Below are 57671 nucleotides of genomic sequence, written 5' to 3'. Positions count from 1 at the left end.
GGCGGCATTTTCAGGAACCTTATGAAAATTACCACTTGGAATGTCAATTCGCTCAATGTACGTTTGCCGCAGGTTCAGAACCTGCTTGCTGATAATCCGCCGGATGTCCTTGTTTTACAGGAACTCAAACTCGATCAGGACAAGTTCCCCGCCGCCGCCTTGCAGATGATGGGCTGGCACTGTGTTTGGAGCGGGCAGAAAACCTACAACGGCGTGGCGATAATCAGCCGCAGCGTGCCGCAGGACGTACATCTCGGTTTGCCTTCCCTGCCGGATGACCCGCAACGCCGCGTGATTGCGGCGACTGTCGGCGGCGTGCGCGTCATCAATGTCTATTGCGTCAACGGCGAGGCTTTGGACAGCCCCAAATTCAAATATAAGGAACAGTGGTTTGCCGCACTGACGGAGTTTGTCCGCGACGAAATGACCCGTCACGGCAAACTGGTGCTGCTGGGCGATTTCAATATCGCGCCTGCCGATGCGGACTGTTACGACCCTGAAAAATGGTATGAAAAAATCCACTGTTCGTCCGTCGAACGGCAGTGGTTTCAAAACCTGCTGGATTTGGGATTGACAGACAGTTTGCGCCATATCCATCCCGAAGGTGCGTTTTACACATGGTTTGACTATCGCGGCGCGATGTTCCAGCGCAAACTGGGCCTGCGTATCGACCATATATTGGTTACATCCGAAATGGCGGCTGTTTTGAAGGATGTCCGTGTCGATTTGGATACGCGCGCTTTAGAGCGTCCGAGCGACCACGCGCCCGTGGCGGCGGAATTCGATTTGTAATTCGGGAAAGACAAATGCCGTCTGAAACTTCGCAGGGTTTCAGACGGCATTTTGATTGAATATCCGTTTAAACGATGAGGTTGCAGTGGGTATCGCGGTATGGCGGTAACGCCTGTAAACTTACCCGCCATCGGCTGCAATCCGCGGTTTTCCCCGGTAAACGGCGAGACGTTATCCATAGGATTACAGTCGTGGTGCGGCTGCGGTTACGGATATGGAAATGCCGTCTGAAGGTTGTTCAGACGGCATTCCTTTTGCGCGGGGCTTACATTTGCTGTGCCGCATTGACGGCGCGTTGGTCGGGGTTGATTAGGATTTCCACCCGTCGGTTTTGCGCGCGGCCTTCAGCCGTAGCGTTGGAAGCGGCAGGCATATGCGAACCGTAGCCGTAAACCGCCAGTCGCGAAGCCGCCACGCCGCGGGACTGCAGATAGTAGGCAACCGTTTGGGCGCGGTGTTGGGAAAGCGGGTTGTTGACGGCATCCGAACCCGTGTTGTCGGTGTGGCCGTTGATGGTCAGCGTGGTATCTGGATATTGCACCAGCGTTTGTGCGGCAGTATTCAGCGCAAATTGCGCATTGTCGCTTAAAACCGCGCTGCCTGTGGCAAAGGTAACATTTTCGGGCATTACCAGCTTAATCTGGTTGCCTTGGCGTTGAACCTGGACTTGTGTGCCGGCAAGGCTTTGGCGGAGCCGCTGCTCTTGATAGTCCATATAACCGCCGATGCCGGCACCGAGTGCGCCGCAGACGAGTGCAGAGTTGCGCGCGCCTTTGCCGCCGTGTGTCAGCGCGCCCATGATGCCGCATACTGCCGCCCCGCCCAAACCGTATAGGGCGGTTTTGTCTGCGGATTGACGTACGGTGGAAGGATCGGTAACACAGCCTGAAAGCGCAAGTGCGGAGGCAGTCAGTACGACGGTAAAAGGTTTGAAGAAAGTCATAATGTGTCCTTTTTCGGGTATAAAGGCCGATGATAAACAATTATGCCGTCCAAATAAGCGGCGTTAACCTGAAATTACCCGATTTTTCCTGAAACAACACCGGTTTGTCGGTATTTGCGCCGAAACTTCCGCCATATCCACAAAAAACGGACTTTGACGTCGTAACCGACCGAGCCGGCACCCAGTATCAGCAATACCGCCGAAACGGGCAGGGCGAAGTGGTGTCCGATTTTATGGTAGCCCCACGCACCGATGATGCCGCCGAGCAGAAAGGCCTGCATCATGCCGCTGAGCAGCCACATTTTGGGTTTATTGACGCGGACGTGCGGCAGGCGGGGATGGTGGGTTTTGGAGTAATACAGGGCGCGTGAGATTTCGATGCCCAAGTCGGTCGCCGTACCCGTCATGTGGGTCGAGCGGATGGCGCCACCCGATAAAAGCGTCATGACTGTGTTGTGCATACCCATGATGAAGCAGAGCAAGAACAACGCGAGGGAAGGGAAGACCAAACCTCCGTCCGTATCCCATTGCAGCGCGGTAATGCCGAACAGGCCGAAAATCAGCAGGTAAAGCGCCTCCAGCCACATCGACAACCCGTAGCTGCCCCGAAAGCGCATTTGCTGCGTCCATAAAATCACCCAGCCCGAATGCGCCGCACCCGCGATGAAACACAACACGCTGACCATCGCCACCGCTGCCGCCGTCCATTGCTTCAGATATACCATGTCCGCCAGCAGCGACATCGAGCCGGTAACGTGCGACGTGTAGCGGGCAAATGCAAAAAAACCGCCGGCATTGATTGCGCCTGCCAGCAGCGACATGATGTAGCCCAATCGGCGGAAACGCGCATCCGAAATGTGGTGTTCGTGCAGGTAGGGGCGGTCGGCCTGCCAAAACGGCGGGATGTGGTGGCGGCTGCGGCGGGCGTGTTTGGCGTGGCGGTCGGATTCGTTCATAATGGGCGGACGGTTCGGAAAGCATGTTCAAGAACCGCATTTTATAGCGAAAACAATCTAGGGGCGAACTTCACAAGTTTTTGAAAAGAGCGTACATTGAATCTGTTTCCGAGGAGGGTAGAACACCATGCGCCGATACATCGCGGCCATCGCCGCAATACTCATACTGACTGCCTGCGCCACACCCGAACAGCAGGTGGCATACCGTCAGGCACAGCAACGCTACGAACAGGACCTGCAAGTCGCCCTTGCAGCGCAATGCGACCGCGAGGCCGCACAGCTTATCCGCCGTCAGTTCGATTCAGGATATGCGCCCATGCCCGATGCCGAAAGACAGATATTTAAAACACGCTATACCGAAAAGCTTTCCGATCCCATGTTCCAAGCCTGTTACAAAATGGCGTGGCAGAACTACATCTCGCAACAGCAGCTGAAAGAAGTACGCCTGTCGCGCTATTACGACGATTGGGGTTATCCGTTTTACCGTCCCTGGTGGTGGTAGTCAGAAGCGGCGGCATATGCCGTCTGAACGCGCCTACTGTCTATAAACCGCAATACCGTTTACAATGACCGCCTGTTTCATCACATACCCGAACGCAACAATGAGAATCAGGCTTGGGCGGCATGATGCGCCCGACTTTCCACAGGGTGCCGCCGTAACCATAGGTAACTTCGACGGCGTACACCTCGGACACAAACACATCCTCCAAAAACTCCGCCTCGAAGCCGACACGCGCGGATTACCCGTCGTGGCCGTCGTTTTCGAACCCCAACCCAAAGAATTTTTCGCACTCCGCACCGGCAGGATGCCGCCGTGCCGCATCAGTTCCCTGCGTACCAAACTGGAATTGCTGGAAGGGACGGGCTGCGTCGATGCCGTCTGGGTTTTGCGTTTCGATCAAAATTTTTCCGAAATATCCGCGCAAGGGTTTATCGACCGCCTGCTGCGTCAAACCTTGAATACGCGTTATTTGCTCGTCGGCGACGATTTCCGTTTCGGTGCGGGGCGGGAAGGCTGTTTTGAACTTTTGGCACAACAGCCCGATATGCAAACCGAGCGCACGCCTTCCGTCATCGTCGAAGACATCCGCACCAGCAGTACCGCCGTGCGACAAGCCCTTTCAGACGGCAACCTTGCCTATGCGAAAAAACTTTTGGGACACGACTACGTTTTGGGGGGCAGGGTGGTACACGGCAGAAAACTCGGACGCACCCTAAACGCCCCGACTGCCAATATCCGCCTGCCCGGTCACCGTTATGCTCTCGGCGGCGTGTTTGTCGTCGAAGCAGACGGCGCATTCGGCACGCGGCGCGGCGTAGCGAGCTTCGGCTTCAATCCCACCGTTGATAGCGGCTGTTCTCAAAAGCTTGAAGTCCACCTGTTCGACTTTCAAGGCGACCTGTACGGACAACGGTTGAACGTCCGCTTCCTGCACAAACTGCGCGATGAGGAAAAGTTTGACGGTATGGAAGAACTGAAAAGGCAGATTGAAGCCGATATGGAAGCCGCAAAGTGTTGGTAGAAAAACCTTATACAAACCATCCGATTGGGCTACAATCAATCTTTTAACTTTTCAGACGGCATAGGGGTTTCCCGTTGTGAAATACTGTTTGAGGCGCAATGCCGTCTGAAACCGAAATATTGTAACAATAGAGATTAAAAAATGACCGATTACAGTAAAACCGTAAACCTGCTCGAGAGCCCGTTTCCAATGCGCGGCAATCTTGCCAAGCGCGAGCCTGCATGGCTGAAAAGCTGGTACGAGCAAAAACGCTACCAAAAACTGCGCGAAATCGCCAAAGGCCGTCCGAAATTCATCCTGCACGACGGCCCTCCGTATGCCAACGGCGACATCCACATCGGTCATGCCGTCAACAAAATCCTCAAAGACATCATTATCCGCAGCAAAACCCAAGCCGGTTTTGACGCGCCTTATGTACCGGGTTGGGACTGCCACGGTTTGCCTATCGAAGTAATGGTAGAAAAACTGCACGGCAAAGACATGCCTAAAGCCCGTTTCCGTGAATTGTGCCGCGAATATGCCGCTGAACAGATTGCCCGCCAGAAAAAAGACTTTATCCGCTTGGGCGTGTTGGGCGACTGGGACAATCCTTACCTGACCATGGATTTCAAAACCGAGGCCGATACCGTGCGTATGCTCGGCGAAATCTACAAATCCGGCTATCTTTACCGCGGTGCGAAACCGGTTCAATTCTGCTTGGATTGCGGCTCTTCGCTGGCTGAAGCGGAAGTGGAATATAAAGACAAAGTATCGCCTGCGATTGACGTTGCCTATCCGTTTAAAGATACTGCCGCGCTTGCCGCCGCATTTGGTTTGGCAAGTATCGAAGGCAAAGCGTTTGCCGTTATCTGGACAACCACGCCTTGGACTTTGCCTGCGAGCCAAGCTGTTTCAGCTGGTGCAGACGTGGTGTATCAACTGATTGATACGCCTAAAGGCAAATTGGTATTGGCCAAAGATTTGGCAGAAGATGCACTCAAACGTTACGGTTTTTCAGACGGCATTACTATTCTTGCCGAAACCACCGGCGACAAGCTGGAAAACCTGCACATGAATCATCCGTTCCTCGAGCGTGATATTCCCATGCTCAACGGCGACCATGTGACTACCGATGCCGGTACGGGTTTGGTACATACCGCCCCTGCGCATGGTTTGGAAGACTATGCTGTCTGCAATAAATACGGCATCGAGCTTTACAACCCTGTAAATGCCGAAGGCAAATACATCAGCGAAACGCCACGCGTTGCCGGTATGCGCGTTTGGGAAGCCAATCCCGTTATCCTGCAATGGCTGGAAGAAACCGGCAACCTCTTGGCAAGCAGCAAAATCGAACACAGCTACGCACACTGCTGGCGTCACAAAACGCCGCTGATTTACCGCGCGACAGGTCAATGGTTTGTCGGTATGGACAAAGCCGGTGCCGACGGTAAAACCTTGCGCGATAAAGCCATCAAGGCCGTTGATGACACCGAATTCTTCCCATCATGGGGTCGTGCGCGTTTGGAAGCCATGATTGAAGGCCGTCCTGATTGGGTGGTTTCACGCCAACGCTATTGGGGCACGCCGATGACTTTCTTTGTTCACAAAGAAACCGGCGAGCTGCATCCGAACTCTGCCGAGCTTTTGGAAAAAGTTGCCCTGAAAATCGAAGAAAAAGGCATCGAAGCGTGGTTCTCCCTCGATAAGAGCGAACTCTTGAGCGCGGAAGATTGCGAAAATTACGATAAACTTTCCGACACAATGGACGTATGGTTCGACTCAGGCTCGACCCATTACTCCGTCTTGAAACAGCGCGAAGAATTGGACTGGCCTGCCGACCTCTACCTCGAAGGCAGCGACCAACACCGCGGCTGGTTCCAATCTTCTATGCTGACCGGTTGCGCCTCATCCATGGGACGCGCACCGTATAAACAGCTGCTAACCCACGGTTTCGTTGTAGACGGCGAAGGTAAAAAAATGTCGAAATCCATCGGCAACGTCGTCGCACCGCAGGAAATCTATAACGAATTCGGCGCGGACATCCTGCGCCTGTGGGCGGCATCCACCGATTACAGCGGCGAATTGGCGATTTCCAAAGAAATCCTCAAACGTGTAACCGAAAGCTACCGCCGTATCCGCAATACCTTGAGCTTCCTGTTTGCCAATCTCAGCGACTTCAATCCGATTGAAGATGCCGTGCAACAGGCGGATATGGTGGAAATCGACCGCTACGCCTTAGTATTGGCACGTCAGCTGCAAGAGCGTCTGGCAGGCGATTACTATCCGCGCTACGCCTTCCACTTCGCCGTAAAAGACATTGTTTCTTTCTGCTCGGAAGACTTGGGCGCGTTCTACCTCGATATCCTGAAAGACCGCCTCTATACCACCAAAGCAGATAGCCATGCACGCCGCAGCGCACAAACTGCCCTGTATCACATCACACGCAGTTTGGTTCTCTTGATTGCACCGATTTTGTGCTTCACCGGCGAGGAAGCGTGGGACATCATCGGCGGCGGCGAAGAAGACAGCGTCCTCTTCCATACTTGGCACGAGTTCCCAACCATCAACGAAAAAGCCGAAGCCGAACTGGTGAAAAAATGGACGGCAATCCGCGAAGCCCGCGAAGCGGTAACCGCCGCCATTGAGCCTTTGCGCGCCGACAAAACCGTCGGTTCGTCCTTGCAAGCCGAAGCCGAAATTACGGCTCCGGAAGAAATTGCCGACTATCTGAATGCTTTGGGCGAAGAATTGCGCTTTGCTTTGCTGGTGTCTAAAGCAGAAGTGAAAGTAGGTGATGAGCTTGCCGTTGCCGCCAAAGCCAGCGACGGCGAAAAATGCGAACGCTGCTGGCACTACACCCACGATGTGGGCGCAGTTGCAGGTCATGAAACTGTCTGCAAACGCTGCGCCGGGAATGTCGGCGGGGAAGGCGAAACGCGTCATTACGCCTGACGCGGTTTGAGCAAATGCCGTCTGAAAGAAGTTTCAGACGGCATTTTTGTGTGCGTCAAATAAAGAGGCTGCCTGTTTTTTCTTTTTTTGCACGAAGTCAAAACGCGGGGTTGCGGCAGTGCCTGCAGACTGGGGAGGGACGGAAATACAGAGTGTTACCTCGGTCGGAATACCCGCTTTCGGGTTTCAGACGGCATTTGCCGTTTCGGGTACAGGAAAGGGGGTTTTCGGGTAAAATGGCATTCTTTTATCCGGTTGTTGAAAAATATGTCTTCATCTGTTTCAAGTAAAACGCGCTATTGGGTATTGGCACTTGCCGCCATCGTGCTGGACCAGTGGTCGAAGTGGGCGGTACTGTCGTCGTTTCAGTATCAGGAACGCGTCAATGTCATTCCTTCCTTTTTCGATTTGACCTTGGTTTACAATCCAGGCGCGGCTTTCAGCTTCCTTGCCGATCAGGGCGGCTGGCAGAAATATTTCTTTTTATTGTTGGCTGTGGCGGTTAGTATTTATCTGGTACGCGCCATTTTGCGCGACGAGTTTGCTGCCCTCGGAAAAACGGGTGCGGCGATGATTATCGGCGGTGCGTTGGGCAATGTCATCGATCGCCTGATTCACGGCCATGTGGTCGATTTCCTGCTGTTTTACTGGCAGGATTGGTTTTATCCGGCCTTTAATATTGCAGACAGCTTTATTTGCGTCGGTGCGGTATTGGCGGTTCTCGACAATATCGTCAACCGCAAAGACAGGGAAAAAAACGTCGGAGCCTCCTGAAAACGGGATACGGGAATTATGAACGGAAAAACCATCATCCTTGCCAATCCGCGCGGCTTCTGCGCCGGTGTGGATCGGGCAATCAGTATTGTCGAACGTGCTTTGGAAGAGTTCGGCGCACCGATTTATGTGCGTCATGAAGTCGTCCATAACAAGTTCGTCGTCGATAACCTGCGCGAAAAAGGTGCGGTGTTTGTCGACGATTTGGCGGAAGTGCCTCAGGGCGCGACGCTGATTTATTCGGCACACGGCGTATCGAAGGCAGTGCAGCAGGAAGCGGCGGAACGTGGTTTCCGGGTATTTGATGCGACTTGCCCGCTGGTTACGAAAGTGCATAAGGAAGTTGCCCGCCTCGATGCCCTGGATTGCGAAATCATCATGATCGGGCATAAAGGTCATGTCGAGGTCGAAGGAACGATGGGGCAGCTCGAACCCGGGAAAATGCTTCTGGTGGAAACGGTCGGAGATGTTGCCAAACTCGAAGTCAAAAACCCCGACAAGCTTGCCTATGTCAGCCAGACCACGCTCTCGGTCGATGAAACCAAAGACATCATTGCCGCACTGAACGCGCGTTTCCCCAATATCCGCAATCCGCGTAAAGAAGATATCTGCTATGCGACAACCAACCGGCAAACCGCCGTCAAAGAGTTGGCGGAACAGTGCGACATCGTCATTGTGGTCGGTTCCCCCAATTCGTCCAACAGCAACCGTCTGCGCGAAGTGGCGGCATTGCGCGGAATCGATGCGTATATGGTGGATAATGCGGGCTACCTGCAACGCGCATGGTTTGAGGGAAAACACAAAGTCGGCGTAACGGCAGGCGCGTCCGCGCCCGAAGTGTTGGTGCAGGAAGTACTGGCAACCATACGCGGGTGGGGGCATGAAACCGTACGCGAAGGGGAGGGCGCGGAAGAAAGCATCGTGTTCGTCCTACCCAAAGAGCTGCGCCGCGAGGGCGAAACCAAACCCGATTTGTGCAAGCGTTGAATGTTTGGGCAAAACAAATGCCGTCTGAACAGGCTTCAGACGGCATTTTTGCCGTGTGTCTGATGCGGAAACCAATCAGGCGTAATGTTGTGCAAGAAAACCGGGTAGTTCGGACAAGTCGTTCAATACGGCGAGATGCGGTGCGTTAAGGAGCTGTTCACGAGAATGTGCGCCGGTGGTAACGCCGACTGCCGCCGCACCCGCGTTTGCCGCCATATGCAGGTCGTGCGCCGTATCGCCGACGACCAATGCTTCTTTCGGGTCGAGTCCCAGTTCGCCGCAGAGTCCGAATACCATTTCGGGCGAGGGTTTGGAGGGATATTCCCCCGCGCAGGCGGTGGCGAGCCAATAGCTGCCGGTGGCGGTTTGGCTGATGGCACCGTCCAAGCCAGCCCGCCCTTTGCCTGTGGCGACGGCAAGCCAGTATCCTTGCGCTTTGAGCTTGTCCAGACAGGGCAGGGCATCGGGAAAGAGCGTCATATTGCGGTTGTTGGGATTGAGGTAATGTGCGGAATAGGTGCGTGCGATGTCGGCAACTGCGGTTTCAGACGGCATTTCGAGCAGGTCGCGGATGATTTCGGGCAGGCTGTATCCGATCAGACTGCGGACACGGTCTGTTTCCGGCATGGGGAATCCGCATTCGGCGAAGCTTCGGCGCATGGTGTCAATGATGGGTTGGGTCGTATCGGCAAGCGTGCCGTCCCAGTCGAAAATGATGAGTTTGGGCGGGGTCATGGCAGGTTGTTTGCGGTGAAAAGGCAGATTTTATGCGGAAAACGCAGACGTGTCGCATTTTCAACAAAATTTGTCGGGCGGGCGATATATTTTCCCGAACAAGCCGCGTTGCATTTTATTAGAATATAACAATTATCATTTATATGAATTGGACAGTTTATGTCAGTTTTCCGCATCAATATGACGGCAGCCGCTGTTTTGACCGTACTTTCTTCTTCTGCGTTTGCCGCCCAAACGGAAGGTTTGGAAACCGTCCATATTAAGGGTCAGCGTTCTTACAACGCGATTGCCACCGAGAAAAACGGCGATTACAGCTCGTTTGCCGCCACCGTCGGTACAAAAATCCCCGCTTCTTTGCGCGAAATTCCGCAATCCGTCAGTATCATCACCAACCAGCAGGTCAAAGACCGCAATGTTGACACCTTCGACCAACTGGCGCGCAAAACGCCCGGTTTGCGCGTGTTGAGCAACGACGACGGACGCTCTTCGGTTTACGCGCGCGGTTACGAATACAGCGAATACAACATCGACGGCCTGCCTGCGCAGATGCAAAGTATCAACGGCACGTTGCCCAACCTGTTTGCCTTCGATCGCGTGGAAGTGATGCGCGGGCCGAGCGGACTGTTCGACAGCAGCGGCGAGATGGGCGGCATCGTAAATCTGGTGCGCAAACGCCCGACCAAAGCGTTCCAAGGTCATGCTGCAGCGGGATTCGGTACGCACAAACAATATAAAGCCGAAGCCGACGTTTCAGGCAGTCTGAATGCCGACGGCAGCGTGCGCGGCCGCGTGATGGCGCAGACCGTCGGCGCGTCTCCCCGTCCCTCCGAGAAAAACAACCACCACGAAACCTTCTACGCGGCGGCGGATTGGGACATCAACCCCGATACGGTTTTGGGCGCGGGCTATCTTTACCAGCAACGCCACCTCGCGCCGTACAACGGCTTGCCTGCTGATGCAGACGGCAAATTACCGTCCCTGCCGCAACACGCATTTGTCGGCGCGGATTGGAACCGATTCAAAATGAACAGCCACGACGTGTTCGCCGATTTGAAACATTACTTCGGCAACGGCGGCTACGGCAAAGTCGGTATGCGCTATTCCGACCGGAAAGCCGATTCCAATTACACGTTTGCGGGCAGCAGTCTTGATAAAGTCGGAAAAGCCGCGGCTGCAGGTTTGGGTACGGATATCAAACAAAAGGCGTTTGCCTTCGATGCCAGTTACAGTCAGGCGTTTTCTTTGGGGGAGACGGCAAACGAATTCGTGGTCGGTGCCGACCGCAACCGTTTCCGCAGTACTAATGAACAAGGACGTTCGACTTTGTCAAAAAGCGTCGCTTTAGATGATTTCCGCGCTTTGCCTTATAACGGCATACTTCAGAACGCCCGCGCTGGAAACAAAGGTTTCAATCACTCCGTTACCGAAGAAAACCTCGACGAAACCGGTTTGTATGCCAAGACAGTATTCCGTCCTCTGGAAGGTTTGTCGTTGATTGCAGGCGGACGTGTAGGACATCACAAAATCGAGTCGGGCGACGGCAAAACCCTGCACAAAGCTTCAAAAACCAAATTCACAAGTTACGCCGGCGCGGTTTACGATATAGATGGCAGCAACAGCCTGTACGCTTCCGCCTCCCAGCTCTATACGCCGCAAACCAACCTTGATGCCGACGGTAAGCTGCTCAAACCGCGCCAAGGCAACCAGTTTGAAGTCGGCTACAAAGGCAGCCATATGGACGACCGCCTCAATACCCGGGTTTCGTTCTACCGCATGAAGGATAAAAACGCCGCCGCACCGTTGAACCCGAAAGACCGCAACACCCGTTACGCCGCATTGGGCGAGCGCGTGATGGAAGGCGTTGAGACCGAAATCAGCGGTGCGATTACACCGAAATGGCAAATCCATGCAGGTTACAGCTATCTGCACAGCCAAATCAAAACCGCCTCCAATTCGCGCGACGACGGCATCTTCCTGCTGATGCCCAAACACAGCGCAAACCTGTGGACGACTTACCAAGTTACGCCCGAGCTGACCATCGGCGGCGGCGTGAACGCGATGAGCGGCATTACTTCATCTGCAGGGATGCATGCAGGCGGTTATGCCACGTTCGATGCGATGGCGGCTTACCGCTTCACGCCCAAGCTGAAGCTGCAAATCAACGCCGACAACATCTTCAACCGCCATTACTACGCCCGCGTCGGTAGCGCGAGCACCTTTAACATTCCCGGTTCGGAGCGCAGCCTGACGGCAAACCTGCGTTACAGTTTTTAAAGACCAATATGCCGTCTGAAACGGCAGCCGTAGCATAATCAAACCACAACAAGCTGCGCGGCATACCCTATGCTCTCACAACTGGAGTATGGCATTGCGAAGGAAAACAGACCGAACCGGCAGGCAGACCGCTTTGCCGGTTCGGTTTTACCGTTTTACCGCCCATATGACCGAAGAACGGAACATCATGAAAACCACATACACCACACAAGCCGCCCGCCTTCCCCAAGCCTTTGAAACCGAAATTTCATCCGCCTGGACAGGACGCACCTACCGCATTCAGACTGCGGCAATCGGAGAAATGCCGCCCGAAGGTTATCCCGTCCTCTTCGTTTTGGACGGCGAAGCCTTTTTTCCCGCACTTTTCAACATCATGCAGTCGCTGATGAACAACCTCGTTACCCGAAGCTGCGCACCCTGCCTTATCGTCGGTATCGGTTATGCCGGAGGAGGAGTGCGCGATTTGGCACAACGTGCCGCCGACTATACACCACCGCTGCGCAGCAACGCTTCAGAAGACGAACAGCGGCAGTTCGGACAGGCAGACCGTTTTGCCGAGTTTATCGACAGCGAACTGACCGCCTTTTTAGAAAGCAAATACCGGCTGGACAAAAATGAAACCGCCGTATTCGGGCATTCGTTCGGCGCACTGTTCGGACTGTATTCCCTGCTTTCCCACCGCCGTTTCAGACGGCATTGGCTCGTATCCCCCTCGATTTGGTGGCACAACAGGCGGATACTCGACTTTATGCCGTCTGAAAACCGGTTAAACGGCATCGATGTCTGCCTCAACATCGGCGCGCTAGAACGGCGCAGCGATTGCAAACGCAGGGAAGAACGCGACATGGCAGGACTGTCCGAACGCATGGCGGCAGAGTTAGCTAGGCACGGGGCCGCCGTATTTTTCCGGGAATATCCGAATGCCAACCACGGCAATGTCCCGTTTCACTCGCTGACCGACTGCGTCGAATATTTGAGGAAGGCTTGGCAGAGGTAGGGAATCAGGGGTGGGCATAAAAGGCTTATCGCAAGATTGGAAGCCAAGAAGACCAAAAAAGCCGTCATCGCCGCATTGATGCGTAGGCTTGCCGGTACGTACCACATAGACAAGAAAATCGAAGATGACGGCTCATCGCGTTATAAACCAGCGTAAATCCCGATAAGAAAAAAGGCATTTCTTTTGAAACGCCCGCCTTGCCGCGTGTAAAATCCTTTCAATTGTAAGGATTATGTTATCGATCAAAGGAGTATCTTTCTCATTTCGCAGTGCTACAATCTCCTGACAGGCTAGGATTGTCGGGAAATAGTTGTAGCTCCCTTATATATTGCGTCCCTAAGAAGGGACGATTAACAAAAATTAACGCCCTTTACTTTCTACAAGTAACAGGGCTTTTTTTTTGCCCGTTTTTGAGGATTCGCACCATGGAAGATAAGAAAGGGATGACAAAGGCGGTTGCCGGCGTGATGACGGACGCTTTAGCGGACGGCAGGAAGCCGGCAACCGCTTCAAACCTTCCCCCCTTATCTAACAGGGGGGGTACAGAAACCGAAACGGCGGGCAGGGTTCAGGAAGTCTTCGAATGTTACGAAACGTACATAACGGACGGCAAAGGAAACCTTATATATTGCACCCCAGTTAAGGGAGTGTAAAAACTGATTGAAACCCCTTGACAAATTCGATTAACCGATATTTGAGAGGGGTCTAAAATGTCAATTTGTTTCTACACTATCACACCACAACCGGAACAAAATCCAGTTGCCTACATCTTCCGTCTTTTTTACGATAAAGACGGTTATTCAAAGCTCATTAATACAAGAGCTTTCCCCGTAACCAATCCCCAAAATCCAAAAGCAACAGAAAAAACCGCTTCTTTATATGGCGATTTATGCGTAGCTGATTTCATGAATCAGGAGGAAAACGCATGAACCGTTCAGCTTCAGCAAGCGCGGAACGCGCTCTTCCTTGTCTAAATAGTAACAACTGCATTGACACAGAAAACCCTAATCAAAACAACACCAAACAAACCCCCGCTTTTTACGAAAGATTCACCAAATCAGAACAAAACCTGAACGAGTTTTCTACCTCTTACAAAAAATCTTCACACGCACTTGAACTGAACGTGAAACAGTTCATTGAAACATTCGGAATCGAAAAGTGCGGATTCCTTACACTCACTTTCGCCGACGACGTGCAAGACGTTAAAGAGGCGAGCCGCCGTTTTCACAGCCTCCGTACAAACTTCCTTAAAAAACATTTTGAAAATTACATTTGCGTATACGAACGCATGAAAAGCGGTCGTATACATTTCCATCTAATAGTAAACACACGCCAAGACATCCGCCGCGGTCTGAATTTCAGACAAATCCAAGCCCGTAATTACACAAGTGCTAACAAAAACCTGCGCCAACTATGGCAAGTACTCCGTGAAAACATGGAAAAGTACGGTTTCGGGCGTTCCGAACTGCTGCCCGTCAAAACCAACAGCAAAGGACTTGCCCGGTATGTCGGAAAGTACATTGCAAAACACATTGACAGCCGTCTGCCTGAAGACAAAGGCTACCGCCTTATCCGTACCACAATCGGCAAAAAACAATTATGGAAGATTGCGACAAGCAATTTTTCGTTTGTATCGGAGGGTTCGCGCAAATGGCGCGAAAACCTCAAAAAATGGGTTTTATGCATCGAACCGCTGATTAAAGCGCATGTAGAACTTTTTTACGGAATCGCACTGAAACCCATGAATGAAGAGAATTACAACCGTATCCTGACCGATTTTGTCAGCCCAAAATGGGCGTATTACAACCGCGAAACCATTATCAATATGGCGTGAAACAGGAAACCGTTGAATGAAAGAAGCCTGAACAGGAAGACAGGCGAAGCAGATTTTTAAACCGAAGTGAAAGGAAAAACATTATGTCTCAAGAAACTGAACGTAAACAAGGTATTTTCGTCATTGCCGAATTTGACCGGATGTTTATGCGTGAACGCAAAAATCAAGACGGTACATTTACCAAGAAGCATTATGTCGGATTGATTATACGTACCGAAAATGGAACGAGCCTTTGTGAAGTTCGTACAAAACACCCTGAAAAATATGAAGGCTATAGAAGTCAGCAAATCGTCTCTATGCAGGTTTTCCTACGTGCATTCAACAACGGACTCTATTATTCAGACGAAGCATAAACCAGTTAAAGCGGTTCGGCGGCTGCCGCTGTACAGACCCCAACCAAGCCGCCTTTTATTAACCTATCCGAAAGGAAAACATCATGAACATCATGAAAAAACTGAAGAATGCCGCAGTAGCGGGAACACTCGCCTTAGCGTCAGCATCTGCAATGGCGGCTGACAACGAACTGGTCAACACAATCACAACCGAATTGGGTGGATTGAAGGCGGGTGTCGTAGCGATTGGCGTAATTGCAATCGGTATTTCCATTGCATTCGCAACTATTCGGGTCGGCAAACGCGGCTCCTCTACTGTGGGCTAAGAAGCAAAGGGGCGCAAGCCCCTTTTTTTAAGGTGGAAAAATGGGCTATCAGGTCGGAAGAATCTGTTATAGAACAGAGCAGGAGGCAACAGACGTTGCCATGAGTCAGGTTGTGCCGTCTTTCGACAAAGACGGAAACCTCAACCTGCCGCAGTATAACGGGCGTGATTGGGTGTACAGGCAGCAGACGGTAAAGATGAGTTTCCCATATTGCAAATACGGCGAATACGCAGAATTTGGCGCATATGCGGGCAAGACGATTGTAGGAGCAGCGGAAATAATCTTTGTAATTATCGTCCTTTTAAAGGCAATTAAAACAATCTAGGTGTGTGATGAATGAACCCCGAAACCGAATTTTTAACAGCAGCAATTCCAGGAATGTTTGTAGCGTTGTCGTTGCTGCTTTTGGCATACAAACAGTAACCGTTCCATTTGCATTTGCAGACGTGGCGATGCCGCCCCCTGCGCAACATCACAATGCCTCGTTTCCAAGTGAGCAGGCATTGCGGAACATGGGTTATAACCCTGATACGGGAGTTTGGCGCGTTAATGCGCAGAATACAGGTAGAGCCGAAGTCAAGAGTGACGGTGCCACGATTACAGGCAGTCAGCCGAAGACCGTAACAGCAACGGGCGTTCACGGGGAAAAAGCGCAGATTGCTACGGTTCAGCGGCAGAATGTGAGCATCAGTAAACTTCAAACTGCATCTAACGCCGTGGCCGTGGGTGTAGGTTTTTCTAATGCGGCAAATTCCGCAGCGCCTTTTACTAGGCAAATGGGGGAAAGTATTGCAAAAGGGAATTATGGTAATGCAGCTTGGAACGCTGTTCAAGCTTTGGCAAATGCCGCGGATGGTTTTTTTTCAAGCCCTGTCAAGTCTGTAACAAATCTTTTTGAAAGCACAGCAAATGGTTATCTTGACGGAAAGGATGAGATTAATTTAGAAAATCAAGATAGAAAAATTAATGCTGCTGCGGCTAAAGTAGCCGCATCTAGGGCTAAAGCCGCTCAAGCACAAGCCGAACGCGCAGGCGATTTCCGCGCAGCCGTAGCCAACGCAGCGGCAGCAAAGGCGGCAACAGCCGCAGCATCAGCGGAGCAGCAACAATTAAAAAATAATCAGGAACAGAGGAAGAATGAAGAAGAAGCTAAAAAGCGGGGCATGAAAAAATATCAGCTGATTGTTGAAATTGATGGGCAATATCAAAACTATGTTTTTTATTCTCAATATGATTTAAATATTGACGGCTCTCAAAATACATATACGGCTAATTGGGGGGAGTTCAAATCAACCATTGAGATTGATTTAGCTGGTTCGAAACCATCAAAAATATTAGTTAAAACACCTTCGAATAGACCTGTACATGTTCGTTATAAATCTTATAAATCTGAAGAATTGCCGGCTGATTTAAATGGAAAAATCTCACAAAACAACGTTAACGTAAAACCCGAAGACTTCATGCTGAACCAGCAGGAAGTATCAGGCATTTTGAACAAAATGCTCAAAGACCAAAACACCAACCATGCAGAGCTGATGAAACAGCTTGCCAAACTGGGCGGCGTGATAGACAAAGCCACAACCGCAAATAGCTTTGCCCCTGCAACCGCCCTTTCAGCACCGTTCACGCCCGAAGGCTCGAACGTACCGCAACAGACCCTGTTCAAGATCGACGACAAAGGCAACGTAACCGCAACCGCCATACCCCGCCCCGATTTGAAACCCAATAGCAGCCAAGCTCCCGCGCGGCAGTCCGTCGCACCTGCCCCAACTGTTGGGCATAACAACGTAACACCTGCACCAAGCGGACAGACAGGGGAGCAGACTGCGCCAAGCGGACAGCAGAACCGTCCAGAAACGGAAGCAGGCGGCAATCCCCCTGAAAACTACGATTATGAAGATTTCGTTGTCCCCGAAAGAACCGTTGACCTCGGCACACTCCGCCCCGTGAACGTCTTTGCAACAGACGGCGTTTGTCCGTCTGGCGTAAGTGTTCAAATGGGCGTGCTCGGAACGATTGACTTCAACTATGACGAAGCATGCCGCATTTTGCGGCTGCTCCGTCCGATTATCATCCTCGCCACGATAATAACTTGTTCGATGATGGCATATGCCGCCGTGAAGGAGCTTTGACATGTGGGGAAAACTCTTAACCGCCGTTTTAACGACATTCGCTGGTAAAGTCGTCGCCGCCCTCGGCGTGTCGTTTGTGTCCTATATCGGACTGAACGAAATGCAAAATTACCTGCTGTCTACCGTACAGCAGCAAATCGGGGGTATCCCCGAAGTTGCATTGCAACTCGCCTATATCGCAGGTATCGGCGTATCCCTTAACTGGCTGTTCGGCACGTTTGCGTTTATCGCTTCACTTAAAGCAGTTTCAAAACTGTCGGCATCAATGACGAAAGGATAATAATGCTGTACCTCATCACAGGAGTACCAGGTTCGGGCAAGACCCTGAAAATGATTTCAGACCTTATGACGCGCGAAGACCTCAAGAACCGCCCCTTATACATTGAAGGCATACCCGAAGTTAAAGAAGATGTAATACCGCATTTACCGATACCCGAAGGGGAGAGCATGCAGACGTGGCACAAATGGGCGCCGACAGGCGCAATCCTTGTCATTGACGAATGCCAGCGTGTATTCCGCCCACGTCCCAGCGGTTCAAAAGTACCCGATTATGTTGCAGAGCTTGAAACCCATAGGCATAAGGGCATAGACATCTTCCTGCTGACACAGCATCCGCGCCTGATAGACATAAACGTAAGAACTTTGATTGAGCATCATTACCATATTAGTAAAACTAATCTGGGCGTTCGACGAATGGTTGAATGGGAAGGATGCGGAGACCCTCAAAACCGTAAGAGCATCGCCGATGGCGTGAAGAGCGTGTACACCTTGGACAAACGAGCGTTCGGCGTGTACAAATCTGCTGAAGAACACACAAAAATCAAAACGCGGCTTTCACGAGTTGTCTACATCTTCCCAGTCGTCCTCGCCGTCATAATCGGCGCAGGCTACTACCTGTACAGCAGTTGGCAGACACCGGCAATAAAAGCAGCGCCAGTGGCGCAGACTGCCGAAACGCTGCCGCCGCCCTATGGCGGAGGAAGCGGGGCGGCAGTCCAAGAGCCGCAAAGCAGCGCAGAGCCGCAGGGGGTCAAGACACAGGCGGAGCAGGAGGCAGAACGCAAAGCCGCGTATCTCACAGAGGACGACTACCGTCCCCGTGTCGAAGGCAGACCCGAAACCGCTCCCATTTATGACGGCATGAACAAAGCCGTGAAAACCATGCCGTATCCCGTTGCCTGTGTCAAATCAGAAAACCGCTGCACCTGCTACACGGAGCAGGCAACGCCCTTAAAAGACATACCCAAATCCCAATGTCTTGATTACGTTGAGAACGGAATATACAATCCTTACAAAGAGAGTAATCGATTAACAACAGAAACCACGACACCGAAGGCAGAAGCACCCCAGGGCGGCAAAGTTGCCGTAATGGGCGGCAAGCCGCAGCAAAATCTCATGTACGACAACTGGGAGGAACGCGGTAAGGCTTTTGAAGGAATTGCCGGCGGCGTGGTAGGAGGCACATAATGGGCGCAGGCTTTTTACTAGGAATTTGGGCAACGCGTTGCTACTACAAAAAGGGCGGATGGGCAGGCGTGAAAAAGTATTTTATTCTGCCCGTTGTCTTGATTGAGCTTATAGCCGCCGTTGTGATGTATCTCGGAGACAAATTTCCGACTTAACCGTAAAAAAACCGTTCCAACCCTGCAACCTGACCCAAGTCAGGGGGAGGACGTCCGTAAAGAATCGTAAAGGTGGCTTTATCGCCTTTATGATTCTTTACGGATACCCCTTGACGCTAGCCCACCCAAAAACGCTTTAAAGAAGGGTTGGTGCGGTTTTTTGCGCCAACCCCTGCCACATGGCGAATGTCGCCGAAGGCAAGCACACGATAAGCTTCAAGCCCTGAATGAGTAAATCAGCCCATTGAGGGCTTGGCGTTTGACGAAACCCCAAGCAAAACCCCCGAACCCGAATAAGCCTTATAACATGAGTATGAGAGAAAGAAAGGGACGGGGGTTTTACCGCATTAGAAGTTTGAACACTATTCAGGGACAAAGAACCCGTATTCATAAGGCAAAACGCAATGCATCTAGGTATAGACGTATCAAAGCAAACATTAGACTGCTGTCTGATTTCAGACGGCATTTTTTATGAACGCAAGTTTACGAACGACAGTTCAGGCATAGACAAGCTGCAAACATGGCTGCAAGAACATGGAGCAGACAGTAATCTGCACTGCTGTTGCGAAGCAACAGGCACATATTACGAAGAATCGGCAAAAGCCCTTGCCCGTCGTTACAAAATGAGCGTAGTCAACCCACGAACCATTAAAGGATTCGGAACGGCGGTAATGAACCGCAGCAAGACCGATAGGCAGGACGCAAGGCTGATTGCACGTTATTGCCAAACCATGAACCCCGAAGAATGGAAACTGCCGGAATCATCACACAGACAGTTGCAAGAGCTTGTAAGGTATATCGCCCGAACCAAACATCAAAGGGCTTCCGAACAAACTAAGTACAAAACAGCACCTGACTTCATCAAACCCCATATCAAAGAAACAATAAACCATTTCACAAAACTGATAGCAAGCCTTGAAAAGGAATTGCAAGAATATTACCGAGACAATCCCGAACAGGACAAACGCAGAAAGACACTGAAAAGCATAGACGGAATCGGCGAGAATTCTGCTGCCGTCCTCTGTTCCATCATCACAGAACAATTCAAACATGCAAAGCAGCTTGTAGCTTATCTAGGACTTGACCCAAAAGAACACCAATCAGGGAAAAGCGTCAAAGGCAGGACGCGCATCTCAAAAATTGGAAAATCTGAAACAAGAGCGGCGTTATATATGCCTGCTCTTGTAGCCTATCGTATGGGTGCATTTCCCAACTTTACCGCAAGGCTTGAAGCAAAGGGCAAGCCGCCAAAACTCATTATCGTAGCCATCATGCGTAAACTTGTCGTCATCGCTTTTCATCTTCTGAAAAACGGGGAGAATTTCGACAGAAGACGTTACCGCTGAAAGGCGGCGAGATGAAGCAAACGATAAAGCGCACTGCACCGCAGGGCGGGACTTCTTGCACCTTTAAAAAATGTAAAGTTTATTGACGGGGCAATACACTATCTTTCTCATTTCGCAGTGCTACAATTGACCGTAATATAAAACGCGCGTTATATATGTTGTAGCTCCCTTATATTTAGCTGCAGCTTGAGGATTTTAAGTTGGCGGTGATATTGGGCATAAGGCAGCCATTGTCCGCAGGGCAGGAACTGCTCGTCGCAGGTCAGCAGGGTTGAGCCATGCTCGGCTAAGGCTGATAGGAGCGGGGCGGTAATCAGGGTTTCGCGGTTTTCGATGATGATAACGGCGATGTCCTCTAATGGTATGGTGTGGGACTCGCCGTTTTGTTGAATCAGCAGTTGCCGGCGTTGCAAGGATAGTTTGCCGCCGTTTTGAATGAGCATGCTGCGCCAAGCCATATTTTTCCCCTTATTTTGATATAAAAAATCCCTGCTTCAGGCCGTCTGAAGCAGGGACAGATTAATTTAACGGACAGGTGGGCGTTTTTTCAGACGGCATAGTCTGATTTCTTTGCCCAGTTCGTCGATTTGGTATTTTTGGAATGAAAGGGCAGTTTTAATTCCGATTCGATATACGCCGTCTTTACCTTTAGTTTTATCTAAATCATGTGAACGCAAAGAAATGTTACCAGTAGAACGATCTAATCCAGAAAAATAGCCGAAGAAAGTTTCTTTTTTAAGTTCAGCTTTAATCAGATCATTCGCATAAAGTACAAACTTAAACTCAAAACTATCATCCATTACCGTCCAATCTTCTTCATCTTTAAAAGCGACAACAGCCCTATCCGGCAAAATCCCTTTTGCGACCTGCCAACTGTAAATCGGGACCAGATAATACTTACCGCCTTTCTCAAACACATCTACGCGCACCATGGTTGCGTTGTCGGCAATACCGTTATGGTTGCGCACCCATACGCCGGTTTTCTGTACTTGCTCTACGCGTACGGCTTTCACCTGTTGGGTGCGGTTGCCTGCTTTATCGTATTTGTAAAACGGCTCGGCAAAGGCTTTGGCAGGATCGTCTTTATGTGCTTCCAGCCGTGCTTTCAGCGCTTCGTATAGCTTAGGTTCGCGCTCCCGATTGACCATTTTTTCCAAGTCTTTCAGTTTTAACTGTGTCAATGGTACGCGCAACATGCTGACGCCTTCGTCCAGGCGTTTGGCGGATTTGACGGTCTCCATATGGCCTTGCCCGCTCATCTTCCGATTAGGCGCGCGCGAAACAAACAGTGGTGTAACGTATTCGTGTACGGCTTCGGGGCGAGATGATAATTTTTCTGCAAGCAGGGTACGCAGTTTTTCGGGGGTATCCGCTTCTTCAAATTCGGGTTTGCCGTCTGGTTTGCCGAAGACGCGAATCATGACTTCTTGTGCGAAAAATTCCCAAGGTTGCGGGAAGTGCGTTTTTTGATGCAGCACTTCTCCTGTTTCTTTATCTATGGTTTTACCGTCAAACGCGTTCATCTCTTTATAGCGTACAAAACGGGTAATTTTCTGCTGCATGGCAACGGTCGAGCAGGCAACGACTACAGCGTCCAAGGCGTGATGGCGGTCGTTTTCCGCACGCACTTTGCGTAATCCCCAAAAGCCGCGCAATAGATTGGTAATTTGTCCGTTTGAGGCAAAGACACGTCTTTTGCCTTTACCTGTCAGCCGCATATGGTCGGCAACAAATTGGCACAGGAAACGGTTGACGTAGCGCGTATCGTTCAGATTGCGTTCTTTAAAGTCGTCTTCGTCGATTTTTTGCAGCAAAATCCGTTGTTTTTTACTGCGCGGGAAACGGCTGGTTTCGACACGCGCTTTAAATTCCTGCCATTCGCGGCTGTTGCCTTTGCCGTTGAAGTATTCGTAAGGGGTTTGATTGCCTTTGTTTTGGTTTTCGCTGCCCAATACCAGCACTTTATTGTTGAAACTGTCGTCCCATGTGCGCGAGAACGGCAGGGCATGGTCGATTTCGACATAGCCTTTTTCGTTCAGACGGCCTAAGTTGATTTCCTTGCCTGAATACAGGCATTTGCCGTGTTGTTGCTCGTACAGACGCAGTTTCAGAATATCTTTGGATTTGGGTTCGCCGACAAAATTGGGGAAATACTCTCGGAATTTGGCGGCGGCTTTTTCCCGGTCTTTACGGTTTTCTTCTTGGCGTTTTTCGATTTCTTTGCGGTCTTTAAACGATTTACCTACTTCTCTTGCCGTTTCAATATGGATACGCGCAGGGGAGCCGTAACGCCGAACCACGCCGTTAATGACTTTTCTGGCTTGAGATAAGGCGCGCAAGACGACTGGATTGCGGATTTCGTCGGCAGGGATGGGCGGCAGATAAATTTCTTCTTCCGCATTTTTCTTGCCGTAATGGTCTCCGTAGATTTCGGCGCAGGCTTCATCGTAACGTTTGCCTTGCTCCATTAGAGGCACAATTCGGCGCAATGCTTTCAAGGAAATTTGGACGAACTTGTCGAAGCTGATGTGTTTTAACAGCGCTTCTAATATTTCGGGCTGAACACGGTCTTTCAGACGGCCTGTAATGTCTTCATCGGTTTTGAACAGGGAAAACGCCGTGCCGATTTCGTCTTGTAATTCGGGAGAAAGGTTTAACGGGGATTTTTTGTCTTTCAATCCTTCTTTTTCCAGCGCACGGCTGATGGCATGGTAGGCCTTCATTTCCATCAATGTTGAGGCTTCGGCATTGTCTTTACCATAGCGCAAGCCTTTGAAAAAGGCGGTATCTTCTAAACCCAGCAGCTTACGGGCTTGTGCGTAAGTCAGTTTGGATTTTCTGTATGGCTCGTCCATAAGCGTGGCGCGTTCGGTATCGGTCAATGGCCGCTCGCTGCCTTGCTCTAAAATACGCAGGTTGTTCAGCTTGGTCAGCCAGACGAAACGTTCGGCGGTATAGGTGTTTTTAGCGGCTTTCGGCTCTGTCGGTTCGAAGGTGCAATGCCCCAACATTTTTTGAACGGCATCGCCGGACAGGGCGGGGCGTTGCGCCATCAGCAGGGTTTCAATACCTTCTTTAAGGCCGTCTGAAACATGCGGATTGCCGAATTCTTTTTGTTTTTCAAACAGTAAATTCAGCTCCGCCTGCAAATCTTTGCGGCTGAACGTATGCGAATAATCGCCGCGCTGGTTGCGGATATGGCCGCTTTCTTTTTCAAATTTATTTAAAGCCAATTCGGCCGGTGTGCGGAAATCGCCTGTCTGTAAGGCATGGGCATTGTCGGCTACGCCTTTAAGCAAAGCGCCAAGCTCCTTATCGGCAGTTTCACCCTCGTTTTTTCTTTGCGACAAATAGCCGCGGTGTTTGATTAAATGCAACAAGACTGCCGACCACTCCAAAGGCATCAGTTTGCGGTCTAATGCGGCTGCGCGAAGTTGCCATGGTGTATTCGGTAAGGATTTGATCAAGCCGTTTTCATCAAAATCGGTATCTTGTAATACGCCTTCGCGTTTCAATAGGCGACGGGTTCGAAGTAGGCGGAGGGCGCGACGGCGGGTCAGGCGGCGGACACTGCGTGCCAAACGCCTTGCCATGGCGAGGGAGTCGCCTGTTTTTGGCACTTCTGCACGCTCAAATACGCGCACGCCCAAATCAATTAGGCAGATGGGGTTTTCTTCTTCGTCGATTTCTACCATCGCTCAGCCGACGGATGCGATGCCGATATCGAGGCCGAGGATGTAGTTGATTGGATTGGGTTTGAAGGCAGCCATTTATTAATCCGTAAACAATGTTGCAAATAATGATAATATATCTGATTGTCTTATTTATATACAAATAGATTATTGACTTATCATCTCACAAGGGCTAGAATTTCGAACATATTGTCGCACTGCGAAATGAGAACCGTTGCTACAATAAGGCCGTCTGAAAAGATGTGCCGCAACGCTCTGCCCCTTAAAGCTTCCGCTTTAAGGGGCATCGTTTATTTCGGTTAAAAAATGCCGTCTGAAACCGGTTTTGGGTTTCAGACGGCATTTATGTTTTGGGTTACCAGTTGACGTGCACCGACCGGCTGCCAAGCAATGTTTCCAGTTCGTCAAACAAGCCGGTGCTTGGCGTTACCATCCATTTTGGCGCAATTTTCAATTTGCCTGATGCTTTGCCGTTGCTGTACGACAGTTGCAGTGGGATGTGCGACGTGTCGGGCAGGCGGTGGGCGGTGAGGATGGCTGCGAGGCGCGTGATGTCGTGGCCGGGGGCGAGGGCGAGGGAGAGGCTGCGGGCGTAGCGTTCACGCGCCATTTGCAGGGTCATAACTTGGTTTGCCATAATGCGCAGCCCGTCGCCGCCGCCGTAATCATCGCGGCTGACTTTGGATTCGATAATCAGCACTTGGTCGGATTTGAGGTAGTCGGCGCAGTTTTCCAGCGTCTGGCCGCTGACCATGATTTCAATCTGTCCGCTCAAATCTTCGAGGCTGACGAAGGCGATTTTGCCGCGTTTGCCCATCATGGTGCGCACGGCGGTCACGAATCCGGCGAGGCGCACACTGTCTTGCGGTTTCAGACGACCTAATTTGGTCGGGGCGATTTGGCGGACTTCTTGGGCATATGGGCTGAACGGGTGGCCAGAGAGGTAGAAGCCGATGACGGTTTTTTCTTCGGCGAGTTTTTCTGATTCGCTCCACATGGGCGCGTCAACGAGCCGCACCGGTTCGATGGCGTCTTCCATCATGTCGAAAAGTCCGCCCTGATTGGCGTTGGCGGCTTTTTGATCGGCGTTGTTCATGGCGAGGTCGATGTTCGCCAAGAGCATGGCGCGGTTGGGTTCGATGCTGTCGAACGCGCCGCCGCGTATCAGGGCTTCGAGGGTGCGGCGATTCATGTGTTCTTTGCCGACGCGCTCGCAGAAGTCCAACAGGCCCGTAAACTTGCCGCCGCTTTGCCGCGCGGCGATGATGGATTCGACGGCTGCTTCGCCAGTGCCTTTAATCGCGCCGAGTGCGTAGCGGATTTTCATGTTCGGATATGGCGTGAAGCAGTAGTCGGATTCGTTGATGTCGGGCGGCAGGAACTCGATGCCGTTGGCGCGGCAGTCGTCGTAGAAATGCTTGAGTTGGTCAGTGTTGTCCAATTCAGACGACATGGTTGCCGCCATAAATTCGGCAGGGTAGTGGGCTTTGAGCCATGCGGTCTGGTAGGAAATCAGGGCGTAGGCTGCGGCGTGGGATTTGTTGAAACCGTAGCCGGCGAATTTTTCCATGTAGTTGAAGATTTCGTCGGATTTTTCGCGAGAAATACCTTGTTTTGCCGCGCCTTCGGCGAAGATTTCGCGGTGTTTCACCATTTCTTCGGGCTTTTTCTTACCCATGGCGCGGCGCAACAAGTCAGCGCCGCCGAGCGAGTAGCCGCCGATAATCTGCGCCGCCTGCATCACTTGTTCCTGATACACCATAATGCCGTAGGTCGGCGCGAGGATGCCTTCGAGCAGCGGGTGGATGTATTGGAATTCCTGCCCCTTCATGCGCGCAACGAAGTCGGGGATGTTGTCCATCGGGCCGGGTCGGTAGAGCGATACGAAGGCGATGAGTTCTTCAAACTTGGTGGTATGCGCCGTTTTCAGCATTTTTTTCATACCGGTCGATTCGAACTGGAAGACGGCGGTGGTGTTCGCATCTCGGAAGATTTTGTAGGCGGCCTGGTCGTCGAGCGGGATTTTGCCGACATCGACAATATCGCCGGTGGTGTTTTTGATGTTGTTCTGCGCCATTTCGATAATGGTCAGGTTGCGTAGACCCAAAAAGTCGAATTTCACCAAACCCACGTCTTCCACGTCGCCTTTGTCGTACATGGATACGGGCGAGGCGGATTCGTCCGCCTGATACACGGGGCTGTAATCGGAAATCTTGCCCGGCGCAATCAACACGCCGCCCGCGTGCATACCCAAACCGCGCGTCAGGTCTTCCAACTTTTTCGCCAGCGTAATCAGTTCGTCCGCTTCTTCCGCTTCGATTAATTCCTGAATCTGCGGCTCGGCCTCCATGGCTTTTTCCAAACTCAGAGGTTTGTTGGCTTCCAACGGAATCAGCTTCGACAGTTTGTCGCACAGGGTAAACGGCAGCTCCAGCACGCGCCCTACGTCGCGTATCACCGCTTTGGACGACATCGTGCCGAAGGTCACAATCTGGCTGACCGCTTCCGCACCGTATTTTTCGCGTACATATTCAATCACTCGGCCGCGGTTTGCCTGACAGAAGTCCACGTCAAAGTCGGGCATGGAAACGCGTTCAGGGTTTAAGAAACGTTCGAACAGCAGCGCGTATTTGAGCGGATCAAGGTCGGTAATCTTCAATGAATACGCCACCAGCGAGCCTGCACCCGAGCCGCGTCCCGGTCCGACCGGACAGCCGTGCGTTTTTGCCCAGTTGATAAAGTCTTGTACGATAAGGAAATAGCCGGGGAATTTCATCTGGATGATGATGTTCAGCTCAAAATCCAAACGTTCCTGATATTCCGGCATTTTCGCCTCCCGTTCCGCCTCGTCGGGATAAAGCTGAACCATGCGTTCCTGCAAACCCTCGTTGGACAGCTTCACCAAATAATCGTTCAGCGACAGGCCGTCCGGAGTAGGGAAGAGCGGCAGGAAGTTTTTGCCCAATGTGATGTGCAGATTACAGCGTTTGGCAATTTCCACCGTGTTTTCCAAGGCTTCGGGCAAATCGGCGAAACGTTCGGTCATCGTTTCCGGCGGAATGAAAAACTGGCTCGGCGTGAAATCGCGCGGACGTTTTTTGTCCGTCAATACCCAGCCGCCCGCGATGCACACCCGCGCCTCGTGCGCGTTGAAATCGTCGCGGCTCATAAACTGTGTCGGATGCGTCGCTACCACCGGCAAACCCAGTTCCTCCGCCAGCTTCACGCTGCCGGAAACGCAAGCCTCCCATTCGGGGTGTTCGGGCAGGCGTTGCAGCTCTAAATAAAACGCATCGGGGAACCACGCCGCATACTTCAACGCCGCCGCACGCGCCGCATCTTCATTGCCGTTCAACAGATTCACGCCCACTTCGCCGTAATGCGCGCCACTCAAACAAATCAAGCCGCTGTTGTCGCCGCTTTCCAGCCATTCGGGATTGAGTTCCGCATGATGGATATTGCGGTCTTTGCCGACATAGGCCTCCGTTAAAAGCTCGCTCAAGCGCAGATAGCCCGCATCGTTGCGGATAATCAGCATGGCGCGGAACGGCTTGTCGGGCGCATTCAGATTGCCTATCCATACATCTGCCGCGCCGATGGGTTTAATCCCTGCACCGCGGCAGGCTTTATAGAATTTCACCAAGCCGAATTCGTTCATCAAATCGCTGATGCCCAAAGCAGGCAAACCGTATTCCTGCGCTTTGGCAATCAGTTTTTTAATCCGCACCATACCGTCGGTAATCGAAAATTCGGTATGCAGGCGCAGGGGGATGTAGGTCGGCTCGGTCATGGCAAAATCGGCGTGAACAATAAAAGGCGTATTGTAGCAGGGTTGTCTTTAGATGGCGGTGTGGGTAATGCCGTTTCGGATTCAGACGGCATGACCTGCAAATGTTTTTGAGCTTTTACGACGGTAAAAAAATGCCTCCTGCCGTATGGCGGAGGCTTCCCAAGAAGTATTGATAGATATAAAGTACTACCAAACTAGTCATAAAGAACTATATACCTTATTCAGACGGATGGCAAGCAGTTAAATTAATTTTACGTTCAAACAGGTTTTTGATTTCGTTTTGATGGCTGATGCCGATGACCAGCGTATCGGGCAGTTCGTGTTTGAGGAGGTGCATTAGCGTCAATGCGGATTCGTCGTCGAGCTGGTTGGTGGCTTCGTCGAGGAACAGGATTTGCGGTTTGTGCAGCAATGCGCGGGCAAGGCTGAGCCGCTGCTGCCTTCGAGCAATACCCATTCGGGGGCGCAGGCTTTGAGGGTGATACCGGAGAGCAGTTTGCCGCCGCTTTGGGTGTGGACGGTCAGGTCTTGCAGGATGAAGATGCCGCCTGTTTTGTTGCCGGACGGTGATGGGTCGGGCTTTTGTATTGCGGCTGCCGTTGGACAGGGTTTCTTTGAACGGATTGCGGCATATGGGGTTTCAGACGGCATTTTTACTTTTACGGAACAGGTGTGCGGGATATCCTGCCGGCTTTGCGGTAATTTTGGGTACGGCAGCGGCAGGTGCTACAATAACGGCCTCTTTCTGAAAGGGGACATTATGGAAGCCACTGTCTATCTTGAAGACAACGAATACATCGCCTTGTGCGACCTCTTGAAATTGGCCGGACTTGCCGAAAGCGGCGGGCAGGCGAAAGCGTTTATCGCCGAAGGGCTGGTGTTGCGCAACGGCGAAACCGAAACCCGCAAAACGGCCAAAATACGCGGCGGCGAAGTCATCGAGTTTGACGGCGCGCGCTTGGAAATCGCCGATGGATACGACCCTGAAGCATAAAGCCGAAGCCCTTTTGGGCGAGCCGCTTTTAGACGAACCCATCCGCCCCGAGTCGTGGGAATGCTGCGGCAGCGACTGCGGCGAGGCGTGCATTCAGACGATTTATTGGGCAGATAAGGCCCGCTACGACGCGCAACGGCGGAAATTGAAAGAAGCGGGTTGGTCGGACGATGCCGTCTGAAAATGGTTGGGAATAACGGCATAGGGACTTTTCCTTTGAATTTGCCATACACCCGTTTTTTAAAATGACCGCCGTACCCACACCAACCGATAATATTTTCTCCTGCTCATCATTTACCACACACATAACGCCCCATGATAGACCTGCACTGCCATTCCACCGTTTCCGACGGTATGCTCTCCCCCGCCGAAGTCGTGCGCCTCGCGCATCAAAACGGCTGCACGCTGCTGGCGTTGACCGATCACGACCACACCGGCGGCATCGCCGAAGCGCGTGCCGAAGCCGACAGGCTCGGTTTGCGCCTGATTAACGGCGTGGAAATTTCCGTAACGTGGCGCGGGCGTACCATACACGTTGTCGGTTTAGATTTCGACGAGCAGGACGAAAACCTGCAAAATCTGTTGGCGCAAGTGCGGCAAGGCCGTCTGAAACGTCTTGAAGCCATCGCCGCCAAGCTCGAAAAGAAAGGCATCGGCGGCGCATACGACGGCGCACTGGCACTGGCGGCAAACAAAGAAATGGTCAGCCGCACCCACGTCGCCGAGTTCCTCATCCAAGCGGGACATGTCAAAAACAAGCAGCAGGCGTTCACCAAATACTTGGGCGACGGCAAATCCTGCGCCGTCCGACACGAATGGGCGACGCTGGAAGACTGCGTCTCCGCCGTCAACGGCGCGGGCGGCATGGCAGTCATCGCCCACCCCATGCGCTACGATTTGTCCGCCACCGCCAAGCGCAATCTGTTTGAAGAATTTAAAAACCTCGGCGGCGCAGGCATCGAAGTCCACAGCGGGAACTGCTGCAAAAACGACCGCCTCAACTACGCGCTTTTGGCAGAACGCTTCGGTATGCTTGCCAGCGCGGGCAGCGACTTCCACCGTTTAAATGACTTCAGCGGCGGCATTCTCGGCGCGTGTCCCGAGCTGCCGGAAAACTGCAGGTCGGTGTGGGCGCATTTTTCCCGACATTGAATGCGGATAAAAATGCCGTCTGAAAACCTTTCAGACGGCATTTTTTGCGGTTTAAACGTTGTCGTACAGTTTTCGGACGGTTTTACCGATGGCGGCAATGCCTTTTTTCAGCGTTTGAGCGTCCTGCGCGATGCTCATGCGGATGCACTCGCCTGCGTGCGGGTAATCTTGCGTGTCGATGCCGACGAAGAAATGCTCGCCCGGAATAATCAGCGTACCTTCGGCTTTGAGCATTTCGTACAGGGTTTGCGAAGGAACGGGCAGGTTTTCAAACCAGAGCCACAGGAAAATCGCGCCTTCGGGCTTGTGGATTTTCATCGGATACGCGCCCAGCTCGCGCTTGAGCAGGGCGACGGCGGTTCGCGCCTGATTGCGGTAAAACGGCCGGATGACTTGGTCGGCAAGCCGTTTCATCTCGCCGCTTTCCAGTAGCGGGGCGGCGATGGCCGCGCCGAAGCGCGTGGGGGCAAGGTTCACAATCGCGTTCAGGCTGCTGACGGCTTTGACGACTTCGGGCGCGGCGACGATGATGCCGGTGCGAACGCCCGGCAGGCCGACTTTGGACAGGCTGAAGCAGAGGATGATGTTTTCGTGCCAGTTGAGCGTCACATCGCTGTAAATAATATTCGGGAACGGCATTCCGTAAGCGTTGTCGATAATCAGCGGAATGCCGTGTTCTTGCGCCAAAGCGTCCAAACGCGCCATCTCGCCATCGGTCAACACATTGCCGGTCGGGTTGGTCGGGCGCGAACAGCAAATCGCGCCGATTTTGCCCGCTTTGAGTTCGGGCAGGTTTTCCAGTGCGTCAAAGTCCACGCGGTATTTGAAGAAGCCTGCTTCGCCTTCGTGTTCGACGTTTTCGATTTTGGGCTTGACGGAAACGAAGTGCTGCCCTTCAACATGCACGTCGGCATAGCCGATGTATTCGGGCGCGAGCGGCAACAAAATGGCTTTTTCTGCGGATGTGCCGTCTGAAAGGTTGAATTTGCCGCCGAAGAGGTTGAATAAATAGAAAAACGCGTTTTGCGAACCGTTGGTCAGCGCGATATTGTCGGCGGTCAGATTCCAGCCGTATTCGCGGTTGAGGAAGGCGGTCAGCGCGTCAATCAGCGCGGCATCGCCTTGGGGGTTGGAGTAGTTGCCGATGTTTTCGACGGCGTGTTCTGCCGCCAGTTTGGAGAATATGTCGGCGAACGCCCGATCGATTTCCGGGATGCGCGCCGGATTGCCGCCGCCGAGCATGTTGACGGGCTTGTCGCTTTTGAGCGCGTCGCCGAGGTCGTCCATAAGTTGCAGGATGCCGCTGTGTTGCGTGAATTTTTCGCCGAATGCTGAAAACTGCATGTCAAACTCCGTGTGAGTAAGGTAGGTTGGTTTGTACGTTATGCCGTCTGAAGGTTCAGACGGCATTTTTTGTGTGTGTTTCTCGTACCCAAAGCAGGTCGCAGATGCCGTCGCTCGGGGCAAAGCCGGTCGGGGCGTTGATGAGCAGGGTACGGATTGCCTGCTGGTCGTAACGGTCGCAGGCCGCACGGATGTGGTCGAGCAGGGCGGAGAGCTCGTGCCACGGCAGCATGGTTTCGTTGGCGGTCATGATGCGCGGATGGCCGGTTTTGCGGACGTTGTCGCCGATGAGCAGCTCTTCGTAGAGTTTTTCTCCGGGACGCAGTCCGGTAATGAGGATTTCGATGTCGCCGTCGGGTTGTTCGGGTGTTTTGGGTTTGAGGCCGCTTAAGGTAATCATTTGGCGGGCAAGGTCGATGATTTTGACGGATTCGCCCATGTCGAGGACGAATACGTCGCCGCCCGTACCCATCGCGCCTGCCTGTATGACGAGTTGGGCGGCTTCGGGTATGGTCATGAAATAACGTGTGATTTCGGGGTGGGTCAGGGTAAGCGGGCCGCCTTCTGCAATCTGTTTTTCAAACAGCGGGACAACGGAGCCGGACGAACCTAAAACATTGCCGAAACGCACCATGCTGAAGCGGGTTTTTTGTCCGGGTTCGGCGGCGAGCGCCTGAAGGCAGAGTTCCGCCATGCGTTTGCTGGCACCCATGGTGTTGGTGGGGCGGACGGCTTTGTCGGTGGAGATGAGGACGAAGGTTCTTACGCCAGATGCCGTGGCGGCAAGCGCGCACTCGAGTGTGCCGAAGATGTTGTTGCGTATGCCTTCGACGGTGTTGAATTCGACCATGGGGACGTGTTTGTAGGCGGCGGCATGGTAAACGGTGGAGACTTGGCCGGCGGTCATGATGCGCGTGAGTAGCGTGCGGTTCTGCACCGAGCCGAGGAAGGGCAGGATTTCGGTATCGGTATTGTTTTGGATGCAGTATTCGCGCAATTCTTTTTCGATGGCGTACAGGGCGAATTCGGATAATTCGAACAGCAGCAGCTTTTCGGGGCGGCGACGGATAATCTGGCGGCAGAGTTCCGAACCGATGGAGCCGCCGGCACCGGTTACCATCACGGTTCTGCCGGCAATGTCGGCATTCATGAGGCGGTCGTCGGGCGCGACGGAATCACGTCCGAGCAGGTCGGACACGGAGATTTTTTTGAGCGTGCCGATGCTGATTTTCCCGTCCATCAGGTCTTTCATTCCGGGAATGGTCAACACTTCGCACGGATAGGCTTCCAGTTTGCTGATGATTCGGCGGCGTTGTTCCTGGGTCGCGCTGGGAATGGCGAGCAGGATTTTTTCCACGCCGTAGCGTTCGATGAGGAAGGCGATGGCATCGGGCTGGTAAACGGCAAGATCGTAGATGACGGTGTGCCAAAGCTTGGGGTTGTCGTCCACAAAGGCGACCGCGGAATATTCGCGTATCTGTTTGACGGCCTCGAGCAGTTGTCTGCCCGATCGTCCCGCGCCGTAAATGATGACGGGGGTCATATGTTTTTTTTGGTGGTCGGATAAAAGGCCGCGTATGACCATGCGGGATCCGGTTACGGAGACAAGCAGCAGCAGAAAGTAGACAACGGGCAGGGCGAGGCGCAATTTTTCTTCAAATATCAGCGTATTGAGGAAAAACAGTACGGCGGAGACGAGGCTGCCGGCAAAGGCGGTGGTCAGGACGTGGAAACTGACAAAGCGTGTAACGGCACGGTAGAGCCCCATTCTGACGAACAGGCCGATGGTCAACAGCGCGGTCAATAGGAAAGACTGCCAGTTGGCAGGGTCGAACCATTCGTTCGAGTAGTCGGCCTTCAGGCTTTGGGTAAACCAGAAGGCGGTGAAAATCATCAGAAAATCGTGTATGAGGAAACAGATTTTCTTGATGTTGCGCGGTAGGGCAAGCAGGGTTTCCAGAGTCATATCGTGGGGCGGTATGTGCTTTCAGGCGGCATATGCCGTCTGAAGGGTTATCGTGTGGCTTCGGTCAATACGGCTTCGATGTGTTCTTTGCAGAACGCGATTTCGTCGTCGGTCAGCGTCGGGTGCACCAAGAACATCAGGCTGGTGTCGCCCAGTTCGACGGCGTTTTTCAAACGCTCTTTCGGACGCCACGGCGTGTCGTCGAAGGCTTTTTCCAAATAGACTTCGGAGCAGCTGCCTTGATAGCAGGGGACTTTGCACGCGTTCAGTTCGCTGACGATGCGGTCGCGCGTCCAGCCGTCTTTCAGGTGTTCGGGTTTGACGAAGACGTAGAACTTGTATTGCGCGTGTTCGATGTAGTCGGTGACTTCAACCAAACGGATGCTGGCAAATTTGCCTAAGCTTTCAGCCAGTTTGGCAGCGTGCGATTGACGGCGGGCAGTCCATTCGGGCATGCGTTTGAGCTGGATGCGGCCGATGGCAGCCTGCATTTCCATCATGCGCCAGTTGGTGCCGAAGCTTTCGTGTAACCAGCGGAAACCGGGTGCGTGTTCGCGGTGGTACACGGCATCGTAGCTTTTGCCGTGGTCTTTGTACGACCACATTTTGCGCCACAGCGCTTTGTCGTTAGTGGTGACCATGCCGCCTTCGCCGCCGGTGGTCATGATTTTGTCTTGGCAGAATGACCATGCGCCGACGTGTCCGATAGAGCCGACGGATTTGCCTTTGTATTTCGCGCCGTGTGCTTGGGCGCAGTCTTCAATCACCCACAAATCATGTTCTTTTGCCAAAGTCATGATGCCGTCCATTTCGGCGGGCATACCGGCAAGGTGGACGACGATGACGGCTTTGGTATTCGGTGTCAGTGCGGCTTTGATGGTTTCCGCGCTGATGTTTTGGCTGTTCAAATCCACGTCGGCGAACACGGGGTTTGCGCCTGCGTTAACGATGCATGACGCGGAGGCAAGGAAGGTGCGCGAGGTAACAATCACATCGTCGCCTGCGCCTATGCCCATTGCTTTGAGCGCGACATCGAGTGCCAGCGTGCCGTTGGAAAGAGCGACGGCGTACCGCGTGCCGGCGAAGGCGGAGAATTCTTTTTCAAATTCGCGGCATTCGCTGCCCGTCCAGTAATTGACTTTGTTGGACAGCAGGACTTTGGAAACGGCATCGGCTTCTTCTTGGGTAAAGCAGGGCCACGGGGAGAGGGAGGTGTTCAGCATGGTGTTTGGTCCGTCGGGTTCAGACGGCATTTCTGACAATATGCCGTCTGATGGAGGGGTTTTGCGTGTCCCGATGAATCGGTCGCACGTCGCAGGTGTTGTCAAAATCGGTTTGTACGGAGGTTTATTTTAATCTCTTATGCCGTCCCGGTCTTGGGGTTTTTGCCCGTAAGGGGTTTTGCCGGGTTGCCCGCGACGGTCATACCGTCCGGGATGTCGCACACGATAACCGCCCCCGCGCCGGCGATAACCCCGCTGCCGACGGTTGTCTGCTGGCGGCTGCAAGCGCCCGTGCCTATCCAGCTTTCTTCGCCGATATGCGTGTTGCCCGACAGGTGCGCGCCCGGGCTGATGTGGACGAAAGCGTCAAGCAGGCAGTCGTGATCGACGGTGGCGGCAGTGTTCACAATCACGCCGTCTTTCAATACGCTGCCTGCCTGTACGACTGCCTGAGCCATGACGACGCTGCCCTGACCGACGGTTGCCGACGGGGAAACATATGCGTCCGGATGAATCAGGACGGGCAGTTTAAAGCCGAGCGCGGCGGCGCGTCCGGCGATTTGGCGGCGGATGTGGTTGTTGCCGACGGCGACGGCGACGTCGTATTGTTCGGGCGATAAACTGTTTTCAAGCAGCAGCGTCGTGCCGATGACGGAAAAGCCGTTGACGCTGCCTTGTGCGCGGTCGTCCAGAAAAACGATTTCCCTGTACCGGCCGAGTGCGGCGGCAAGGTCGGCAACGACTTTTCCGTGTCCACCTGCGCCGACGACGGCAAGTTTGCGTTTTCCTGTGAAAGGGGGCATGGTGGCTTCGCCCTGTGCGGAAATCCCTTCCTTGATTAATACTTTTTTAACCGTCAGCAGTAGGATTTTGATGTCGAGGCACAGGCTGAAGTGGTCGATATACCAGATGTCGCATGCGAAGCGTTCGTCCCATGAGGCGGCGTTGCGCCCGTTGACCTGCGCCCAGCCGGTAATGCCGGGTTTCATTTCGTGGCGGCGGTTTTGGAAATGGTCGTACAGCGGCAGATATTGCATCAGCAGCGGGCGTGGGCCGACCAGGCTCATGTCGCCTTTGAGGACGTTCCACAGTTCGGGCAGTTCGTCCAAACTGGCGGCACGCAGTTTTTTGCCGAACGGTGTCAGGCGTTCTCCGTCGGGCAGCGGAATGCCGTCTGAATCAAGCGCGTCGCGCATGGAACGGAATTTGACCATTTTAAAAGGTTTTCCGTCCTTTCCGGGGCGTTCCTGAATGAAGAAGACGGGCGAACCCAGATTCTTGCGGATGAGGTACGCCAAAATCAGGAAAACGGGTGAGAGGACAATCAGCCCCGATGCAGATGCGATGATGTCGAACAGGCGTTTGACGGCTTTACTCATTTGCCAATCTTTCAATCAGGTTGACGATTTTCCGATAGGAAATGTCGCGCCTGAAGCGGCGGACGATTTCATCGAACTGTATGGCCCAGTTTTGTTTTGCCATCAGGCTTTCGGCGGCACGGGCGAAGCTGTCTGCATCGCCGGAACGGTAGTTTTCGTGCGGCAGCAGGTTCAGGAGGTCGAGGACTTCGGCATTGGTCTGGCTGTTCAGCACGGGTTTTTGCAATGCCATGTAGTCGGAAAGTTTGTTGGTAACCGACTGCATGGCGTGGCTATGGATGGCGTTGACGGCGATGTCGCAGCCTTTGGCGACCGACATCATTTCGGCGTAGGGGAGGTAGCCGTAAAACTTGATGGCGTGGTTTTCATGCTGTTTCAGCTTTTCTAGGTCTGGGCCGCCGCCCATGATGTGCAGTTCGACGTTTTTCCCGCTGTCCAGAAGTTTCTGTATCCCCCTGCAGGCAGTATCGACATCGTAGCTGTGACTGAGCGTGCCGAAATAGAAGAAGCGGGTTTTGACCGTGTCGAAACGGTGTGCGGGCGAGGATGTGATGGTGGGGAAATCCGCGCCGATATAGACGGTTTCGGCGGGGACGTCGGGACGTGCCTCGCGGGCGCGGCCGAGGTAGGTTTGCGATACGGCGACCAATGCGTCGGCGCAGCGGTAGGCGCAATCGGCGCGGTCGGCAAAGGGCAGCAGGTTGTGGGGGATTTTTTTCAAAAACGGTACGACCGAGGAGAAGGATTCCGGCCATACGTCCTGTACGTCGATAATCAGTTTGTAGTTCAAACGCGCTTTATGCCTGCCTAAAAGCAGGTTGGTCGCCATCAGCGGATAGGCGGAATAGACGATGTCCCATTCGTGCGGGCGGCAACCTTCTAAGAGGCGTTCGAAATTTTTGACGAAGGTGCGGTGGCTGGCAAGCCGTGCCAGTGAGACGTTTTTGCCGTATCCCGGCTCGTCCAGCAGTATGACCTTCAGGCGCTCTGCGGAGGCGTTTCGGGCATCTTCATGCCGTCTGAAGGATTTGTCGTAGTGGCGGAAACGGCTGGTAATCAGCAACACGTCGTGCGATTGCGACAACAGTTCTGCCAGATACCAAAAGCGGTTGAAATACGGTTCGGACGGCAGCGAGCAGTATGGGGCGACTATGGTGATGTTCATCGGCGGCTTTCAGATGGCATTACATGGTATAGGCGGCCATGGTGGTACGGTAGATTTCGTCGTCGGAACAGAGTGCGGCGACGTGTGCATGCAGCCTTTTGCCCATTGCTTCGCGTAACTCCGGCTGTCTGACGAGCGTGTCTACGGCGGCGATAAAGGCTTCTTCGTCGCCGAAGGGGATGCAGTAACCCGTTTCCCCGTTGACGACCATTTCGGAAATGCCCGCCATATCGTAGGTAACGACGGGCGTGTCGTAAAGTCCTGCTTCCAAGATGTTGTTGCCCACACCTGCGCCGTGGTCGCCGATGCAGTGGGGCGTGTTCACCAAAATATCCACGTCTTTGAAGTAGGCGGTCAAATCGCGCACGCCGCCGAGGAAGGTAACTTTGCCGTCTATGCCCAGACGTTCCGCCTGCGCTTTCAAATTGTCCATTTCTTCGCCTATGCCAGCCACGTTCAGGCGTACGGGCATATCGCGGTCGACCATTTTTTTGAAAATGTCCAGCATCAGATGCACGGCGCGGACAGTGTCCAGACGCGACAGCGTGCCGAGCATGACGCAGTCTTTGGCGGTTTTTTCGGGAACGGAATCGGGACGGTGCAGCGCGTTGTAGGTATAAGTGATGCGGTGGGCGGGAAAACCGTAACGGATGAGTTTGTCGCGCTCGTGTTTGCAGTTGCCGATGATGTACACGCCCAAACGGTCGAACAGCCGGGCGATTTTCGGATAGGTTTCGGGGTTAAGCCCGCGTGCGTGGTAGAACACTTTGGTTTTCGGCGAAACGATTTTGGCGGCAACGGCGCAGGCGGGCACGATGCGCGCCATTTGGCAGTGGATGATGTCGGGTTGTTCGCGCCGCAGCATTCGGGCGTAGGTAATCATGCCTTTGAGGTAGCCGAAAAGGCCGCCGCGATAGAAATCGACGGGTTGCCAACGTATGCCCAAGGCTTGCGCCTCTTTGAGCAACGGTCCGTCCGAAGAGGCAAGGATGATGTCGTGTCCGTGCTGCCTGAGCAGCCGGCCGAGGCGGAAGGTGGCGTTTTCCGTGCCGCCCAGACCCGCCATAGAAGTGGTCAAAACGATTTTCATGATGTGGAACCCATGTTTTTCAGACGGCAAAACAGGCGGTTTAATTCTGTTTTGTGCCGCAGGATGCAGCCTGCCAAATATACGGCCCATACGGCGGCGAACAGGGGATGGTTTTCCCGTGTGCCGAAACAGGCGTGGACTGTCGCGGAGGTCAGGCAGAACAATGTGTGCATATAAAGCGGCAGGCGTTTGAGCGGCTGCCACAGGCGGGAAGAGCTTTCTGTCTTTAAAACAAAAAACAGCCAGAATGAGGCGGCGCAGGCAACCGCCGCACCGCGCGCGCCTTCAGACGGCACGAGCAGCCTCAACAGCAGCAGGTTTGCCGACAGCGCGGTCAGGTTGGCAAGCGTAATCAGCCGTGTTTTGCGGACGACATTCAAACCGATACCGCTGATTTCGGTCAGCGTGTAAAACAGCGGCGGCAACATGCACGATACGACGATAAACCTGACGGACGCATAGGTTTCAGGCAGCAGGCCGGAAACCAAAGGTGAAAAAATACCGGTCAGGCAGACGGCTGCGGCAAGCAGCGCGGCGGCGGATTCTGCGGTTGCCGAAATGTGCGGCATCGGGGCATTTTCTTCGACCATGCGGAAGATATGCGGCGTCCAGACCGTTGAAAAAATATTTTGGAACACCAGTGCCGCCGCACCGAAGGTAATCCCCATCGAGTATATGCCGAGCTGTTCCAATCCGGCGTATCCTTTCAGAAAGAAGCGGTCGGCAGAAGTCAGCCCCCAGTAGGCGAGGTTGCCCAGTGCGAGCGGTATGCCGTAGCGCAGGCCGCGATGCAGGAGGGCGGATGAAAACGGTGCGCGCCATGCGGCTTTCAGACGGCATCGGTTTTGAAACAGCAACAGGGAGAGGGCGGCGAGGTTCGCCAGTGTGTAAACGGCACCGAGCGTGGCGGTGCTTGCCGGGAAGTGCAGCAGCCCGACCGCCAGTGGCAGCAGCGGCAGGACGGTAAGCTTCGGTATGAGTTGTGTGGAAGAAAAGGCAAACGCACGTTCTTCCATACGTAAAATCAGGGAGAGAAAACGAATCAGCAGGACGGTCAGCGCAAACAGTACCAGCCCGATGCCGGCGGCGGAGTCGTCAAGCGAGAACAGGATTTCAGACGGCATTTCCGGATGGGAAAGCAGGAAGGTGGCCATTACGGCGGCCGACAGCAGCGGCGGCAGGAACAGGGTTTTGAACAAAGTGTCTTTGTCGGCGGCGGCATAGTATTCGCGGATGTACGCCTGATCCAAACCCATGCCCAAAACCAATATGCCCAAGCCTGCCGCCGTCTGCATCAGTATGATGCGTCCGATGTCGGCGGCAGGAAAGTACCACGACAGCAGCGGCAGGGTCATTATGCCCAAAACCGCGCTGCCGAGGGAACCTGCCGCGTAGCCGAGGATTTTTTTTGTGTCCATTTCAAATGTTCAGACGGCATCGGGATGCTCTCCAATGCCGTCTGAAACCTTTCTCTATCAGGCTTTGACGACTTTCGGGCTGCCGTCGCGGAAGCGTCCGCGCGTATCGACGATGAGTTTGGCGTGTTCGGCGATAAGCGGGTAGTCGAATTTGTCATGGTCGGTGGTCAGTACCACGCAGTCGAAGTCTGCCAGCGTTTCTGCCGTAATCGGGGTACTGGAAAGGTTGAAGCAGTGGTGTCCGGGAATATGGGGGAAAACGGCGACATGGGGGTCGGAATAGGCGATGTCCGCCCCCAGTTTGTGCAGCCTGTCCATCACTTCCACCGACGGGCTTTCGCGCATATCGTCCACGTTTTTTTTGTAGGAAATGCCCAGAATCAGGACTTTGCTGCCTTTGATGGAACGGCCGTTTCCATTGAGGGCGAGGACGGTTTTGCCGATAACGTAGTCGGGCATATGGGAATTGACTTCGCCCGCCAGTTCGATGAAGCGCGTGTTTACGCCGTATTCGCGCGCTTTCCATGTGAGGTAGAAGGGGTCGATGGGGATGCAGTGCCCGCCTAGGCCGGGACCGGGGTAATACGGTACGAAGCCGAAGGGTTTGGTGGCGGCGGCATCGATGACCTCGTGGATGTCTATGCCCATTTTGTCGGCGACGATTTTCATTTCGTTAACCAGGCCGATGTTGACGGCGCGGTGGATGTTTTCCAGCAGCTTGGTCAGTTCGGCTGCCTTGGTCGAGCTGACGGGGACAACCCGGTCGATGGCGGGACTGTACAGTGCGATGCCGACTTCCAGACATGAGGCGGTGTGTCCGCCGACGACTTTGGGGATGGTGCGTGTTTCGAAATGGGGGTTGCCCGGGTCTTCCCGTTCCGGAGAATAGACGAGGAAGATGTCTTTGCCGGCCTTCAGTCCGTTTTCTTCTACGCGCGGCAGCAGTTCTTCTTCGGTGGTGCCGGGATAGGTGGTCGATTCGAGCGATAAAACCTGACCGGCGCGCAGATAGGGTTTGACTGCGTCGGTCGTGCCAGTAACGAAGCTGATATCGGGTTCCCGGTATTTGTTTAAGGGCGTGGGGACACAGAGGATGACGGCATCCGCTTCGGCAATCCGGGAAAAGTCGTCAGTGGCTTCAAAACCTTTTTGACGTGCCGCTGCGATTTTTTCGGAAGGGATGTGTTCGATATAGCTTTCGCCTGCATTAAGCCTGCCGGTTTTGAAGGTGTCGATGTCGAAGCCGAGGACGCGGAAACCGGCATCGGTGTAGCGCAGCATCAGCGGCAGTCCGACATAGCCCAAACCGACGATGCCGATGACGGCGGTCTGGTCTGCAAATTTTCGGATAAGCTGGTCTTTCATATTGTCCTCATGGCGTTTCAGACGGCAGTGCCGTCTGAAGAATGTTATTTCATCCCGGTATTATATTACGGAACCGATTCACTTGGTGCTTGAGCACCTTAGAAAATCGTTCTCGTTGGGCCAACACTCTACCGGTTTTCGTGAATCCACCGTATATAGTCAATCAGCAAATCCTCGCTGTTTTTCCGGAACACGGTTTTGATGTCGTGTCCGATGGTTTTGCTGAAAACGGGTATCCATAAAGGGGGATCGGTCAGTGCGGTACGGTTCTCAGGCAGGGAGAACAGGTCTTTACCGCTGCCGAGGATTTTGGGCGAACGGTACAGGACGATTTCGTCTGCCAGATCTTCTGCCAAAAAGGCGGATGTGAGTTCGGAGCCGGCTTCCACCATCACTTCGCCGAAACCTTCGTCGGCAAGGAGGCGCATCAGGTGGTGCAGGTCGATTTTGCCGTCTGCCGTTTCAGACGGCATCAGGATGCGGATGTGTGCGTGTTCCCTATAGGGGCGGAGTTTGCCTTCATCGCGTTCCAGTGTGGCGATGTAGGTCGGAGATTGTCCGTCGGTAACCAAATGGCTATATAGGGGCAGGCGCAGGCGGCTGTCCAAAACGATGCGTGCGGGTTGGCGCAGGGTCGGAAAGCCGCGGACGTTGAGCAACGGGTTGTCGGCCAATACGGTACCGATGCCGGTCAGCACCGCGCAGCTTTCGGCGCGGAAAGTTTGTACGTCGGCGCGTGCTTCTCCGTCGGTAATCCAAAAACTGTTACCGTCTGAAAGGGCGGTTTTCCCGTCCAGCGAAACGGCGCATTTGAGGCGGACAAAGGGACGGCGGCGTTCGATGCGCGACAGGAAGCCGCGGTTGAGTTCCCTTGCTTCGTCTTCGAACAGCCCGCATTCCGCCTTGATGCCTGCTGCCTCAAGAAGGGCGAGCCCTTTGCCAGCAACCAGTGGATTGGGGTCGCGCATGGCGGCGACGACGCGGGACACGCCCGCCTGTACCAGTGCTTCGGCACAGGGCGGAGTGCGCCCGTGATGGCTGCACGGTTCGAGGGTAACAAAGGCGGTCGCACCTTTTGCCATTTCCCCTGCCTGACGCAGGGCGTGGACTTCGGCATGGGGTTCGCCCGCTTTGACGTGGAAGCCCTGACCGACAATTTGGCTGCCGTGTGCGATAACGCAGCCGACGCGCGGATTGGGCGAGGTGGAAAAACGCCCCAAATTGGCAAGTTCGAGGGCTTGGAGCATCATGGAACGGTCTGCGAAGGAAAAGTATGTGTCTTTGTACATGGGGATACCTTATCAGTATGGGTAATGTTTGGGAGGAGTCAGGCTTTGCCGCCTGTTTTGACGGCTTGCGCCAGCCACGAGGCGAAATGTTCCGTGCTGTCGAAGCGTTTGTGCAGGGTGGCGAAGCGGACGGCGGCTTCCGTGTTGTGCTCAAGCAGCTCTTTTAGCACCATGTCGGCAAGTTCGCTGGAGGATATGTCGCGCAAACCTGAATTGTACAGCCTGTATTCCGTCAGGCGGACAATCTCGTCGATTTGCTCCGGGCCGGTGCATTTGCGGACGGCAGCGGTCAGGTCGGCATGAAGCTTCCTTCTGTCGAAAGGACGGCGTTTTTTGTCATGGCCGGTGATTGAGGGCATTTTGAATTCGACGGTTTCGAGTGTGCCGAAGCGTTTGCCGCAGCTGGGGCAGTGGCGGCGGCGGCGGACGGTATTGCGCTCTTCCATCAGGCGGGAATCGGCAACTCTGGTGTCCGGATGGCTGCAAAACGGGCATTTCATGGTATTTCCTCCCTGATGCCGTCTGAATCAAACCGATACGCCGGCTGCGCGTGCGATTTCCAGACCTTCTTCGGTACTCATATAGACGGGGTTACGGGGTCGGTCGTTTAAAATAATTTTGCCTTCGCGGAACATGACCAGTTCGTTCACGGCAAGTTGGGACCATGATTCGTCGCGGGTCAGCGGCAGGGTGGCGATAACGGCGACGCGGTCGTCCGGCGTGGTTACTTCGGCAAAATCGACCATTACATCGTCGTCGAGCAGGCGTGCCTTGCCGAACGGGGCTTGGCGGATGATGTAGTGCAGCAGTGTGCTGGCGTGGGCAAACAGTGATACGCCGTCGGACAAGACGAAGTTAAACAGTCCGAATTTGCGGATTTCGTGCGTCAGCCCGGCAATGGCGTCGAACAGGGTTTCGTCGTCGGGACGTGTGTCGAAGCGGGTGCGGAGGCGGTTGAGGATGTGGCAGAATGCGCGTTCGGAGTCGGTGGTGCCGACGGGATGGAAGAATTCGCCCTGTGTGGGAAAGAAGTCGACCAAATGCCCGTTGTGTGCAAACAGCCAGTAGCCGCCCCACATTTCGCGCATAAAGGGATGTGTGTTCGCCAGCGAGGTTTGTCCTTGCGATGCTTTGCGGATATGGGCGACGACGTTTTCCGATTTAATCTGGTAGGCGCGCACGAGGTCGGCGACGGGGGAGTTTGCACTCGGCTTGTCGTCATGGAACAGGCGCACGCCTTTGCCTTCGAAGAACCCGATGCCGAAACCGTCGGCATGATGGTCGGTAATGCCGCCCCTGCGGCGGAATCCTTCAAAGGAAAACATAATATCGGTCGGCGTATTGCAGTTCATGCCCAGCAGTTGACACATGGTTTGTCCAAGTCGTTCATATAGTAGTCGGATTATACTCCGAACTGAAAATGCCGTCTGAACGCTTCAGACGGCATTATTATCGGGAATCAGAGATAGGGTTGCAGGGTGCGCCCGAGGATGTCCGTATCAGTGATTTCGGTAATGACGGCTTCTCCCAGCCTCTTTAATCCGATGAAGCGCATCACGCCGCCGCTGACTTTTTTATCGTGGCTCATATGTTCGAGCCATTTTTCGAATGGGAACACGGGCGGTGCGGACGGCAGTCTGGCGGCTTCAAACAGGGCGGCAAGCCGTGCGGTATCTGCAGCGGAGGTGTTGCCCAGTTGTTCGGACAAACGCCCGGCTAAAACGCAGCCGGCGGCGACGGCTTCTCCATGCAGCCAAGTGCCGTAACCCATCTCGGTTTCAATGGCGTGTCCGAAGGTGTGTCCGAGGTTGAGCCATGCGCGTATGCCTTGTTCGGTCTCGTCCTGTGCGACGATGTCTGCCTTCATTTGGCAGCAACGGTACACGGCTTCGGCGAGTTTTTCTTTATCGAGCGTCATCAGTCCGGATATGTTTTGTTCGAGCCATTCGAAAAAAACGATGTCGCCGAGCGCACCGTATTTGATGACTTCCGCCATACCGGCGGACAATTCGCGGACGGGCAGGGTGTGCAGCGTACCCAAGTCGGCAAGCACCGCCTGCGGCTGGTAAAACGCGCCGATCATATTTTTGCCGAGCGGGTGGTTGATGGCGGTTTTGCCGCCAACCGATGAGTCAACCTGGCTTAACAGCGTAGTCGGTATTTGAATGAATGGGGCACCGCGCTGGTAGGTGGCGGCGGCAAAGCCGACCATGTCGCCGATAACGCCGCCGCCCAGCGCAATCAGCGTGGTTTTGCGTTCGGCGCGGTTTTGAATCAGTCCGTCAAAAATAAGGTTGAGCGTCTGCCAATTTTTATATATTTCCCCGTCGGGCAGGATAATGCTGAAATGGGGAATGCCTGCCTCGTCTAATGCCGTCTGAAGCGTATGAAGATAAAGCGGGGCAACGGTTTTATTGGTAATGATGGCGGCACGCTTGCCAAGATACGGTTGGAGCAGGCTGCCGGCCTGCCGTATCAGTCCGTTGCCGATAAAGATAGGGTAGGTGTGCGAAGGTGCGTGTACGTTCAGTGTTTTCATGCGTCGGTTTTTTATTCGGATAAAAGGTTGAGCAGGGTTTGTATGGTTTGCCGGCAGTTTCCCGATTCGACGGTGAAGTCGGCGGTTTGCCTGTAAAGCGGGTCGCGTGCGGTGTAGAGTTCGCGCAATCTGCCTAAGGGATCGGCAACTTGTAAAAGGGGGCGGTTACTGTCGCAGCGCGTCCGTTCGAGGAGTGTTTCAGGTTGCGCGTGCAGATAGACGACCGTTCCGCTTTTGCGGATTAAATTGCGGTTTTCTTCTTTCAAAACGGCACCGCCGCCGGTGGATAGGACGATATGGGGCAGGATAACCAGCTTTTTGAGCATGGCGGTTTCGCGCGAACGGAATCCCTGTTCTCCTTCCATTTCAAATATGGTCGGGATGGAAACGCCGGCGGCTGCCGAAACTTCATGGTCGCAGTCGTAAAAGCAGTAATTTAGGGAGCGGGCAACCTGTCTGCCCAGGGTGGTTTTGCCAGCACCCATCAGCCCGATGAGGATAAGTTTGTCGGTAAAATTTTTCATGGCGTAATTTTATACGATATTGGCAGGACTGGTAGGGGCTTAAGGTGTATCGGGATGGTAATTCAGTTTCAGGCGGTATTTTGACGGATGTTGTATTTTAGATAAAAAAAAGGGCATATGCTGTAAAACATATGCCCTTTTTTACGGATTAATAGCGCAGGTTGCTACCGACCGTATCCATGATTCTCGGAGTAATGAAAATCAGCAGTTCGCGACGGCTTTGGTTGTTTTGGCGCGTTTTGAACAGGTTGCCGATGACGGGAATATCACCCAACAAGGGGATTTTGGTCAGCGTATTACCGTTTTCTTCTTCATAAATGCCGCCGACAATCAATGTGCCGCCGTTTTCAACCATTGCTTGAGTATCCAGATTTTTGGTTTGGATACATTTGGTTGCTTCGTTTTTCACACGACAGTCAATCGGAGTGTCTTTATTGATTTTGACATTCATGATGATTTGACCGTCAGGCGTGATATTCGGGGTAACAACCAAGCCTAAGACGGCTTTTTTGAAGGTTGTAGTCGTGGTGGTGTTGTTACCTGATGTCGAAGTATCTTGGTAGGGAATTTCCGTACCTGATTCGATTTTGGCTTCCTGACGGTTTTGGGTCAGTACGCGCGGATTGGCAAGTGTTTTGGTTTTGGAAAGTTGCTCAGACGCGGACAGCTCCAAGTTCAGGGCACCGGACGAAAGTGCGCGTACCAGTGCGATGCTGTTTGCGGCAGCGGCAACCGGCAGGTTGATGTTGGTGTTGACCGACCAACGTCCGCTGGATGTTCCGATATTGCCGCCTGTTCCGCCGTTATTTGCTGCGGAAATCCCACCGCTTCCGGAGTTGAATCCCCATGCGGTTTGTCGTTCGGTACCTCCGTAACCGAATTTTACACCCAAGTCGCGTGCGAAACCGTCGGTTGCTTCAACGATACGCGCTTCAATCATAACTTGTTGCGCAGGTACGTCCAATTCGTCAATCAGTTTGCGGAATTTCTCAATGACGCTGCGGGTATCGGTAACAATCAGGGTGTTGGTGGCAGGGTCAATCAATGCACTGCCACGGTTGCTTAGAAGCGTATTGCGTGAGTTGTTAGTGTCAATTTCGTCCAAGCGGAGGATTTTGCGGAACTCTTCCACATTTTTATATTTTAATTGGAAGTTCTGAGAATAGAGGGAACCGAGTTCGGCAATTTCTTTTTCTGCCTGTAGGAAGGCTTTATCTTTGGCAAGCAGCTCGTCGCGGGGTGCGATGTTGATAATATTTCCTTGCTGGCGCATATCCAGATTACGTGCCTGCATAACCAAATCCAGGGCCTGATCCCAAGGTACGTCTTTAAGGGAGAGGGTCATTTTACCGTTGACGGTATCGCTGGCAACGATATTGGTACCGGATTCTTTTGCTAAAATTTGCAAGATGGTGCGAACTTCGACATCTTGGAAGTCAAGGGAGATTTTTCTGCCTTTGAAGACTTTGGGTGCGTTGTTTAAGCCATTAGATTCAATGTTTTGTTTTTTAGGTAGAATTTGAAAGGTAAAATGTCCTGCAGATGCGGATTTGTTGATAAATTCCCAATTTCCGGTCATTTTGATAATGAGTTGGGTATCGTTGTTAATACGTTTCAGTGTAACGTTTTGTACCGGTGTTTTGAAGTCTGCCACGTCCAGGCTGCGTTGTTGTGCAGTTGTCAGTGTGTGGTTTTTCAGGGTAATGATTACTCGGTCACGTTGTTGGCGGATGTCGGGTTGTCCGGAAAATCCTAAGGCAGCCAATTCGACTATACCGGCATTCTTACTGTCTTTGCGGAAGTCGATATTGGTTTGTTTTGCCGGCATTGCAGTCGTTTGTTGCGTTGCGGCAGGACTAAACGGTGCGGATACGGATACTACAGATTCGCTGAACGGAGCGGAAGGTTGTGTTCGCGGCATGGTTTGTACGGGTGTACGTACAGGAGCTGATGTGGTATCGGAAGACTCATTAATAAGAATCCAAACTTCGTTTCCTCGTACTTCGGTATTGTACTGGCTTGGTTTGTTTAAATTAAGGACCAGGCGTGCACGGTTACTGTTTTGAGCAGCACTAATTTTGTTTAACAGGGAATCTGCATATTCAAGAACCTGTTGATCCATAGAAATGCCGGTTTGTTCAAAGTCTAAAGCAATACGCGCAGGCGAGGAGGTTACAAAACCGGTAGGACTCACAACCTCTTTATCAAAGCTGACTTTGATGATTTTTTGTTTACTGGGTAAGGAAGAAACCTTAATATCTGTGATGTTTCCTGCCGATGCCGTCTGAAAGGCTGCGGTTGCGATAAACAGACCGGAAATAATTTTTGTCAGTTTTGTATTCATTTGGAATAATCCCCTTCTTAATTTTGCTCATTGGCAGATGCTGCCGTTTGTTCGGTATCGGTATTTTTGTCGGAAGGTTGCAGTGGCAGTTCTGCTTTGCGGGAGACCCAGTTGCCTGTGCTGTCTTCTATCAATTCGTTCAAGATGATACTGTTTTCGGTAATACTTTGGATTCTACCGTAATTTTGTCCTAAATAGTTTCCGACACCGACAGTATAGACATAACCTTCGACTTCGATAAAGCCGGATACTTTTTGTTTAGATTTTAATATACCGACATAACGCATATTTTCTAAACTGAATTTTTCCAGTGTTTCTTTAACACGGTTTGTATCGGGAGCATTTCCTCCTTTTTTTACGGTCTCCATCCGGCGGAAGTCGAACGCGTTGAACCCTGTGGGTTGTGGCGGGTTATATACTGGTGCAACCGGGAGGGTGGGTGCTTGGAAAGGTATGATTTCTGCTTTGGCTTCACGTTGTGTCTGCGCCATCCATTCGTTTAGGTCTTCGGAACCTTGGGAACATGCGGAGAGAGCCAGAAAGCTGATGAGTAAGGCATAGTGTTTCATGGTTTCCCTAACATAAGTTATTTTTGTTCAGTATCTTGTGCTGCCTTATCAGCCTGCTGCTGTGCAGCTTCTGCGGCAAGTTCTTCTACGGATTTTGCTTTATAGGTTGTAGCAATGGCACTTAAATTTAGTATGCTGCTTTTGCCGTCTGAATTATCTCCATTTTCTGCAGATTGAACGATTTTCAGCGATTCAAGGGTAATAATCCGGGATAAACTGCCTACATCGCGGGTAAATTGGCTGATTTGATCGTAATTTCCTGTAATGGAAATAGAGTAGGGTAGTCTTTTTATAGGACCGTCATCAACGGGTGGTTGCGGCATAACACTGTCCAAACGCAGCCCGTTGCTTGAGCCTGCTTGGTGAAGCTCTTGTACCAAATTAGGAATTTCGGCATCGGTCGGCAATTGTTTCAACATGATGTTAAAAGCAGAACGGATGGCGGCCAGTTCATCTCTCAGGTTGTTTAGACTGGCTGCATCAATACTTTTCTGTTTATAGGTATTTTTCAGCTCAACCTCTTTTGCTTCATACTCTTCCAGGGATTCAATCTGATTTTTGAATAAGCCGATATAACCCAATCCCAGCATGGCGGCAATAATTATTAGGACTATAAACAGCTTTGAGGGGAGGTTGAGTAGATGAAGATTGTTGAAATCTAAATTTTTCATTGATTTGGAAGCCATTTAGTTTGTCTCCTGTGTATTTTCCGGAGCAGGGTTTTTTGCAGTCTCAGAAGCCTTTACGATGGGGTTTAATGTTGCTTGTAGGGTAAATTCTTGGTATGAATTGTTTTTCTTAATACTTAACAATTCAGGTTGGTTAAATATACCTGTATTCGGCATAGCCCTCATCATATTGGCAACACGGTTGTCACTGGACGTTCTGCCGTTCAGTCGGTAAGAGTCGGAAGTAACGGCCTCCAGTGAAGTCAGATAGGTATTGTCAGGAATGGTTTCGTTTAGACTGTCAAGGATTTTTGCTGCTTGGAGGCGTTTGAGTTGAAGCTCCTCAATTTTATTTTTCTTAAGCAGGAAAGCATCTTTTTCTTGTTTTAGTTTTTGGATTTCAGTCAATTCACTGTCCAAGTGCGCGATAGAGGTTTCTAGAAGGGTATTCCTTTCCAACTGGTTATTGGTCATGTTGTCAATAAACAGGTAAGTTCCCGCAACGGAAGCGAGGCCAATTAATACGGCACCATACATAAGCGTTTTGAATTGTTGCTGTTTACGCTTGTTGATTTCCTCCCTGTAGGGAAGAAGGTTAATTTTAATTAGATTATTCATAGTTATAGTCCCCGTGCAGCTAAACCGAACGCTGTAGTTAATATAGGCGCATCAAGTTCGAATTGTTTTTTATCTATTTTGAGGTTGTCTGCAAAATAGCTTGCAGGATGGATACACTGTACCTCTGCGTTCGTTTGAGAGGCTATGGTTTGTGCAATACCTTTTTGGCGTGTTGCCGCACCTGTTAGCAGGATGTGTTTGATATTAGTCATATCATCCGCAGTTTGCGTAGTGTAATAAAACTGTAAAACCCTTTGTATTTCTTGGGTAATTTGCTGGTTGAAATGAACAGCCACAGTTTCTTGGTAATCAGAAGGTTTTTGAGGGGAGTTAATGATTTCTTCGGCTTTTTCCTCTGTTACCTGATAGGTGCGTTGGATGAGTTGGTTGAGCTGTTTCTCGCTGATAGGGGTCTCCTGTTTATACAGGATTTTACCGTTTTGAATGACTAAGGCATAGGTTTGTGTCGCGTATACGCCGAAAATGGCGACTTTTTCTCCAGTAAGTTCCGGATTAAAGTTATTTATCCATAGGGTATAGGCGTTGTACTGCCCAAAAATATCTACATCAAGTGCAGATAATTTCATACCAGCTTCGTTAAAAGCTTCAATTAGCGGTTCGATATCATCTTTTCTTGATGCTACGGCTAAAATGGTCTGATTGGCAGAAGGAGGGGTTAGAACCTGATAGTCGTAATTGACTTCCTCTAAGGAACTTATTTCAGAGATGGCGGATTCTACAAATTCTTCCAAGTCCAAATCTGTATCTTTTGTTGTGTAGGTCAATTGTTCTGTCGTTGCCAGATTTTGTGGAATAGCAGCGATAATATTTTTGCATGTGCTGTTCAGTTTGACATACGCCTGTTGCAAATATGTAACAAATTGTCCGTGGTTTTGAATTTTATTGTCTTGGACGATATTCTTTGGTAATTTGACGATGACGTATTTTTCCAGCTGAATTTGGTTTAAACTACGTCCTGACAATTGAACCATTTTGATAGAATACTGGTCGATATCAATGCCGATTGCTGCATGATTATTGAATCCCGAAGATTTCTTAGGGAGCTTGGCATCTGTTTTTTTAGGGGTTTTCAAGCTTTTAAACAAGCGCATAATGAAGATTCCTGCGTTATTTGTACAGTGAGTAACCGTTTCGGTATCCGTAATGGATTTCTTGTTCTTTGCACACTAACACTGTGCTTTGTAGAAATCGGTTGCTATTTTACTTTATTTAATACTAATAATGGTAAATTATCATTTCAACTATGATTAAAAAGATTGTAACAACCTGTTTTGGGTTGGTTTTGGGATTGTGTGTGTTTGGCGTCGGATTGGTTGCGATTGCTATTTTGGTAACGTATCCGAAATTGCCTTCCTTAGACTCATTGCAACATTATCAGCCCAAAATGCCGTTAACTATTTATTCGGCAGATGGAGAGGTTATCGGTATATACGGGGAGCAACGGCGAGAATTTACAAAAATCGGCGATTTTCCCGAGGTATTGAGGAATGCGGTTATTGCTGCCGAGGATAAACGGTTTTATCAGCATTGGGGCGTGGATGTTTGGGGTGTCGCAAGGGCGGTTGTTGGCAATATTGTGGCCGGCGGGGTGCAGTCGGGTGCAAGTACGATTACGCAGCAGGTGGCGAAGAATTTTTATTTGAGCAGTGAAAAGACATTTACGCGAAAGTTCAATGAGGCGTTGCTTGCTTATAAAATCGAGCAGTCTTTGAGTAAGGATAAAATCCTTGAGCTGTATTTCAATCAAATTTATTTGGGTCAGCGCGCTTATGGTTTCGCGTCTGCCGCGCAAATCTATTTTAATAAAGATGTCAAAGAGTTGACTCTGGCGGAAGCCGCCATGCTGGCGGGACTGCCTAAGGCTCCGTCTGCCTATAACCCGATTGTCAATCCGGAACGTGCCAAGTTGCGTCAAAAGTATATTTTGAACAACATGCTTGAGGAAAAGATGATTACCTTGCAACAGCGCGATCAGGCGTTGAATGAGGAACTGCATTATGAGCGGTTTGTTCAGAAAATTGATCAGAGCGCTCTATATGTTGCAGAAATGGTGCGTCAGGAATTGTATGAAAAGTATGGTGAAGACGCTTATACGCAGGGCTTTAAGGTTTATACGACGGTACGTACCGATCATCAGAAAGTAGCGACAGAGGCGTTGCGCAAAGCGTTGCGGAATTTTGATCGCGGCAGCAGTTATCGTGGTGCGGAAAGCTATATTGATTTGAGCAAAGGAGAAGATGTTGAAGAGACTGTCAGTCAATATCTTTCGGGACTTTATACCGTCGATAAAATGGTTCCTGCTGTCGTATTGGATGTGACTAAAAGGAAAAATGTCGTCATACAGTTGCCCAGTGGTAAGCGGGTTACGCTTGACGGCCGTTCCTTAGGTTTTGCAGCCCGCGCGGTCAATAATGAAAAAATGGGAGAGAGCCGTATCCGCAGGGGTTCGGTTATACGTGTTAAGAACAATGGCGGGCGTTGGGTGGTAGTTCAAGAGCCGCTCTTGCAAGGAGCATTGGTTTCACTTGATGCCAAAACGGGTGCGGTTCGTGCGCTGGTCGGCGGTTATGATTTCCATAGTAAAACATTCAACCGTGCTGCTCAGGCTATGCGGCAGCCGGGTTCTACATTTAAGCCATTTGTTTATTCGGCAGCTTTGTCTAAGGGTATGACTGCCTCCACAATGGTTAACGATGCCCCAATTTCCCTGCCTGGAAAAGGTGCAAACGGTTCGGTCTGGACGCCTAAAAATTCAGACGGCAGATATTCGGGCTATATTACTTTGAGGCAGGCATTGACTGCTTCTAAAAATATGGTTTCTATCCGTATCCTGATGTCTATCGGCGTGGGTTATGCGCAGCAATATATCCAGCGTTTCGGCTTTAAACCGTCTGAACTGCCGGCCAGTCTTTCTATGGCTTTAGGTACGGGCGAGACGACTCCTTTGAAGATAGCGGAGGCTTATAGTGTGTTTGCAAACGGGGGGTATAGGGTCTCTTCGCATGTAATCGATAAAATTTATGACAGCGACGGCAGGTTGCGTGCGCAAATGCAACCCTTGGTGGCTGGGCAAAATGCACCTCAGGCAATTGATCCGCGCAATGCCTATATTATGTATAAGATTATGCAGGATGTCGTCCGCGTCGGTACAGCAAGGGGGGCGGCCGCGTTGGGTAGGTCGGATATTGCCGGTAAAACAGGTACAACCAATGATAACAAGGATGCGTGGTTTGTCGGTTTTAATCCTGATGTGGTTACTGCCGTATATATTGGTTTTGACAAGCCTAAGAGTATGGGGCGTGCCGGTTATGGCGGCACGATTGCCGTGCCGGTTTGGGTAGACTATATGCGTTTTGCACTGAAGGGCGGACAGGGTAAAGGAATGAAAGTGCCTGAAGGGGTAGTCAGCAGTAATGGTGAATACTATATGAAGGAACGCATGGTAACCGATCCGGGTTTGGTTGTAGATAACAGCGGTATCGCAGCGCAACCCTCCCGTCGGATTAGGGAGGATAAAGAGGCAGGGGCTGAAGACGGTGAACGCGGAGCGGCTGACGAAGTACGTCAAGATGTACAGGAAACCCCTGTACTGCCAAGTAATACGGGCTCCAAACAGCCGCAACTGGATTCCCTGTTTTAAAGATTGTAGACAATGCCGTCTGAAAAGGTTTTCAGACGGCATTTTATATTTAGGGAAGGTAATTTTTTAAATGTTTGCGGTTGGTCAAGTGGGGTAAATACATTTTCCGTATAATGGGTTCAGTCTTCTACCGAAAGGGATAAGGGAACATCTGTTGCAGCAAACCAGCTTCCAACTGTTTGGTTTACTTCTTCCAAACCTTGTTTTTTCAGGCTGGAAAACAGCTGTACGCTGATGTTCTGCCTTTCAGAGTAGGGCTTGAGCAGTTTTTTAACTTGGGACAGAGTTTTAATCTGTTCGTTTTTGGATAACTTGTCGGCTTTTGAAAGCAGGATGTGAACCGGTCGGCCTGTGGTGTGGAAAAAATCCAACATACGTATGTCGAGTTCTTTTAGAGGATGACGTGCGTCCATAATCAAAATCAGGCCTATCAACTGTTTGCGCTGTTGGAGATAATCGCCAAGCAGCTTGACCCAGTGAGTCCGTATTGCTTCCGGAACTTGTGCATAACCGTAGCCGGGCAGGTCAACCAGGAAATTACCGTTTTGAAGCTCGAAGAAGTTGATATGCTGCGTCCGTCCGGGTGTCTTGGAAACATAAGCGAGGCGGACGTGGTTTGTCAGGGTGTTGATAGCGCTGGATTTTCCGGCATTACTCCTACCGACAAAGGCAATTTCGAGAGGGGTGTCGGGCAGGTCTTTAAGGTGGTTGACCGTTGTGAAGAACTTGGCGTTTTGAAAAAGATTCATGGGCATATCCTTGTTTTCTGCCACCGTTTGACCGACAGCAAAAATATGCGGTTGGTTTTATATGAAACAGAGTAGTAATTTAATGTAAATTTAGTATAGAATAACACGTTTACAGAATCATCGGTTTTAATCGGATTAAAAATCCCGTATTTGAATATAAAAAGAGCATTGTTGCATTATCCAATGCTGTAATCAGGAGCACTCCATGAAACGATTGACTTTATTGGCCTTTGTTTTGGCTGCCGGTGCGGTTTCCGCATCTCCCAAAGCGGACGTGGAAAAAGGCAAGCAGGTTGCCGCAACGGTTTGTGCGGCTTGCCATGCAGCAGACGGTAACAGCGGCATTGCTATGTATCCGCGTTTGGCGGCACAGCATACTGCTTACATCTATCATCAAACTATCGGTATCCGTGACGGCAAACGCACCCACGGTTCGGCAGCTGTGATGAAGCCAATGGTAATGAATTTGAGCGATCAGGATATTTTGAATGTATCCGCATTCTATGCCAAACAGCAGCCGAAATCTGGTGAGGCAAATCCTAAGGAAAATCCCGAATTGGGCGCAAAAATTTACCGCGGCGGTTTGAGTGAGAAAAAATTACCTGCTTGTATGTCCTGCCACGGTCCGAGTGGTGCGGGTATGCCCGGGGGTGGAAGTGAGATTCAGGCTTATCCGCGCTTGGGAGGACAACATCAGGCATATATTATCGACCAGATGAACGCTTATAAATCCGGTCAGCGCAAAAATGCCATTATGGCGGATATTGCAAACCGAATGTCCGAAGAAGATTTAAAAGCAGTTGCTAACTTTATCCAGGGTTTGCATTAATTATCCAAGAGTCTGCTTCAGAAGCCGTCTGAAAAGGTTTTCAGACGGCTTCAGACAATTTTGCGATAAGTTTTCTAAATCGCATTTGTTGGGATTGATATAAACCATCTTTATAGTCTTGAAATAAAAGGCATCAAGACAGTAGAATCGGAGCAGTGTCCTTTATTGTCCGATTCCGTCTTCTATATTCCTGATTGCGGAAGAAACACACAATGAGTAAATCCCGTAGATCTACCCCGCTTCTTTTACATCCGTGGTTCGCTTTTTTCAGTTCGATGCGTTTTGCTGTCGCCCTGCTCAGCCTGTTGGGTATTGCGTCAGTAATCGGTACGGTTTTGCAGCAAAATCAGTTGCAAACAGATTACCTGGTTAAATTCGGTCCGTTTTGGACTCGGATTTTTGATTTTTTGGGTTTGTACGATGTCTATGCTTCGGCATGGTTTGTCGTCATCATGATGTTTCTGGTGGTTTCTACCAGTTTGTGTTTAATCCGTAACGTTCCGCCGTTTTGGCGTGAAATGAAGTCTTTCCGGGAAAAGATTAAGGAAAAATCTCTGGCGGCAATGCGCCACTCTTCGCTGCTGGATGTAAACATTGCGCCCGAGGTGGCCAAACGTTATCTGGAAGTACAAGGTTTTCAGGGAAAAACCATTAACCGTGAAGACGGTTCAGTTTTGATTGCAGCTAAAAAAGGCACGATGAACAAATGGGGCTATATCTTTGCCCATATTGCTTTGATTGTCATTTGTTTGGGCGGTCTGATAGACAGTAACCTGCTGTTGAAGCTGGGTATGCTGACCGGACGGATTGTCCCGGATAATCAGGCGGTTTATGCTAAGGATTTCAAACCCGAAAGTATTTTGGGAGCGGCTAATTTGTCATTTAGGGGGAATGTCAGTATTTCCGAAGGGCAAAGTGCAGACGTAGTTTTCCTGAATGCTGACAACGGAATGCTGGTTCAGGATCTGCCTTTTGAAGTTAAGTTAAAAAAATTTCATATTGATTTTTACAATACCGGAATGCCGCGAGATTTTGCCAGCGATATTGAGGTGACGGATAAGGCTACCGGTGAGAAACTCGAGCGGACCATACGGGTCAATCATCCGCTGACATTGCACGGTATTACCATTTATCAGGCAAGCTTTGCGGATGGCGGTTCGGATCTGGCATTTAAGGCGTGGAATCTGGGTGATGCCTCACGACAACCTGTTGTATTGAAGGCGACGTCTATGCGGCAGTTCCCGCTGGATATCGGCAGGAATAAATACCGTCTTGAATTTGATCAGTTTACTTCGATGAACGTGGAGGACATGAGTGAGGACGGGAAACGGGAAAAAAGTCTGAATTCCACCTTGAATGATGTCCGTGCCGTCTCTCAGGAAGGTAAGAAATACACCAATATCGGTCCTTCCATTGTTTACCGCATTCGTGATGCGGCAGGGCAGGCGGTCGAATATAAAAACTATATGCTGCCGGTTTTGCAGGAACAGGATTATTTTTGGATTACCGGCACGCGCAGCGGTTTGCAACAGCAATACCGTTGGTTGCGTATTCCTTTGGACAAACAAGGAAAAGCGGACACTTTCATGGCATTGCGCGAGTTTTTGAAAGATGGGGAAGGGCTAAAGCGCCTGGTATCTGATGCCACTAAAGACGCGCCTGCCGAAATCAGGGAACAGTTTATACTGGCGGCAGAAAATACGCTGAATATCTTTGCGCGAAAGGGCTATTTGGGATTGGATGAGTTTATTACAACCAATATTCCGAAAGAGCAGCAGGAGAAAATGCAGGGTTATTTTTATGAAATGCTTTATGGTGTGATGAACGCAGCTTTGGATGAAACCATCCGCCGATACGGATTGCCGGAATGGCAGCAGGATGAAGCGCGAAACCGTTTCTTACTGCACAGTATGGATGCATACACGGGATTGACGGAATATCCCGCCCCAATGCTGCTGCAACTGGATGGGTTTTCGGAAGTGCGTTCCTCAGGTTTGCAGATGACCCGCTCGCCCGGTTCGCTTTTGGTCTATCTCGGTTCGGTATTATTGGTTTTAGGTACGGTATTCATGTTTTATGTGCGGGAAAAGCGTGCATGGATATTGTTTTCAGACGGCAAAATCCGTTTTGCCATGTCTTCTGCCCGCAGCGAACGGGATTTGCAGAAGGAATTTCCAAAACATGTCGAGAGTCTGCAACGGCTCGGCAAGGACTTGAATCATGACTGAACACTATAAAACCCTTCCTGAACACGAACTGCTGGTCCGAAAGTCTTTTATCCGTAATTTGAATATCTGGGATTGGGTGTTTGCCGCGCTGGTTTTTTTGGGTACGGTTTTCGTACAGACTTTATCCGGTGTCCGTATGGATATATATGAAACGGTTATTTTATGGGTAAGTGCCGGTATCGCCGTGTTTTTGGGTTGGTTTTTCAAACCTGTACGCTGGTTTGTGCCACTGTGCATATTGCTTGCTTATGCTGCCGTCGGTTTGTACGGAGGCGACATCAAATCGGCAGAAGGTTTTTTGCTGCGGTATTTCCTAAGCAGTCAGTCGGCGATTATGTGGCAGTGCGCATTCGTCTTTTTCGCTTTGTTTGCCTATATTTCGGGTGCGGTTTTGGCAAGTGTCAAAAATGTGCCGACCAATACGCTTTTGGGTATAGGAAACGTATTTGCGTGGGTGTCGGCACTGGCCGGATTTACGGGGCTTTTAGTGCGTTGGCACGAAAGTTATCTGCTCCGTCCGGATGCCGGTCATATTCCCGTGTCCAACCTTTATGAAGTCTTCATCCTGTTT

The 57671-nt window shown here is 51.7% G+C and carries 48 protein-coding genes and 6 pseudogenes (1 of these 54 running past the window's edge); 27 read left to right on the top strand and 27 right to left on the bottom strand.

Annotated elements, in window-relative coordinates; genetic code table 11:
• Nucleotides 1-21 precede the first annotated feature (21 nt).
• Nucleotides 22-792: an exodeoxyribonuclease III gene (xth, locus tag BBW69_RS05680; protein WP_188210700.1), complete on the top strand. Its 771-nt coding sequence runs from the start codon at nucleotides 22-24 to the stop codon at nucleotides 790-792.
• Nucleotides 793-1057: 265 nt separating this feature from the next.
• On the opposite strand, the gene BBW69_RS05675 is transcribed toward xth, so the two are convergent.
• Together BBW69_RS05675 and BBW69_RS05670 are read right to left on the bottom strand one after the other, a co-directional pair.
• Nucleotides 1058-1735 (bottom strand): OmpA family protein, encoded by a 678-nt coding sequence (locus tag BBW69_RS05675; protein ID WP_188210699.1) that lies wholly within the window; start codon nucleotides 1733-1735, stop codon nucleotides 1058-1060.
• A gap of 74 nt (nucleotides 1736-1809) precedes the next feature.
• Nucleotides 1810-2691 (bottom strand): YoaK family protein, encoded by an 882-nt coding sequence (locus BBW69_RS05670; protein WP_188210698.1) that lies wholly within the window; start codon nucleotides 2689-2691, stop codon nucleotides 1810-1812.
• A gap of 127 nt (nucleotides 2692-2818) precedes the next feature.
• Here BBW69_RS05670 and BBW69_RS05665 point away from each other — a divergent pair, with 127 nt between their 5' ends.
• From BBW69_RS05665 to ispH, 5 genes are all read left to right on the top strand, one after another.
• Nucleotides 2819-3193, top strand: coding sequence for a hypothetical protein (locus BBW69_RS05665; RefSeq protein WP_188210697.1), 375 nt, complete (start codon nucleotides 2819-2821; stop codon nucleotides 3191-3193).
• A gap of 100 nt (nucleotides 3194-3293) precedes the next feature.
• Nucleotides 3294-4214: a bifunctional riboflavin kinase/FAD synthetase gene (gene ribF, locus BBW69_RS05660; RefSeq protein WP_188210696.1), complete on the top strand. Its 921-nt coding sequence runs from the start codon at nucleotides 3294-3296 to the stop codon at nucleotides 4212-4214.
• A 141-nt stretch (nucleotides 4215-4355) separates the two neighbouring features.
• The gene (gene ileS, locus BBW69_RS05655) at nucleotides 4356-7145 is read left to right on the top strand and encodes an isoleucine--tRNA ligase (protein ID WP_188210695.1); all 2790 of its coding nucleotides are present in this window, start codon (nucleotides 4356-4358) and stop codon (nucleotides 7143-7145) included.
• A gap of 267 nt (nucleotides 7146-7412) precedes the next feature.
• Nucleotides 7413-7919: a signal peptidase II gene (gene lspA, locus BBW69_RS05650; protein WP_039854213.1), complete on the top strand. Its 507-nt coding sequence runs from the start codon at nucleotides 7413-7415 to the stop codon at nucleotides 7917-7919.
• A gap of 18 nt (nucleotides 7920-7937) precedes the next feature.
• The gene (gene ispH, locus BBW69_RS05645) at nucleotides 7938-8906 is read left to right on the top strand and encodes a 4-hydroxy-3-methylbut-2-enyl diphosphate reductase (protein ID WP_003676429.1); all 969 of its coding nucleotides are present in this window, start codon (nucleotides 7938-7940) and stop codon (nucleotides 8904-8906) included.
• Between the two features lie 75 nt (nucleotides 8907-8981).
• Here ispH and BBW69_RS05640 read toward each other — a convergent pair whose 3' ends face one another.
• Entirely contained in the window at nucleotides 8982-9641 is a 660-nt protein-coding gene (locus BBW69_RS05640) for an HAD-IA family hydrolase (RefSeq protein WP_188210694.1), read from the bottom strand.
• 159 nt (nucleotides 9642-9800) lie between these two features.
• Between BBW69_RS05640 and BBW69_RS05635 the strand changes: the two genes are divergently transcribed.
• The 14 genes and pseudogenes from BBW69_RS05635 (at nucleotide 9801) to BBW69_RS05570 (ending at nucleotide 20504) form a co-directional block, all read left to right on the top strand.
• Nucleotides 9801-11915: a TonB-dependent siderophore receptor gene (locus BBW69_RS05635; RefSeq protein WP_188210693.1), complete on the top strand. Its 2115-nt coding sequence runs from the start codon at nucleotides 9801-9803 to the stop codon at nucleotides 11913-11915.
• A 187-nt stretch (nucleotides 11916-12102) separates the two neighbouring features.
• On the top strand, nucleotides 12103-12912 hold the full coding sequence (locus BBW69_RS05630) for an alpha/beta hydrolase (RefSeq protein ID WP_223169962.1): 810 nt from the start codon (nucleotides 12103-12105) through the stop codon (nucleotides 12910-12912).
• Between the two features lie 39 nt (nucleotides 12913-12951).
• Nucleotides 12952-13068: pseudogene (locus BBW69_RS05625) on the top strand (invertase); the annotation flags it as partial.
• Nucleotides 13069-13337: 269 nt separating this feature from the next.
• Nucleotides 13338-13562, top strand: a pseudogene (locus BBW69_RS05620) (replication initiation factor); the annotation flags it as partial.
• 60 nt (nucleotides 13563-13622) lie between these two features.
• Complete coding sequence (locus BBW69_RS05615) at nucleotides 13623-13841, top strand: hypothetical protein (protein ID WP_188210691.1); 219 nt, start codon at nucleotides 13623-13625, stop codon at nucleotides 13839-13841.
• A complete protein-coding gene (locus BBW69_RS05610) occupies nucleotides 13838-14746 on the top strand; it encodes a phasyl DNA replicon protein arp (RefSeq protein ID WP_188210690.1) in 909 nt (302 codons plus the stop codon). The genes BBW69_RS05615 and BBW69_RS05610 overlap by 4 nt, the downstream gene beginning before the upstream one ends.
• Nucleotides 14747-14829: 83 nt before the next feature.
• A complete protein-coding gene (locus BBW69_RS05605; RefSeq protein ID WP_188210689.1) occupies nucleotides 14830-15099 on the top strand; it encodes a hypothetical protein in 270 nt (89 codons plus the stop codon).
• Nucleotides 15100-15182: 83 nt separating this feature from the next.
• On the top strand, nucleotides 15183-15404 hold the full coding sequence (locus tag BBW69_RS05600; RefSeq protein WP_188210688.1) for a major capsid protein: 222 nt from the start codon (nucleotides 15183-15185) through the stop codon (nucleotides 15402-15404).
• A 40-nt stretch (nucleotides 15405-15444) separates the two neighbouring features.
• Entirely contained in the window at nucleotides 15445-15729 is a 285-nt protein-coding gene (locus BBW69_RS05595) for a hypothetical protein (RefSeq protein WP_188210687.1), read from the top strand.
• A 7-nt stretch (nucleotides 15730-15736) separates the two neighbouring features.
• Nucleotides 15737-17536, top strand: coding sequence for a virulence factor TspB C-terminal domain-related protein (locus BBW69_RS05590; protein WP_188210686.1), 1800 nt, complete (start codon nucleotides 15737-15739; stop codon nucleotides 17534-17536).
• Nucleotide 17537: 1 nt separating this feature from the next.
• Entirely contained in the window at nucleotides 17538-17816 is a 279-nt protein-coding gene (locus BBW69_RS05585; protein ID WP_188210685.1) for a DUF2523 family protein, read from the top strand.
• Nucleotides 17817-17818: 2 nt separating this feature from the next.
• On the top strand, nucleotides 17819-19003 hold the full coding sequence (locus tag BBW69_RS05580) for a zonular occludens toxin family protein (protein WP_188210684.1): 1185 nt from the start codon (nucleotides 17819-17821) through the stop codon (nucleotides 19001-19003).
• The gene (locus BBW69_RS05575) at nucleotides 19003-19158 is read left to right on the top strand and encodes an ABC transporter (RefSeq protein WP_107960121.1); all 156 of its coding nucleotides are present in this window, start codon (nucleotides 19003-19005) and stop codon (nucleotides 19156-19158) included. The genes BBW69_RS05580 and BBW69_RS05575 overlap by 1 nt, the downstream gene beginning before the upstream one ends.
• Before the next feature lie 404 nt (nucleotides 19159-19562).
• Entirely contained in the window at nucleotides 19563-20504 is a 942-nt protein-coding gene (locus BBW69_RS05570) for a transposase (RefSeq protein WP_188210683.1), read from the top strand.
• A gap of 164 nt (nucleotides 20505-20668) precedes the next feature.
• Here BBW69_RS05570 and BBW69_RS05565 read toward each other — a convergent pair.
• From BBW69_RS05565 to BBW69_RS10135, 4 genes and pseudogenes are all read right to left on the bottom strand, one after another.
• Nucleotides 20669-20962 (bottom strand): annotated as a pseudogene (locus BBW69_RS05565) (CRISPR-associated endonuclease Cas1); the annotation flags it as partial.
• Between the two features lie 66 nt (nucleotides 20963-21028).
• Nucleotides 21029-24199, bottom strand: a complete 3171-nt coding sequence (gene cas9 / locus BBW69_RS05560) for a type II CRISPR RNA-guided endonuclease Cas9 (protein ID WP_223169961.1) — start codon at nucleotides 24197-24199, stop codon at nucleotides 21029-21031.
• Nucleotides 24200-24551: 352 nt separating this feature from the next.
• The gene (gene dnaE, locus BBW69_RS05555; protein WP_188210682.1) at nucleotides 24552-27986 is read right to left on the bottom strand and encodes a DNA polymerase III subunit alpha; all 3435 of its coding nucleotides are present in this window, start codon (nucleotides 27984-27986) and stop codon (nucleotides 24552-24554) included.
• 217 nt (nucleotides 27987-28203) lie between these two features.
• Nucleotides 28204-28425 (bottom strand): annotated as a pseudogene (locus BBW69_RS10135) (ABC transporter ATP-binding protein/permease); the annotation flags it as partial.
• A gap of 321 nt (nucleotides 28426-28746) precedes the next feature.
• Between BBW69_RS10135 and BBW69_RS05545 the strand changes: the two are divergent.
• The 3 genes from BBW69_RS05545 (at nucleotide 28747) to BBW69_RS05535 (ending at nucleotide 30132) form a co-directional block, all read left to right on the top strand.
• Nucleotides 28747-28980 (top strand): RNA-binding S4 domain-containing protein, encoded by a 234-nt coding sequence (locus BBW69_RS05545; RefSeq protein ID WP_002240013.1) that lies wholly within the window; start codon nucleotides 28747-28749, stop codon nucleotides 28978-28980.
• Nucleotides 28958-29161: an oxidoreductase-like domain-containing protein gene (locus BBW69_RS05540; RefSeq protein ID WP_188210680.1), complete on the top strand. Its 204-nt coding sequence runs from the start codon at nucleotides 28958-28960 to the stop codon at nucleotides 29159-29161. The genes BBW69_RS05545 and BBW69_RS05540 overlap by 23 nt, the downstream gene beginning before the upstream one ends.
• A gap of 134 nt (nucleotides 29162-29295) precedes the next feature.
• Complete coding sequence (locus tag BBW69_RS05535; protein WP_188210679.1) at nucleotides 29296-30132, top strand: PHP domain-containing protein; 837 nt, start codon at nucleotides 29296-29298, stop codon at nucleotides 30130-30132.
• Between the two features lie 51 nt (nucleotides 30133-30183).
• On the opposite strand, the gene BBW69_RS05530 is transcribed toward BBW69_RS05535, so the two are convergent.
• From BBW69_RS05530 to pilM, 19 genes and pseudogenes are all read right to left on the bottom strand, one after another.
• Nucleotides 30184-31476 (bottom strand): valine--pyruvate transaminase, encoded by a 1293-nt coding sequence (locus tag BBW69_RS05530; protein ID WP_188210761.1) that lies wholly within the window; start codon nucleotides 31474-31476, stop codon nucleotides 30184-30186.
• A gap of 55 nt (nucleotides 31477-31531) precedes the next feature.
• Nucleotides 31532-33442 carry a nucleoside-diphosphate sugar epimerase/dehydratase gene (locus tag BBW69_RS05525; protein WP_188210678.1) on the bottom strand — a complete coding sequence of 637 codons (1911 nt, stop codon included), beginning with the start codon at nucleotides 33440-33442 and terminating at the stop codon, nucleotides 31532-31534.
• Nucleotides 33443-33489: 47 nt separating this feature from the next.
• Entirely contained in the window at nucleotides 33490-34665 is a 1176-nt protein-coding gene (locus BBW69_RS05520; RefSeq protein ID WP_188210760.1) for a DegT/DnrJ/EryC1/StrS aminotransferase family protein, read from the bottom strand.
• A gap of 137 nt (nucleotides 34666-34802) precedes the next feature.
• Nucleotides 34803-36044 carry a NeuD/PglB/VioB family sugar acetyltransferase gene (locus BBW69_RS05515; RefSeq protein ID WP_188210677.1) on the bottom strand — a complete coding sequence of 414 codons (1242 nt, stop codon included), beginning with the start codon at nucleotides 36042-36044 and terminating at the stop codon, nucleotides 34803-34805.
• Nucleotides 36037-37209, bottom strand: a complete 1173-nt coding sequence (locus BBW69_RS05510) for a glycosyltransferase (protein WP_188210676.1) — start codon at nucleotides 37207-37209, stop codon at nucleotides 36037-36039. The genes BBW69_RS05515 and BBW69_RS05510 overlap by 8 nt, the downstream gene beginning before the upstream one ends.
• Before the next feature lie 19 nt (nucleotides 37210-37228).
• Nucleotides 37229-38299 (bottom strand): glycosyltransferase family 4 protein, encoded by a 1071-nt coding sequence (locus BBW69_RS05505; protein WP_188210675.1) that lies wholly within the window; start codon nucleotides 38297-38299, stop codon nucleotides 37229-37231.
• Nucleotides 38296-39717: a lipopolysaccharide biosynthesis protein gene (locus tag BBW69_RS05500; protein WP_188210674.1), complete on the bottom strand. Its 1422-nt coding sequence runs from the start codon at nucleotides 39715-39717 to the stop codon at nucleotides 38296-38298. The genes BBW69_RS05505 and BBW69_RS05500 overlap by 4 nt, the downstream gene beginning before the upstream one ends.
• A gap of 57 nt (nucleotides 39718-39774) precedes the next feature.
• On the bottom strand, nucleotides 39775-41082 hold the full coding sequence (locus tag BBW69_RS05495; protein WP_188210673.1) for a nucleotide sugar dehydrogenase: 1308 nt from the start codon (nucleotides 41080-41082) through the stop codon (nucleotides 39775-39777).
• A 128-nt stretch (nucleotides 41083-41210) separates the two neighbouring features.
• Entirely contained in the window at nucleotides 41211-42371 is a 1161-nt protein-coding gene (gene ribD / locus BBW69_RS05490) for a bifunctional diaminohydroxyphosphoribosylaminopyrimidine deaminase/5-amino-6-(5-phosphoribosylamino)uracil reductase RibD (protein WP_188210672.1), read from the bottom strand.
• A gap of 38 nt (nucleotides 42372-42409) precedes the next feature.
• A complete protein-coding gene (locus BBW69_RS05485; RefSeq protein WP_188210671.1) occupies nucleotides 42410-42871 on the bottom strand; it encodes a transcriptional regulator NrdR in 462 nt (153 codons plus the stop codon).
• 27 nt (nucleotides 42872-42898) lie between these two features.
• On the bottom strand, nucleotides 42899-43741 hold the full coding sequence (locus BBW69_RS05480; RefSeq protein ID WP_188210670.1) for a class II glutamine amidotransferase: 843 nt from the start codon (nucleotides 43739-43741) through the stop codon (nucleotides 42899-42901).
• A gap of 89 nt (nucleotides 43742-43830) precedes the next feature.
• The gene (gene aroB / locus BBW69_RS05475) at nucleotides 43831-44910 is read right to left on the bottom strand and encodes a 3-dehydroquinate synthase (protein WP_188210669.1); all 1080 of its coding nucleotides are present in this window, start codon (nucleotides 44908-44910) and stop codon (nucleotides 43831-43833) included.
• An 11-nt stretch (nucleotides 44911-44921) separates the two neighbouring features.
• On the bottom strand, nucleotides 44922-45434 hold the full coding sequence (locus tag BBW69_RS05470) for a shikimate kinase (RefSeq protein WP_107859411.1): 513 nt from the start codon (nucleotides 45432-45434) through the stop codon (nucleotides 44922-44924).
• 148 nt (nucleotides 45435-45582) lie between these two features.
• Nucleotides 45583-47343, bottom strand: a pseudogene (locus BBW69_RS05465) (type IV pilus secretin PilQ); the annotation flags it as partial.
• Nucleotides 47344-47370: 27 nt separating this feature from the next.
• Nucleotides 47371-47778 (bottom strand): annotated as a pseudogene (locus BBW69_RS10130) (AMIN domain-containing protein); the annotation flags it as partial.
• Nucleotides 47779-47795: 17 nt separating this feature from the next.
• Nucleotides 47796-48347, bottom strand: a complete 552-nt coding sequence (locus tag BBW69_RS05460; protein WP_107859409.1) for a pilus assembly protein PilP — start codon at nucleotides 48345-48347, stop codon at nucleotides 47796-47798.
• A gap of 17 nt (nucleotides 48348-48364) precedes the next feature.
• Nucleotides 48365-49033, bottom strand: coding sequence for a type 4a pilus biogenesis protein PilO (locus BBW69_RS05455; protein WP_107859408.1), 669 nt, complete (start codon nucleotides 49031-49033; stop codon nucleotides 48365-48367).
• Nucleotides 49034-49633, bottom strand: a complete 600-nt coding sequence (locus BBW69_RS05450; RefSeq protein ID WP_188210667.1) for a PilN domain-containing protein — start codon at nucleotides 49631-49633, stop codon at nucleotides 49034-49036. It lies immediately after the preceding gene.
• 2 nt (nucleotides 49634-49635) lie between these two features.
• Complete coding sequence (pilM, locus tag BBW69_RS05445) at nucleotides 49636-50745, bottom strand: type IV pilus biogenesis protein PilM (RefSeq protein WP_107959811.1); 1110 nt, start codon at nucleotides 50743-50745, stop codon at nucleotides 49636-49638.
• A gap of 152 nt (nucleotides 50746-50897) precedes the next feature.
• Between pilM and BBW69_RS05440 the strand changes: the two genes are divergently transcribed.
• Complete coding sequence (locus BBW69_RS05440) at nucleotides 50898-53294, top strand: penicillin-binding protein 1A (RefSeq protein WP_188210666.1); 2397 nt, start codon at nucleotides 50898-50900, stop codon at nucleotides 53292-53294.
• 119 nt (nucleotides 53295-53413) lie between these two features.
• Here the strand turns inward: BBW69_RS05440 and yihA are convergent, their stop codons facing one another.
• Nucleotides 53414-54043, bottom strand: coding sequence for a ribosome biogenesis GTP-binding protein YihA/YsxC (gene yihA / locus BBW69_RS05435; RefSeq protein WP_107959815.1), 630 nt, complete (start codon nucleotides 54041-54043; stop codon nucleotides 53414-53416).
• A 205-nt stretch (nucleotides 54044-54248) separates the two neighbouring features.
• Here yihA and BBW69_RS05430 point away from each other — a divergent pair, with 205 nt between their 5' ends.
• The 3 genes from BBW69_RS05430 to ccsB all read left to right on the top strand — a co-directional run.
• Nucleotides 54249-54872 carry a cytochrome c4 gene (locus BBW69_RS05430; protein ID WP_107859404.1) on the top strand — a complete coding sequence of 208 codons (624 nt, stop codon included), beginning with the start codon at nucleotides 54249-54251 and terminating at the stop codon, nucleotides 54870-54872.
• Between the two features lie 275 nt (nucleotides 54873-55147).
• Nucleotides 55148-57100 (top strand): cytochrome c biogenesis protein ResB, encoded by a 1953-nt coding sequence (locus BBW69_RS05425; protein ID WP_188210759.1) that lies wholly within the window; start codon nucleotides 55148-55150, stop codon nucleotides 57098-57100.
• Nucleotides 57093-57671 carry the 5' end (the start) of a c-type cytochrome biogenesis protein CcsB gene (gene ccsB / locus BBW69_RS05420; protein WP_107859402.1) on the top strand. Its footprint extends 609 nt past the window's final position, so 579 of the gene's 1188 nt are visible here — the first part of the coding sequence; its start codon is at nucleotides 57093-57095; its stop codon lies off the right edge, out of view. The genes BBW69_RS05425 and ccsB overlap by 8 nt, the downstream gene beginning before the upstream one ends.

Source organism: Neisseria sp. RH3002v2f (assembly GCF_014596375.1).
GTDB lineage: Bacteria > Pseudomonadota > Gammaproteobacteria > Burkholderiales > Neisseriaceae > Neisseria > Neisseria cinerea.
This window is presented reverse-complemented; position numbering and strand designations above follow the sequence as displayed.

Bases quoted from the DNA above. Each gene is read 5' to 3' on its own strand.
- BBW69_RS05485 (WP_188210671.1), bottom strand. From the start codon at position 42,871: ATGAAATGCCCGTTTTGCAGCCATCCGGACACCAGAGTTGCCGATTCC.
- BBW69_RS05580 (WP_188210684.1), top strand. From the start codon at position 17,819: ATGCTGTACCTCATCACAGGAGTACCAGGTTCGGGCAAGACCCTGAAA.
- BBW69_RS05530 (WP_188210761.1), bottom strand. From the start codon at position 31,476: ATGCAGTTTTCAGCATTCGGCGAAAAATTCACGCAACACAGCGGCATC.
- aroB (WP_188210669.1), bottom strand. From the start codon at position 44,910: ATGAAAACACTGAACGTACACGCACCTTCGCACACCTACCCTATCTTT.
- BBW69_RS05575 (WP_107960121.1), top strand. From the start codon at position 19,003: ATGGGCGCAGGCTTTTTACTAGGAATTTGGGCAACGCGTTGCTACTAC.
- BBW69_RS05585 (WP_188210685.1), top strand. From the start codon at position 17,538: ATGTGGGGAAAACTCTTAACCGCCGTTTTAACGACATTCGCTGGTAAA.
- BBW69_RS05425 (WP_188210759.1), top strand. From the start codon at position 55,148: ATGCGTTTTGCTGTCGCCCTGCTCAGCCTGTTGGGTATTGCGTCAGTA.
- BBW69_RS05505 (WP_188210675.1), bottom strand. From the start codon at position 38,299: ATGAAAATCGTTTTGACCACTTCTATGGCGGGTCTGGGCGGCACGGAA.
- BBW69_RS05600 (WP_188210688.1), top strand. From the start codon at position 15,183: ATGAACATCATGAAAAAACTGAAGAATGCCGCAGTAGCGGGAACACTC.
- BBW69_RS05460 (WP_107859409.1), bottom strand. From the start codon at position 48,347: ATGAAACACTATGCCTTACTCATCAGCTTTCTGGCTCTCTCCGCATGT.
- BBW69_RS05535 (WP_188210679.1), top strand. From the start codon at position 29,296: ATGATAGACCTGCACTGCCATTCCACCGTTTCCGACGGTATGCTCTCC.
- BBW69_RS05430 (WP_107859404.1), top strand. From the start codon at position 54,249: ATGAAACGATTGACTTTATTGGCCTTTGTTTTGGCTGCCGGTGCGGTT.
- BBW69_RS05525 (WP_188210678.1), bottom strand. From the start codon at position 33,442: ATGACTCTGGAAACCCTGCTTGCCCTACCGCGCAACATCAAGAAAATC.
- BBW69_RS05615 (WP_188210691.1), top strand. From the start codon at position 13,623: ATGTCAATTTGTTTCTACACTATCACACCACAACCGGAACAAAATCCA.
- BBW69_RS05440 (WP_188210666.1), top strand. From the start codon at position 50,898: ATGATTAAAAAGATTGTAACAACCTGTTTTGGGTTGGTTTTGGGATTG.
- BBW69_RS05545 (WP_002240013.1), top strand. From the start codon at position 28,747: ATGGAAGCCACTGTCTATCTTGAAGACAACGAATACATCGCCTTGTGC.
- BBW69_RS05480 (WP_188210670.1), bottom strand. From the start codon at position 43,741: ATGTGTCAACTGCTGGGCATGAACTGCAATACGCCGACCGATATTATG.
- BBW69_RS05450 (WP_188210667.1), bottom strand. From the start codon at position 49,633: ATGAATAATCTAATTAAAATTAACCTTCTTCCCTACAGGGAGGAAATC.
- BBW69_RS05635 (WP_188210693.1), top strand. From the start codon at position 9,801: ATGTCAGTTTTCCGCATCAATATGACGGCAGCCGCTGTTTTGACCGTA.
- BBW69_RS05470 (WP_107859411.1), bottom strand. From the start codon at position 45,434: ATGAAAAATTTTACCGACAAACTTATCCTCATCGGGCTGATGGGTGCT.
- BBW69_RS05610 (WP_188210690.1), top strand. From the start codon at position 13,838: ATGAACCGTTCAGCTTCAGCAAGCGCGGAACGCGCTCTTCCTTGTCTA.
- ileS (WP_188210695.1), top strand. From the start codon at position 4,356: ATGACCGATTACAGTAAAACCGTAAACCTGCTCGAGAGCCCGTTTCCA.
- BBW69_RS05630 (WP_223169962.1), top strand. From the start codon at position 12,103: ATGAAAACCACATACACCACACAAGCCGCCCGCCTTCCCCAAGCCTTT.
- BBW69_RS05540 (WP_188210680.1), top strand. From the start codon at position 28,958: ATGGATACGACCCTGAAGCATAAAGCCGAAGCCCTTTTGGGCGAGCCG.
- lspA (WP_039854213.1), top strand. From the start codon at position 7,413: ATGTCTTCATCTGTTTCAAGTAAAACGCGCTATTGGGTATTGGCACTT.
- BBW69_RS05495 (WP_188210673.1), bottom strand. From the start codon at position 41,082: ATGAAAGACCAGCTTATCCGAAAATTTGCAGACCAGACCGCCGTCATC.
- yihA (WP_107959815.1), bottom strand. From the start codon at position 54,043: ATGAATCTTTTTCAAAACGCCAAGTTCTTCACAACGGTCAACCACCTT.
- BBW69_RS05510 (WP_188210676.1), bottom strand. From the start codon at position 37,209: ATGAACATCACCATAGTCGCCCCATACTGCTCGCTGCCGTCCGAACCG.
- BBW69_RS05500 (WP_188210674.1), bottom strand. From the start codon at position 39,717: ATGGACACAAAAAAAATCCTCGGCTACGCGGCAGGTTCCCTCGGCAGC.
- BBW69_RS05605 (WP_188210689.1), top strand. From the start codon at position 14,830: ATGTCTCAAGAAACTGAACGTAAACAAGGTATTTTCGTCATTGCCGAA.
- BBW69_RS05595 (WP_188210687.1), top strand. From the start codon at position 15,445: ATGGGCTATCAGGTCGGAAGAATCTGTTATAGAACAGAGCAGGAGGCA.
- ribF (WP_188210696.1), top strand. From the start codon at position 3,294: ATGAGAATCAGGCTTGGGCGGCATGATGCGCCCGACTTTCCACAGGGT.
- cas9 (WP_223169961.1), bottom strand. From the start codon at position 24,199: ATGGTAGAAATCGACGAAGAAGAAAACCCCATCTGCCTAATTGATTTG.
- BBW69_RS05665 (WP_188210697.1), top strand. From the start codon at position 2,819: ATGCGCCGATACATCGCGGCCATCGCCGCAATACTCATACTGACTGCC.
- BBW69_RS05590 (WP_188210686.1), top strand. From the start codon at position 15,737: ATGAATGAACCCCGAAACCGAATTTTTAACAGCAGCAATTCCAGGAAT.
- BBW69_RS05520 (WP_188210760.1), bottom strand. From the start codon at position 34,665: ATGCTGAACACCTCCCTCTCCCCGTGGCCCTGCTTTACCCAAGAAGAA.
- ribD (WP_188210672.1), bottom strand. From the start codon at position 42,371: ATGTACAAAGACACATACTTTTCCTTCGCAGACCGTTCCATGATGCTC.
- xth (WP_188210700.1), top strand. From the start codon at position 22: ATGAAAATTACCACTTGGAATGTCAATTCGCTCAATGTACGTTTGCCG.
- BBW69_RS05670 (WP_188210698.1), bottom strand. From the start codon at position 2,691: ATGAACGAATCCGACCGCCACGCCAAACACGCCCGCCGCAGCCGCCAC.
- BBW69_RS05640 (WP_188210694.1), bottom strand. From the start codon at position 9,641: ATGACCCCGCCCAAACTCATCATTTTCGACTGGGACGGCACGCTTGCC.
- BBW69_RS05455 (WP_107859408.1), bottom strand. From the start codon at position 49,033: ATGGCTTCCAAATCAATGAAAAATTTAGATTTCAACAATCTTCATCTA.
- pilM (WP_107959811.1), bottom strand. From the start codon at position 50,745: ATGCGCTTGTTTAAAAGCTTGAAAACCCCTAAAAAAACAGATGCCAAG.
- BBW69_RS05515 (WP_188210677.1), bottom strand. From the start codon at position 36,044: ATGAGTAAAGCCGTCAAACGCCTGTTCGACATCATCGCATCTGCATCG.
- BBW69_RS05675 (WP_188210699.1), bottom strand. From the start codon at position 1,735: ATGACTTTCTTCAAACCTTTTACCGTCGTACTGACTGCCTCCGCACTT.
- BBW69_RS05570 (WP_188210683.1), top strand. From the start codon at position 19,563: ATGCATCTAGGTATAGACGTATCAAAGCAAACATTAGACTGCTGTCTG.
- dnaE (WP_188210682.1), bottom strand. From the start codon at position 27,986: ATGACCGAGCCGACCTACATCCCCCTGCGCCTGCATACCGAATTTTCG.
- ispH (WP_003676429.1), top strand. From the start codon at position 7,938: ATGAACGGAAAAACCATCATCCTTGCCAATCCGCGCGGCTTCTGCGCC.